Origin of the sequence: Burkholderia perseverans, from assembly GCF_022870505.1 — a bacterium.
Taxonomy (GTDB): domain Bacteria; phylum Pseudomonadota; class Gammaproteobacteria; order Burkholderiales; family Burkholderiaceae; genus Burkholderia; species Burkholderia plantarii.
This window is the reverse complement of sequence record NZ_CP045094.1, coordinates 981707-1039377: the sequence shown is the minus strand read 5'-3', so window position 1 is coordinate 1039377 and position 57671 is coordinate 981707. Positions and strand designations below refer to the sequence as shown.

Genomic DNA, 57671 nt, shown 5'->3' with positions numbered 1-57671 from the left:
GCGGAAATCGCGTTGCCAACTGGGCGACCAACTCGGATTTGGTCATACTTCAGCAGACCTCGCGAGGCTTACTGGTTCTGGCCGTCGAGCTTTGCCTTCAGCAGCGCGCCGAGGTTCGTCGTGCCGCTGGCAGCCGAGCTGTTGTCCGACTGCAGGCCACGGATCGCCTCTTGCTGCTCGGCCGAATCCTTTGCCTTGATCGACAGGTTGATGCCGCGCGACTTGCGATCGATGTTGATCACCATCGCGTTGACCTTGTCGCCTTCCTTCAGCACGTTGCGAGCGTCTTCGACGCGATCCTGCGAGATTTCCGACGCGCGCAGGTAGCCTTCGACATCGCCCGTCAGCGTGACGACGGCGCCCTTCGCATCGACCGTCTTCACGACGCCGTCGACGATCGAGCCCTTGTCGTTCATCGCGACGTAGTTGCTGAACGGATCGCCTTCGAGCTGCTTGATGCCCAGCGAGATGCGTTCCTTCTCGACGTCGATGCCGAGCACGATGGCCTCGACTTCGTCGCCCTTCTTGTACTTGCGAACGGCTTCCTCGCCCGACTCGCTCCACGACAGGTCCGACAGGTGGACCAGGCCGTCGATGCCGCCCGGCAGACCGATGAACACGCCGAAGTCGGTGATCGACTTGATCGCGCCCGTGATCTTGTCGCCCTTCTTGAAGTTGCGGCTGAAGTCATCCCACGGATTCGGCTTGCACTGCTTCATGCCGAGGCTGATACGGCGGCGGTCTTCGTCGATCTCGAGGACCATGACTTCGACTTCGTCGCCGAGCTGCACGACCTTCGACGGGGCAACGTTCTTGTTGGTCCAGTCCATTTCCGACACGTGGACCAGGCCTTCGATGCCCGATTCCACTTCGACGAACGCGCCGTAGTCGGTGATGTTGGTGACCTTCCCGAACAGGCGCGTGCCCGACGGGTAACGGCGCGAGATGCCTTCCCACGGATCGTCGCCGAGCTGCTTGATGCCGAGCGAGACGCGGTTCTTTTCCTGGTCGAACTTGAGGATCTTCGCGGTGACTTCCTGGCCAACCGAGAGGACTTCGCTCGGGTGACGCACGCGACGCCATGCGATGTCGGTGATGTGCAGCAGGCCGTCGATGCCGCCGAGGTCCACGAACGCGCCGTAGTCGGTGATGTTCTTGACCACGCCGTTGACGATCGCGCCTTCCTTCAGCGTCTCGAGCAGCTTCGCGCGCTCTTCGCCCTGGGTCGCTTCGATGACGGCACGGCGCGACAGCACGACGTTGTTGCGCTTGCGGTCGAGCTTGATGACGCGGAACTCGAGCGTCTTGCCTTCGTACGGGGTCGTGTCCTTGACCGGACGCGTATCGACGAGCGAACCCGGCAGGAACGCGCGGATGCCGTTGACCATCACGGTCATGCCGCCCTTCACCTTGCCCGTGATCGTGCCGGTGACGAGTTCGTTGTTGTCGAGTGCCTTTTCCAGCGACAGCCACGAAGCCAGACGCTTCGCCTTGTCGCGCGACAGGATCGTGTCGCCATAGCCGTTTTCCAGCGCGTCGATCGCGACGGAAACGAAATCGCCCGACTGAACCTCAACCTCGCCCTGATCGTTCAGGAATTCCTCGATGGGAATGTAGGCCTCGGACTTCAGGCCCGCGTTGACGACCACGAAGTTGTGGTCGACACGCACGACTTCGGCGGAGATCACTTCGCCGGCGCGCATGTCTTGGCGGGTCAGCGACTCTTCGAACAGAGCCGCAAAGGATTCGGTATTCGGGGTGGAGGTTTGCAGGTCGGACATAAAAATCGGATTGTGCATGGAGCCGCGCCATGCTCGAGCCATCGGGCCGAGCTTGCCGGTGCGAACGCCACACGGGGTTAAGGGTTGAAACACGCTTCGAGACCGGCCCATGCCGATCGCCCGAAGCACCTACCGCGACTGCTGATTACTGCCTGCTGCGTGGCTGCCAGGTGTTGCTTTACTGCCACTTCGGTGCGCGACGGCTGGCGCCGTCAGGCGGATGGCGCGGACTCCCGGTACCACGCCTGCACCTGCTCGACCGCTTGTTCGATCGACAGGCCGGACGTGTCCAGCAGCTTCGCATCCGCCGCGGGCTTGAGCGGCGCGGCCGCGCGGTTGCTGTCTCGCGCGTCCCGCTCACGCAAATCCCGGAGCAAGTCATCAATATTAGCAGAAAAACCTTTTTGCATCAATTGCTTATGCCGCCGGGCCGCGCGGGCCTCGACACTGGCCGTCAGGAACACCTTCAGGTCCGCGTCGGGAAAGATCACGGTGCCCATGTCGCGACCGTCCGCGACCAGGCCCGGGGTCTTGCGGAAGGCCCGCTGGCGCGCCACCAGCGCGGTGCGCACGCCCGCGTGGACGGCGATCGCCGAGGCGCGGTTGCCCACCGCCTCGGCGCGGATCTGGTCCGAGACGTCCACGCCGTCGAGCTGCGCGCAGCCCTCGCGGAACGTGATGTGGAGATCGTCGACCAGCTTCGCCAGCCCCGCCTCGTCGTCGGGCTCGATCCCGTAGCGCACGCTCGCGAGCGCCGCGAGCCGATACAGCGCGCCGCTGTCGAGCAGGTGAAAGCCGAGGTGTGCCGCCACGAGCGCGGCGACCGTGCCCTTGCCGGACGCGGTCGGACCGTCGATCGTGATGACGGGGGTCGGGTGGAATGGTCGAGTCGATTTCATCGGAACAAACGGGTCAGCGCTGCGCGAGCGCGGTAAAACGGTCGAAATAATCGGGGAAGGTCTTGGCGACGCACTTCGGATCGTTGATCCGCACCGGCACGCCGCCGAGGCTCACGAGCGAGAAGCACATCGCCATGCGGTGATCGTCGTAGGTGTCGATCGCGGCGTTCGGCACGAGCTTCGCGGGCGGCGTGACGACGAGATAGTCGGCGCCCTCCTCGACGGTCGCGCCGACCTTGCGCAGCTCGGCGGCCATCGCGGCGATCCGGTCGGTTTCCTTGACGCGCCAGCTCGCGATGTTGCGCAGCGTGCTGGTGCCCTCGGCGAACAGCGCGGCCACCGCGATCGTCATCGCCGCGTCGGGGATCAGGTTGAAGTCCATGTCGATCGGCTCGAGCTTGCCGTGGTCGTGGCCGATGCCGCGTACCTCGATCCAGTCGTCGCCCATCGAGACGTTCGCGCCCATCTGCATCAGCGCGTTGGCGAAGCCGACGTCGCCCTGGATGCTGGCGCGGCCCACGCCCTCGATGCGCAGCGGGCCGCCGCCGAGCGCGCCGGCCGCGAGGAAATACGACGCCGAGGACGCGTCGCCCTCCACCATGATCGTGCCCGGCGACTGGTAGCGCGCCGCCGGCACGCTGAAGCGCTGCCAGCCGTCGCGCTCGACCGTCACGCCGAAGCGCGCCATCAGCTTGATCGTGATCTCGATGTAGGGCTTCGAGATCAGTTCGCCGTCGATCTCGACCACGCTCGCGCCGCCCTTCCTGCCGACCAGCGGCAGCGTCATCAGCAGCGCGGTCAGGAACTGGCTCGACACATCGCCGCGCACGCGGATCGGCGCATCGACGGCAATCGTGCCGGCCCGGATCCGCAGCGGCGGATAGCCGTCGTTCTGCTCGTAGTCGATCACGGCGCCGATCTGGCGCAGGCCGTCGACGAGGTCGCCGATCGGCCGCTCATGCATGCGCGGCACGCCGTGGACGCGGTAGTCGCCGCCGTTGACGGCCAGCGCGGCCGTGAGCGGGCGCACCGCGGTGCCGGCGTTGCCGAGGAACAGGTCGGCCGTCTTCGCCGGGAACGCGCCGCGTGTGCCGTTCACGACGCAGGTGTCGGCATGGCGTTCGAGCCGCACGCCGAGCGCTTCGAGCGCGGCCAGCATCACGCGCGTGTCGTCGGAGTCGAGCAGATTGGTGATCGTCGTCACGCCCTCGGACAGCGCGGCAAGCAGCAGCACGCGATTCGAGATGCTCTTGGACCCGGGTAGACGCACCGTGCCCGACGCATGGGAGTAGGGACCGACATCGAGGAATTCCATAAAGATCCTGTTATGACTGAACGGAACCGGGCGCGGCTTTCCCGCCGCGCTCCTGCCAGGCCGTGCGCGCGGCGCGCGAACGGGTGAAGACTGCCTCGAGCGCGGCGGCGTCGCCCGCCTCGATTGCCGCGCGCAAGCGCGCGAGCACCTGGGTGTAGGCGTCGAGCTCGTCGAGCAGCGCCTCGCGGTTCGCCACACAGACGTCGCGCCACATTTCCGGGCTCGACGCGGCGATCCGCGTGAAATCGCGGAAACCGCCCGCCGCGAACGAAAATTTCAGCTCCGCATCGGCTTCGCCGAGGATCTGCTCGACGAGCGCGAACGACAGCACGTGCGGCAGATGGCTGACCGCGGCGAACACGCGGTCGTGCTGGGCGGGCTTCATCTCGCGCACCACCGCGCCGGTGGCGCGCCACATCGCCGCGATGCGCTCGACCGAGGCCGGCGCATTCTCGGGCAGCGCGCAGAGCACTACATTGCGGCCGACGTAGAGATCGGGCAGCGCGGCCTCGACGCCGCTCGCCTCGCGGCCCGCGATCGGATGGGCCGGTACGAACTGCGCGATGCGCTCGCCGAGCGCCGCGCGCGCGGCCGCGACCACGTCGGACTTGGTGCTGCCCGCGTCGGTCACGATCGTCGCCGCGTCGAGCAGCGGCGCGATCCGTTCGAGCAGCGGCCCGGTCTGCGCGACCGGCACGGCGAGCAGCACCAGGTCGGCCCCCGCCAGCGCCTCGCGCAGTTGCGCGTCGTCATCGAGCGCGGCGATCGCATCGACCACGCCGAGTTCACGCGCGCGCTCGACCGAGGCCGGCGAACGCCCGACGCCGATCACGCGGCCGGCCTGCGCGGTGTCGCGTTCGCGCAGCGCGCGCGCGAGCGAGCCGCCGATCAGGCCGACGCCGAAAATCACCAGTTTGTTGAACGAGAAATCAGACACGGCAGCCGCCTGTTAGCCGGGTCGGGCGCGCGGCAACGGCCCGCGCCCGACACGATGGAACCACTCGCCGCCGGCACCGGGCCGGCGGATCGTCGACAAGCCTCAACGGGCGCGTGGATACGAACCGAGAATCTTCAGGAACGCGGCCTTCGCGCCGAGCTCCGCGAGCGCCGCCGCGACCTGCGCTTCGTCGCGATGCCCTTCGATGTCGATATAGAAGTAATACTCCCAGGTGCCCACGCGCGCCGGGCGCGATTCGAAACGCGTCATCGACACACCGTGCCGCGCGAGCGGTTCGAGCAGCTTGAACACCGCGCCCGGCTCGTTCTTCACCGAGACGATCAGCGAGGTCTGGTCGTGGCCGCTCGCGCCGGTCGGCGCCTTGCCGATCACGACGAAGCGCGTGCGGTTGTGCGGATCGTCCTGGATCATCGCGTGGGCCACCTGCAGCCCGTAGTGGGTGGCCGCGCGGTCGCCCGCGATCGCCGCGACGCTCGCGTCGTCGGCCGCGAGCCGCGCCGCCTCGGCGTTGCTCGCCACCGCCTGCCGTTCGAGCTGCGGCGCGTTGGCCGACAGCCAGCGCTGGCACTGCGCGAGCGCCTGCGGATGCGCGCAGACGCGCGTCACGCCCTCGAGCGAACCCGAGTGCGTCAGCAGGTTGTGGTGAATCGGCAGCGACAGCTCGCCGCCGATCAGCAGTTGCGTATGCAGCAGCAGGTCGAGCGTGCGCGACACCGCGCCTTCCGACGAGTTCTCGACCGGCACGATGCCGAACTCGGACGCGCCGGCCTCGACGCCGCGAAACACCTCGTCGATCGACGGGCACGGCAGCCCCTCGATCGACTGGCCGAAATACTCGAACATCGCCTGTTCGCTGTAGGTGCCGACCGGTCCCAGGAACGAGACGTGGATCGTCTTCTCGAGCGCACGGCTCGCGGCCATGATCTCGCGCCAGATGGCGTTGATGTGCCCGCTGACGAGCGGGCCGTCGCTCATCGCCTGCAGCCGCGCGATCACCTGCTGCTCGCGCTCGGGCCGGAACACCGGCGCGTTGAATTCCTTCTTGACTTCGCCGACCTCGAGCGCGATCGCCGCACGCTGGTTCAGCAGCGCGATCAGCTGCGCATCGATCGCGTCGATGCGCTCGCGCAGCGGTTTGAGTCGGGAATTGAGTTCGTCGTCCATGCTGGTTTGCCGTGCTTTGATGAGCGCGCCGCCGTCAGGCCTGCGCGCGCTCGAATTCCTTCATGTACTCGACGAGCGCCTTCACGCCCGCGAGCGGCACCGCGTTGTAGATCGACGCCCGCATGCCGCCGACGGACTTGTGGCCCTTCAGCTGCAGCAGCCCGCGCGCTTTCGCACCGGCAAGGAAGTCTTCGTTGCGCGTTTCGTCGGCCAGGAAGAACGGCACGTTCATGCGCGAACGCGATGCCTTCTCGACCTTGTTGATATAGAAGCTGCTCGAATCGATCGCGTCGTAGAGCAGCGTCGCCTTCTCGGCGTTGCGCGCCTCGATCGCGGTCAGGCCGCCCTGCGCCTTCAGCCACTTGAACACAAGGCCGGCGATGTAGATCGCGTAGGTGGGCGGCGTGTTGTACATCGAATTGTTCGCGGCGACCGTCTTCCACTCGAACGCGGACGGGCAGATCGGCAGCGCCCGGTCGAGCAGGTCCTCGCGCACCACCACCAGCGTCACGCCCGCCATCCCGATGTTCTTCTGCGCGCCGCCGAACAGCGCGCCGTATTTGGTGACGTCGATCGGACGCGACAGGATGTGCGAGGAGACATCGGCCACGAGCGGCAGGTCGCCGGTATCGGGAACATCGAACGCCTCGACGCCGTCGATCGTCTCGTTGGTGCAGAGATGCACGTAGGCCGGATCGGCCGACAGTTGCCATTCGGAGAACGCCGGCACGCGCGTGTAGCCGTCCTCGGTGCGCCCGCTCGCGGCCAGATGCGGCGTGCAGTATTTCTGCGCTTCCTTGAACGACTTCTGCGACCACGAGCCCGTTACGACGAAATCGGTGGTCCGGCGCGTGCCGAGCAGGTTCATCGGCACGATCGCGTTCTCGGCGATCCCGCCGCCCTGCAGGAACAGCACGCGGTAGTTGTCCGGCACCGCCATCAGTTCGCGCAGGTCGGCCAGGGCGGTTTCGTGGATCGAGGTGAACTCGCGGCCGCGGTGGCTCATCTCCATCACGCTCATGCCGCTGCCGTTCCAGTCGAGCATCTCGTCGGCCGCCTGGCGCAGCACGTCCTCGGGCAACGCCGCGGGCCCCGCGGAGAAATTAAACACGCGCATCGTAGAACCTCGGGAGGGACGCGACCGCGCCGGAACGAACCGGGTGCCGCGCCAAAAAAGAAATGGCCGCCTGCGCTTGCGCGCAAACGGCCATTATCGCACTGACGTCCCCGCCCCGCCAAACCGGCGGACTGCACCGGCGCGGGGCAGACGCGTGCTTACTTGCCGGGCTTGATGGCCGCGACTTCCTTGTCGGCCTGGGCGCGGGTCGCCTGGATCGCTTGCGGCATGTACTTCTGCATCAGGCCGTTCACGACGTCGCGACCGACCTGATCCTGCACCTGGATGAACTTGCGGCCCGTCGGGCTCTTGTAGAACGTCGTCAGATCCTTGATCTCCGACGTGCTGTAGTACTTCGCGTAGGCGTCGTACTGAGCCTGCATCGCGTCGTTCTTGAAGCCTTGCGTGTCGAACACCTTGCCCGAACCGTCAACCAGCTTCTGCACCGCGTTCTTCTGCAGCGTCGGCACGGCCGCCTGCTTCTGTGCGTCGGTCAGCGTCTTGTTTTCCGACAGCGCGTCCGACAGGATCGCCGGGACCAGCTGCTTCGACTGCATTTCCGCGCTGTTCGCGATCGCGCCGACCAGCTTCGGTGCGTCGATGGCGTTCAGCAGGTCGGTGATCGCCGCCTTCTTGTCCGCATCGATCGGCGCCGCAGCGGCCGAAGCAGCCGGTGCCTGATTCGACAGCGACTGCGCCAGCGCGAAAGTCGGCACGATGGCTGCCAGCAGCACCAGTTGCTTGAATTGTTTTTGCATCATCACTCCCTCATGGAAATATGAACGATTGTTGCACCGTCGGGCGCGACCGCTTCAGCGGTTCCCGCCCGACGGCCGGCAGCCGCCGCCCGGTCAGGCGTCGCCGCCCTCCGGTACGTCGTCGGCGTCGACATCGCTGTCCGCGTCCGCCTCCGCGATCTGCTGCAGGCCCGAAAGCCTGGTGCCCTCATCGAGACTGATGAGTGTAACACCTTGCGTTGCGCGGCTCATTTGGCGGATCTCCGACACGCGCGTGCGGATCAGCACGCCTGCCGTCGTGATCAACATGATCTGATCCTCCGGATCGACCAGCGTCGCGGCCACCACGCGGCCGTTGCGCTCCGAGGTCTGGATCGCGATCATGCCCTTCGTGCCGCGCCCGTGGCGCGTGTACTCCGTGATCGGCGTGCGCTTGCCGTAGCCGTTCTCGGTCGCGGTCAGCACCGACTGCTCCTCGCCGCCCGCCACCAGCATCGCGATCACCTGTTGACCATCCTCGAGCTGCATGCCGCGCACGCCGCGCGCCTCGCGGCCCATCGGACGCACGTCGTTCTCGTCGAAGCGCACCGCCTTGCCCGAATCGGAGAACAGCATCACGTCGTGCTCGCCGTCGGTGATCGAGGCGCCGATCAGGAAATCGCCGTCGTCGAGGCCGACCGCGATGATGCCCTTCTTCATCGGGCGGCTGAACGCCTCGAGCGGCGTCTTCTTCACGGTGCCGAGCGAGGTCGCCATGAAGATGTACTTGTCGGCCGAGAACTCGCGCACCGGCAGCACGACGTTGATCTTCTCGCCTTCCTGCAGCGGGAACATGTTGACGATCGGCCGGCCGCGCGAGTTGCGCGAGCCCTGCGGCACCTCGTAGACCTTGACCCAGTAGACGCGGCCGCGATTCGAGAAGCACAGGATGTAGTCGTGCGTGTTGGCGATGAAGAGCGTCTCGATCCAGTCGTCTTCCTTCATCTGCGTGGCCTGCTTGCCGCGCCCGCCACGCTTCTGCGCGCGGTATTCGGACAGCGGCTGCGACTTGACGTAACCGGCGTGCGACATGGTCACGACCATGTCCTGCGGCGTGATCAGGTCCTCGGTGTTCAGCTCGGTCGCGTTCAGCTCGATCTTCGAGCGGCGCGCGTCGCCGAACTCGGCCTTCACCGCGGTCAGCTCCTCGGTGATGATGGTCGTGATCCGCTCCGGGCGCGCGAGGATGTCGAGCAGGTCGGCGATCTGCGCCATCACCTCGCGATACTCGCCGATGATCTTGTCCTGCTCGAGGCCGGTCAGGCGCTGCAGACGCATCTGCAGGATTTCCTGGGCCTGCGTCTCGGACAGGTTGTACTCGCCGTTCGCCTGCATCCCGAACGCCGGGTTCAGGCCTTCCGGGCGGTACGCCTCGCGGCCGCCCGCCGACGCGTTCTCGGTCTCGGCGCGCGTGAGCATCTCGCGCACCAGCGACGAATCCCACGACTTCGCCATCAGCGCCTGACGCGCGATCGGCGGCGTCGGCGCGGCCTTGATCAGTTCGATGAACTCGTCGATGTTGGCGAGCGCGACGGCCAGGCCTTCGAGCACGTGGCCGCGCTCGCGCGCCTTGCGCAGTTCGTAGATCGTGCGCCGCGTCAGCACCTCGCGCCGGTGCGCGAGGAAGCAGACCAGCATCTCCTTCAGGTTCAGCAGCTTCGGCTGGCCGTCGACGAGCGCGACCATGTTCATGCCGAACGTGTCCTGCAGCTGCGTGGACTTGTAGAGGTTGTTCAGCACGACCTCGGGCACCTCGCCGCGCTTCAGCTCGATCACGACGCGCATGCCGCTCTTGTCGGACTCGTCGCGGATGTCGGAGATGCCTTCGAGCTTCTTCTCGTTGACGAGCTCGGCGATCCGCTCGAGCAGCGAGCGCTTGTTCACCTGGTACGGCAGCTCGTCGACGATGATCGCCATGCGCTGGCCGCGATCGATTTCCTCGAAGTGGGTGGTCGCGCGCATCACGACGCGGCCGCGGCCGGTGCGATAGCCGTCGCGCACGCCGGCCACGCCGTAGATGATGCCGGCCGTCGGGAAATCGGGGGCCGGGATGATCTCGATCAGCTCGTCGACCGTCGCTTCCGGATTTGCGAGCAGATGGTGACAGGCGTCGACGACTTCCGACAGGTTGTGCGGCGGGATGTTGGTCGCCATCCCGACCGCGATGCCCGACGAGCCGTTGATCAGCAGGTTCGGGATCCGCGCCGGGAGGATCGTCGGCTCGTTCTCGCTGCCGTCGTAGTTCGGCCCGAAATCGACGGTTTCCTTGTCGATGTCGGCCAGCAGCTCGTGGCCGATCTTCGCCATGCGGATTTCGGTGTAGCGCATCGCGGCGGCATTGTCGCCGTCGACCGAACCGAAGTTGCCCTGACCGTCGACCAGCATGTAGCGCAGCGAGAAGTCCTGCGCCATCCGCACGATCGTGTCGTAGACCGCGCTGTCGCCGTGCGGGTGGTACTTACCGATCACGTCGCCGACGATACGCGCCGACTTCTTGTAGGCCCGGTTCCAGTCGTTGTTCAGTTCGTGCATCGCGAACAGCACGCGCCGATGCACGGGCTTCAGGCCGTCGCGGACATCCGGGAGGGCACGTCCGACGATCACGCTCATCGCGTAATCGAGATACGAACGGCGCATTTCCTCCTCTAGGGAGATGGGCAGGGTCTCTTTGGCGAATTGATCCATGTATCCGTGTCGTTTCGGAGCGAAGACGGGACCGCCTTTCGCGTGAACGCCGTGGTCACGACGCAACGTGCGATTCTATCATGCGGCAAAACCGCGCCGAAGCCGTTGGCCCCCTCTATATGTATATAGCGAAAATTGGCCGCAGGGCCGGCACCAGCGTCCAGGGTCGGCTCCGGCGGGTGGCCCGGGCGGACGGCACGTGGCGCGCCGGTCCGGAATCGATCTGGAATCCCCCCGGGATCGACACGGCACTGGCCACCCTTCGGCGCCCTCTTCATCCGTCCTCGTCCATCGACACACGGTTGCCATCCTTGCCGTCGATCATCGATGGTTTGCCCACGCGCACCCCCGCCGTCTAGCGCGCGATTGTGTCGGAACCGTGTACGACGAGCAGGATTTTCTTGACATTCTCTAAAACATCCTGCAGGCGATTGTTGCACTGGAACCACAATCGCTGCGGCGTTCTTGGGGTGGGGAGGATTTTTTTTCGTGGCAAGGGAACGATATGGCAAAATGCCGAAGCACTGAAATTCAGCCGCTGCTCTGCCGGAGCGGTGCCGCGTTTTTTGTGCCGCACCAATGTTATACTCCGAGCAATGTATGACTTGTCATCGTCATCAGGCTCGCAGTAAACCTGCGGTAATCTCAATTTCGAGAGGAGAAATATGAATAAATTTTCAAAGCTCGCGTTCATTGCAGCTACCGCAGTTGTGGCTGCATCCGCCTCGGCTCAGTCGGTGCCGGCGTCGCGACAAGCCGTGAATGACAACTGGGTGAATGGCACGGGCGAATACGTGTGGATGAACGGCACGAACGAGCTTTGCTGGCGCGATGCGTTCTGGACGCCGGCAACGGCCAACGCCAAGTGCGACGGCGCGCTGGTCGCGCAAGCACCGGCTCCGACGCCGGTCGCTCCGGTCGCCCCGCCGGCGATCACGAGCCAGAAGATCACGTATCAGGCCGACGCGCTGTTCGACTTCGACAAGGCGACGCTCAAGCCGCTGGGCAAGCAGAAGCTGGACGAGCTGGCGGCCAAGATCCAGGGCATGAACGTCGAAGTCGTGGTCGCGACCGGCTACACCGACCGCATCGGCTCGGACAAGTACAACGACCGTCTGTCGCTGCGCCGTGCGCAAGCCGTCAAGTCGTACCTGGTCAGCAAGGGCGTCGAGTCGAGCAAGGTCTACACGGAAGGCAAGGGCAAGCGCAATCCGGTCACGACGGGCTGCAACCAGAAGAACCGCAAGCAACTCATCTCCTGCCTCGCACCGGATCGCCGCGTGGAAGTGGAAGTGGTTGGCACGCAGCAAGTGCAGAAGTAAATGGGTCGGCAGTAACCTCTCGGGTTACCGCAGCCTTGAAGCCCCGCCTCGGCGGGGCTTTTTCATTTCGGCGCCCTGCCACCGACCGCCCGGTGGCAGCCGATCCCGCCCGCTTATATACTCGGGGCTCGCTCCACCTTCGCGTTTTCCGCTTGCCGACATGACCAACGCCGACCCGCACGAACTACAGAAATTCAGCGATCTCGCCCACAAGTGGTGGGATCCGAACGCCGAGTTCAAGCCGCTGCACGACCTGAATCCGGTCCGTCTCGGCTGGATCGACGCGCATGCGCACCTGCCCGGCAAGCGCGTGCTCGACATCGGCTGCGGCGGCGGCATCCTGTCCGAGTCGATGGCGGCCCTCGGCGCCCAGGTCAAGGGCATCGACCTGTCGACCGAGGCGCTCGGCGTGGCCGACCTGCACAGCCTGGAAAGCGGCGTGACGGTCGACTACGAGGCGATCGCGGCCGAGGCGATCGCCGCGCGCGAGCCGGGCAGCTACGACGTCGTCACCTGCATGGAGATGCTCGAGCACGTGCCGTCGCCGGCCAACATCGTGGCCGCCTGCTCGACGCTCGTGAAGCCGGGCGGCTGGGTGTTCTTCTCGACGCTGAACCGCAACGTGAAGGCGTATCTGCTCGCCGTGATCGGCGCCGAGTACGTCGCGCAACTGCTGCCGAAGGGCACTCACGACTACGCGCGCTTCATTCGCCCGTCCGAGCTCGCCGGCTTCATCCGCGCGACCGACCTGCACGTCGCGGAGATCCGCGGCATCACCTACCACCCGCTGACGAAGCACTTCGCGCTGTCGAACGACACCGACGTGAACTATCTCGTCGCCTGCCGCCGCCACGCCTGATCCGGATCGCCGCCCGCATGTCCACCTCCCCTGCTCTGCTCGCCGCCGTCGCGGCGCCGTCCCTCGCCGCCTGCGACGCGGTGCTGTTCGACCTCGACGGTACGCTCGCCGACACGGCCCCCGACCTGGCCGGCGCCGTTCACAAGATGCAGCGTGAGCGCGGCCTGCCGGAAACGCCGCTCGACGCGCTGCGGCCGCTCGCCTCGGCCGGCGCGCGCGGGCTGCTCGGCGGCGGCTTCGGCATCGCGCCGGGCGCGCCCGAATACGAAGCGATGCGCGTGGAATTCCTCGCCAACTACGCCGCCGCGATCTGCGTGAAGACGACGCTGTTTCCGGGGATCGCCGAGCTGCTCGACGCGCTCGACGCGCGCGGCGTGCGCTGGGGGATCGTCACGAACAAGGCGACGCGGCTGACCGAACCGCTCGTCGCGCTGCTCGGCCTCACGCCGCGTGCGGCCAGCGTCGTCTGCGGCGACACCACCGCGCATTCGAAGCCGCACCCGGCGCCGCTGCTGCACGCGGCCGACCAGATGGGCATCGCGCCGCAGCGCATCGTCTATGTCGGCGACGATCTGCGCGACATCCAGGCAGGCACCGCCGCCGGCATGGCGACGATCGCCGCCGCCTACGGCTACTGCGGCGACGGCGCACCGCCCGAAACGTGGCAGGCCCAGCACTTCGCCGCGACCACGGATGCATTGCACGAGCTTTTGCGCAATGTTGCGCTATAATGTCAGGTCCGTGGGGGCGACCTGGTTTCGACAGGGGTTGCGAAGCGGCTAGGGCATGTCGAGGACCCGTCACCTCGTTAATCAATGGGAAAAACGTAACTGCAAACGACGATACGTTCGCACTGGCAGCCTAACGGCCGCCGTCCTCTGCCTAGTTCACTGACGGGCTAGTGTCGCAAGACCGGTAGCAATACCGCCAGAGGTCATATACGTCAGTTAAGCCCTGCCGGCGCCGCGACGGCAGGGTCGAAAACCTAGCGGATCGCCGTCCCGCAGCGTGTTCGTCCGCGACGTGGCGGTTAAATCAAAAGACAGGACTAAACATGTAGAACTGGTCGTGGACCGCTTCTGGACGCGGGTTCGATTCCCGCCGTCTCCACCACCCGACACCCGAGGCTGTACCGGCATCAACAGGAAACCCGCGACGGCGCAAGGCCTCGCGGGTTTTTTGTTGTCGGCGTCGCGAACGCCGCGTCGTCGAACGCGGAGGGCAGGACTACCGCCCGGCCTGCGCGGCTGCCATCACTTCGCGCAATTCGTCTCGTCGCGATTCACGATCTTCAGCATCGCGCGATCCGAGATCATCGCCGAGAAGCGATGCTGCCTGGTGTCGCGATTCAGCGTGACGAGCAGTTCGCCCCTGCGATAGATGTCGAGCTGCTCGTCGGCCGCGAGCGGGCGCCCGAGCAGGCCCGCATAGTCGGCGTCCGCCACGCGCACGAAGCCTTCGGCGCGCAGGCGCTTGGCCGCCCGCTCACGCGCGTCATCGGCATCGGCCAGGAAATACAGCAGCGCGCCGTTGTCCAGCAGGCTCTTCACCTGCGAATCCTGCTTCCCGAACAGCACCACGCCGATCGCCTCGTTGTCGAAGATGCGGCAGCTCGGGCCGGAACGCGACATCTGCAGATAGCTGCCGTAGTGAGGCGTGCAAACGCTCTTGTTCGCGGGATTGGCGTCCTCGAAATCGTGCGGCATCGCGCGGACCTCCGTCATGACCTCGCCGACGTTGTGCGTCGGCGTGAAGCGATCGAGACCGGGGCACGCCTGCGAGGCGGCGAGCGAGAAATCGTAGCCGGCCGCCGAGGCGCCCTGCATGGCGCAGCCGAGCAATACCGCGAGGATCCACTTGTCGAGTTTCATCTGGCCTGTGCCGGGCTGACGCGAGAGGGGGCGTATTGTCACGGATTGGCGGCCGTCTGTCGATCGGCCGATCTCGTCCCGCCGGCACCGGCGACCTGCGGCAACACGCATGGCGGTCGCATCAAAGAATGGCCGGTGACCGCACGGACTTCACAAGATGCCGCCGGCGCGCGCTCCGGCGTCATTCGCCAACCTTCCCCCTGCCCGCCTTGATCGCCCCGCGCCGGTTCTTCGCGTCGAGCCGGCGCTCCTTCGAGGCGCGCGTCGGGCGCGTCGCCACGCGCGCGCGCCGCACCACGGCGACGCTCGCGATCAGCGCGTCGAGCCGCGCCAGCGCGGCCACGCGGTTCTGCTCCTGGGTCCGGTATTCCTGCGACTTGAGCACGACGACGCCCTCGCGCGTGATCCGCTGGTCCGACAGCGCGAGCAGGCGCTCCTTGAGCAGGTCAGGCAAGGACGACGCGCGAATGTCGAAGCGCAGGTGAATCGCGCTCGACACCTTGTTGACGTTCTGGCCGCCCGCGCCCTGCGCGCGCATCGCCGACAGCTCGACCTCGGCCGGATCCAGCGTGTAGCGGATCATCACGCGGCCCCGCCGCGCGCCGCGGTCGTGGTGCCTTTCTCGTACATGGGAATTTCCTCGTGGTCGTGCCGCCCCGGGGCGACCGTCCGGAAGATCCGGCGACCAAGATATGACGCGTGCGACAGGCGCGGGCCGGGTTCGGCGCACGCAACTTTACACCATCGCCGGAGCCCGATTCCGGCCTCGACGCGCGTCGCGCGCCGCGCACGAGGACGAGGCGCCCCCTCCGGCGCCCGACGATGCCCGATGGCCGAAAAAGCAAAACCCCGCCGGGTTCGCCGCGCGGGGTGGCTGGTGGCCGACGGCCGGTGCGAACGCCACCGGCCGCGTGCGGCCCGCGGTGGCGGTCGACAACGCTTACGCGTCCGACAGCACGATATTCGCCGTCTTGCTCGGATCGCCGGCCAGGCCCATCGAGGCCGCGTCGTCGGTCGAGTACTGATAGGCGTGGATCGCGTCGCCGTCGCCGGCCGTGCGGCCATCCGACATCGTGACCGTCATGTTGGTCGCCTGGCCGCCGAAATCCTTGTTGCCGTCGACCTTGCTGATGTCGGGGTTGCCCGCGCCCGACGCCTGGCCGTTGTCGGCGCCGCCGTCCTCGTACAGCACCTCGTCCGGATGCGTGTTGCCGCTCGCGTCCGACGGCGAGATCCGCACCCCGATGTCACCCGAACCGGCCGTGAACGAACCGGTCTGACCCGGCTCCAGCGTAATCGTCCCCTTGTTCTGCCCCTGCACCGAGTACGTGAACGACTGCTCGCGGTTCGTGTTGTTGGTCACGTTGAACGTCTTGTCGTCGCCGGTACCGGTGTTCACGACCTTGACCGAATTGGGGCTGACGCCGTTCGTGGCGGCGGCCTGCGCCACCCCGCCCGCGTTGTTGCTGAGGCCGGCGGCGCCCGACGATGGGGCCGACGACGCGGACGGGTCGGTCGTCGTGGCCGGCGTGGTCGCGCCCGCGGGCGACGCGGCAGCCAGCGTCGAGGCGTCCGGCGTCGCGCCTGCGGGGGATCCCGCGGCGGGCGATCCCGCGGCGGGCGACCCCGCGGCGGGCGTGCCGGCACCGGCGCCCGCCGGTTGCGCGGCGAGCTGCGGGAACCCGCCGCCCATGCCGCCACCACCGCCACCACCGCCACCACCGCCACCGGCGCCGGACGGGCCGCCGCCGACCTTGTTGTTGTCGTCGGAACTCATCTGGGCCAGCAGCTGATGAATCGCGTTCTCGATCTGCTGCAGCAACTGGATCAACTGGCTCTGGGCCGAATTGGCGGCGCCGAGCGTATCGATACCATCGCTGCCGTTCACGTTGCCGATCGCAAGGGACATGTCAAACCCCGATGAAAGTGAGAGCACGAAAAGCGTAAGGGGGCCGCGCATCAGTGTCCGGCGCGGGCGGAAACGATGTACGCCAATGCGAAGCGCGCGGCCCAAATCGTTGCGCCGCACGCAGAAAAAAGACACCGCGATGACTGCCGCACGCTATCGCGAAATAGTCGAACAATTACCCTGATTGATGTCAATCACCGCGTCAATCGCCTGCCGGTCCCGCCCTTTAACTTGTCTATACAAGCTTTATAGTGAAGCGCGTCCTTCACTTTCATGGAGCGGAAAATGGGAAATGCACAGGTCATGTCGACCAAAAAGATGGGGCTCGTCGCGCTGACGCTCGTCACCGCCTCGAACATGATGGGCTCCGGGGTGTTCCTCCTCCCCACCAACCTCGCCAACGTCGGCTACATCTCGGTGTGGGGGTGGGCGCTGACGATCGTCGGGGTCATGGCGCTGGCGCTGGTGTTCGCCAAGACCAACCTGGTCCAGCAGCGCGCGGGCGGCATCGTGGCCTACGCCGGCGACGCGTTCGGGCCGTTCATCGGCTTCCAGTCCACGTTCTGCTACTGGATCAGCGCCTGGGTCGGCAACGTCGCGCTGCTGGTGGCCGGCGTCGGCTACCTGAGCTACTTCTTTCCTCAGATGAAGAACCCGATGGTCGGCAGCGTGACGGCCATCGTGATTCTGTGGGCCTTCATCGGCCTGTCGTGTTTCGGCGCCAGGGTGGCCGGGCGGGCGCAGTCGTTCACCGCCACCTGCATGCTGATCGTCGTGCTCGGCATCGGGCTCGGCGGCTGGGGCTGGTTCAACCCCCACACCTTCACGGAGGTCTACAACGGCACGCCCCACGGCAGCGGCACGGCGATCATCACGGCGGCCTCGATCGCGCTCTGGGGGTTTCTCGGCGTCGAATCCGCCGTGGTGTCGACCGGCCAGGTCGAACGCCCCGAGTACACGGTGCCACGCGCCACCGTCATCGGCCTGCTGATCGCGGCGGTCTGCTACGTGGCGAGCTGCACGGTCATCATGGGCATCGTCCCGCATGAAGTGCTGATCAAGTCGGCCGCGCCGTTCGCCGATTCGGCACGCTACATGTTCGGTCCACGCGCCGGTGAAATCGTCTCCGCGCTCAGCATCATCGCCTGCCTCGGTTCGATTTCGGGCTGGCTGATCCTGCAGAGCGAATCGGCCCGCTCGGGTGCCGAACGGGGCCTGTTCCCACGCTTCTTCGCCGACACCAACCGCAACGACGTGACGGTCAAGGGGCTCGTCGTCACCGGCGTGCTGATGTCGGGCGTGCTGCTGCTGACGGCCTCCCCCGATCTGGCCGCGCAGTTCCAGGTGATCATCCTGATGTCGGTGTTCGCCTCGCTGCTGCCCTACATGTACGCGGTGGTGGCACTGCCCATCATCATGGCCTCGAAGAAGATGAACATCGGCCCGACCTTCAAGCTCTACGCCGTGCTGGCCCTGATCGGCGTGGTCTACAGCATCTTCGCGCTGCTCGGCTCGGGCTCCCAGTCGATCTTCTGGGGCACCGCGCTGATCATGGTGACGATCCCGCTCTACTCGCTCGTGGTCCGCAACAAGGCCGCCCGCGCCTGACGCGTCACAGGCGGGCAAACCGGCCCGCATCCGGATTCACTTTTTAAGGAATGCCAATCATTTCGGCAAGGCCGTGGCGAATTCCTTCGGAGAAATCTCATGAACCATCGTGACAACACGCACTTCCCCATCCTCGTCATCGGCTTCGACAAGGAATCGATGAGCAAGCCCGGCGCCGAGGAGGTCCGCAAGATCGGCCAACTGCTGAAAGACAGCTACGGCTACTCGATCCTGCACGAAACGACGCTGAAGCCGGGCCTGCTGACGAAGGAAGCGGAGAGCACGCTCGGCTGCATCGTGATCGATGCCGACCTCTGCGGCGGCGAGCAGGACGGCCTGCACTACATCTCGATGATCGAGGAAATCCGGCGCCACAACACCGGTGTGCCGATCATCCTCGCGGCGGAGCGCGCCGTGATGACCGACCTGCCGATCGGCATCCTCGGCGAGGTGCGCGAATACGTCCACCTGGGCCAGGACACCTCGACCTTCATCGCCGGCCGCGTCGATTTCGCCGTGAAGCAATACGTGGATTCGCTGCTGCCGCCGTACTTCAAGGCGCTCAAGTCCTATGCCGAGGATCGCCCCTACTACTGGGACTGCCCCGGCCACCAGGGCGGCGTAGCCTATCTCAAGCATCCGGTCGGCCGCGAGTTCCTGCGCTTCTTCGGCGAGAACATCATGCGCGCCGACATCGGCATCGCGACGCCCGACCTCGGCAACTGGCTCGAACATCGCGGCGTGCCCGGCGAATCGGAACGCGAGGCGGCCCGCACCTTCGGCGCCGACGCCACCTACTACGTGGTCGGCGGCTCCTCGCAGTCGAACCAGATCGTCGGCCACGCGATGCTGCGGCCCGGCGAGATGGTGCTGGTGGACCGCAACTGCCACAAGTCGGTGAACCACGAGCTCACCATCACGGGCGCGCGGCCGATCTATTTCAAGCCAGCCCGCAACGGCTACGGGCTGATCGGGCTGATCCCGCCCGAACAGTTCGAGGCCGCGGCGATCCGCGACGAGATCGCGACGAGCCCGATGCATGAGGGCGCGCGCGGCAAGGCGCCGGTCTACGCAGTGGTGACCAACTCCACCTACGACGGCCTGATCTACGACGTCGACCGCATCACGCGCCAGCTGGCCGGATCGGTGCCGCGCATCAAGTTCGACGAGGCCTGGTATGCCTATGCGAAATTCCATCCGCTCTATGCGGGCCGCTATGCGATGGGCGTGCCGGAAGACCTGCCCGAGCGGCCGACGCTGATCGCGGTGCAGTCCACGCACAAGATGCTGGCGGCGTTCTCGTCGGCCTCGATGATCCACATCCGCAACAGCGAACGCGCGCCGATCGATCACGACGTGTTCAACCAGTCGTTCATGATGCACGGCACGACTTCGCCGTTCTACCCGATCATCGCGTCGATCGACGTCGCCACCTCGATGATGAAGGGCGAGTCGGGCAAGGCGCTGCTGCGCGACGCGATCAACGACGCCGTCGACTTCCGCAAGACGATGCTGACGATGGCGGCCAAGCTCGGGAAGTCGGGCAGCCACGGCTGGTGGTTCGGCGTCTGGCAGCCCGACGAGGTTCAGGTGGACGGCAAGCGCGTGCCGTTCCTCGACGTGCCCAACGCCACGCTCGAGCGCGACCCGACCTGCTGGTGGCTGCGCGCCAACGAGGCGTGGCACGGCTTCGGCGATATCGAGGACGGCTACGCGATGCTCGATCCGATCAAGGTGACGATCACCTGCCCCGGCATCGACGCGCTCGGCCGCGAGACGGACTTCGGCATTCCCGCGCCGGTCGTCTCGCGCTTCCTCGGCACGCGCCGCACGATCCCGGCCCGCAACGGCGACTACAACCTGCTGATCCTCTACGCGCTCGGCTCGACGCAGGGCAAGTGGGGCACGCTGATCGAATCGCTGCTCGAGTTCAAGCGCCTGCACGACACCGACGCGAGCCTCGCCACGGCGCTGCCCGAGCTTGCCGCGCTGTCGCCGCGCTACCGCGACATGACGCTGCGCGAACTCTGCGCGGCGATCCACCGGACCAAGCGCGAACTGAAGATGACGCCGCTGCTGGACGCGGCCTGCACCGCCAAGGCCTCGCCCGTGATGTCGCCGGGCGAGGCGTACCAGCGGCTCATCAGCGACGGCACCGAGAAGGTGCGCGTGCGCGACATGGTGGGACGGACCGTCGGCGTGATGGTCACGCCCTACCCGCCGGGCATTCCGGTCATCATGCCCGGCGAACGCGTCGCGCCGGACGCGCACGCCATCGTCGACTACCTGCTCGCGATGGAACGGTTCAGCCGCCTGTTCCCCGGCTTCGAGTCGGAGCTGCAGGGCGTCAAGGTCGACGACGAAGGCAACTACTGGGTGCGCTGCCTGAAGCAGTAACACGGTAGCGGGCGCGGCAGACGGGCCGTGGCGGACAGGCTGGCGCCGCTGCGCCCCGTGCCTTCACGCGCTCACCACTCGATCCGCAACGGCCGGCCGCGTTCGAGCGCGGTCAGCCTGCCGCCGGCCCCCAGCTTCGTGAAACTGTCCTCGAGCTGCGCATGCGTTTCCTTCAAATGGACCCAGCCCTCGTTGTGGACCGCGACCAGCGTGGCGTCGGGAAACGCGCTCGCCGCCTCGAGCGCGTCCTCGCTGCCCATCGTCATGTGAAAGCGCCCGCGCGGCTCCGCGGCGCCGGTATAGAGCACCACCACGCGCGGCGCGAACCGCGCGGCCACCTCGGCCGTGCCGTGATACCAGACGGTGTCGCCCGTCACGTAGAGCAGGTCGCCCGGCTGCTCGATGCCGAGCGCGAAGCCGACCACGTCGCCCGAATACGGCTCGATGCCGACCGGGCCGTGGCGCGCCGGCGTGGCGGTCACCAGCAGGCGCCGGCCGCCGCGCGTGTCGAGCGTGCGGGTCTCGAACGGCGCGAGGCCGCGCGCATTGCCGCCGAGGCGCCCCGCCCCGGCCTGCGTCGTCAGCACCACCGGCACGCCGGGCAGCATCGCGCGGCCCGCGTGGTCGAGATTGTCGAAATGATGGTCGTGGCTCAGCAGCACCGCATCGAGCGCGCCGATCGCCTCGACCGACAGGGCCGGCCCCGAGGTCTTCTCGAACCGCACGGGCGTTTCCTGATAGAGCCCGGGCGGGTCGAAGGTCGGATCGGTCAGCAGCCGCACGCCGTCGAATTCGATCAGCACGGTCGGGCCGCCGATCAGCGTCAGGGAGAGGTTCGAGGTGGTCATCGCAAATTCCGGTTGGCTATCGAGGACCCCATGCTAGGCTGCATCTCAATGTTCGAAAATTCCCCAATTTCATACAATGGCTGATCAAATTCGCACACCGCTAGACTGGGAGGACGTCCGCGTGTTCGTTGCGCTGGCGCGACATGGCAGCCTGTCGGCGGCGGCCCGCGCGCTGTCGGTCTCGCACGCCACGATCTCGCGGCGGATCCAGTCGCTCGAACACACGCTCGGCGAGCGGCTGGTCGAGCGCCGTCCCGACGGCTATGTGCTGACGCCGGCCGGAACCCGCGCACTGGCGGGCGCGAGCGAGATGGAAACGGCGGCCGAACGGCTGAGCCGCGGCGGTCGTGACGACAGCCCGCGCGGGCTGGTCCGGCTCAACGCGCCGCCGAGCCTCGTGCAGCACTTCCTGATCGCGCGGCTCGCGACGCTCGCCGCGCGGCATCCGTCGCTCGACATCGACGTGGCGTCGGACTTCCGCACGATCAGCCTCGATCGCCGCGAGGCCGACATCGCGCTGCGCTTCGGGCGCCCCGACGACGGCGACGTGATCGCGAAATCGGTGGCGACGCCGGGCTACGGGTTCTACGCGACGCCGCAATGGGCCGGGCGGCTCGCGGCGGGCGACGCGCCCGTGTTCGTCGGCTTCGACGAGGCGAACGCGCATCTGCCCGAAGCGGTCTGGCTCGCGCGGCATTTCCCGCAGGCGCGGGTCGCCATCCGTGGCGGCAGCCAGCTCGCGCAGGCGGCCGCCGCGCGTGCCGGCGCCGGCATCGCCCTGCTGCTGAACTTCATCGGCCGCGGCGACGCGGCGCTCGTGCCCTGCACGCTCGACCACGCGCCACCGCCCCGGGAACTGTGGCTGCTGACGCGGCGGGAGGGCCGCAAGGATCTACCGACGCGAACCGTCGTCGATTTTCTGATCCGCACCTTCGCCGACGAGCACGACCATCTGGCGTGAATCGGCGGCGGGATCGACGTGGAGGGATGAGGCGGCAGGCGTGCCGCGGGACAGGAACCGCGAGCCGGTGGAGCAACCTTCGGCGCGGCAGGCAAAGCGGGGGTAACGAGGGAAAACCACAGGAAACAAGCGCAGCAAGCGGGCGCTCGCCGGAGCAACCCGCCGCTCCGGCATCGACGGACGGGCGGCGAACCCGCGCCCGCCCGCTACCGACCGGCGTTTATTGGTCGTCCGGGCACTGCAGGTTGCAGCCGTTCGGATCGCCCATGTCGCCCTTCTTGCGCGCGTCGGAGCGCTTGCCGTTCTGGTACTTCTTCGACGGTGCCGACGCGGCGAACTGCATCTGCGGATGCTCGTTGAACTTGAACTGGTCGGTCAGGATGCCGCCCGGCACGCCCGGCGAATTCTGCGCGAACGAAACCGAAGCGACGGCGGACAGCACACCCGCCGTCACGGCGACGGCGGCGAGATTGGCAAGGAGTTTCATGAAGTCGGGGCGCCGGGTTGCGGCGCGGTGGCTGGTAATGTTGGCTAAACGAAAAGCGTAGCGCAAATGGTCGCTGCGTGCAGCGATCTCGGCACCCGCGCCACGTTACCGGCAATTTCCGGGGCCAGATGCTCGGGCGTGCCGGTCCGGCATCGCCCGCGTCCTCGTTTCGTCATGGATTGCACCACGGAGCGCGCGACCAAGCGAGGCCGGGCGGCGCCACGTCAGGCCGAACTCCCCCCCGACAGCCCGTCGGCGACCGACAGCAGCGTGCCGCAGGCGCCCGGATCGTAGCCGTCGAGCCGCGCGACGGTATCGCGATACGGCATCTCGCGCAGCAGCGCGAGCGCGCCGGCCAGCGGCGCCTCGCCGAGCCGGTCGCGGTCGCAGGCGAAGTAATAGTCCTCGTCGACCACCGGAATGAACGCCAGCCCGAAATGATGCGCGGCCGGCTCGACGCCGAAGCCGAGATCCGCCATCCCGCTCGCGACGAACGCCGCGATCGCGGAATGCGTCAGTTCGGCCGAGGCGTAACCGTTGATCGCCTCGGGATCGACGCCGATCTCGCGCAGGGCCAGGTCGAGCAGCATCCGCGTGCCGGAACCGGGCTGGCGATTGACGAAACGCACGTCGTCGCGCGCCAGATCGGCAAGCCCCACCACGCCCTTCGGATTGCCGCGCGGAATGAACAGGCCCTGCTTGCGCCGCGTCAGGTGGATCAGCACGTGGCGCGTGTCGTCGAGCCAGGGCCGGTAGATCTGCGCGCAGTTCGCGCGGAACGCGCCGTGCGGCAGATGGAAGCCGGCCAGATCGCACTCGCCGCGCGCGAGCGCCATCACCGCTTCGACGCTCTCGCGATACTTGATGTCCACCTGCGCGTGCCCGTCGACCAGCGACGACACCAGTGCCGCCACCGCGTAGCCGTGCGAGGCATGGATCCGCAGTGCGCCGGGATGCTGGGTCAGGCGCCGGTTCAGCTCGCTGGCGACCTCGGCCGCCAGCGCCCGCAGGTTGCCGCCCAGCCGCTCGCCGACCAGCCGCTGCGCGCCGACCACGGCCGCGCCGAGCTCGGACAGCGAGGTGCCCTTGCCGCGCGCGGTCTCGATCAGCACGCCGCCGACGCAGGCTTCCAGCGAGCGCAGCAGCCCCCAGGCGTGACGATAGGACAAACCCTTGGCCTCGGCGGCCTGGGCGATACTGCCCGTCGTCGCGACCAGTTCCAGCAGCGGCACCACGTCCGACAGGCTGGCCGTGCGCCCTTCGCTGTCGCGCACGATCAGATGTGCGTCGCATTCGACTCGAATCATTTATGCAACCTCGTTTCTTATTGCGACCTGGATTCTAACGGCTTATCGTCTCCAGCACTCGATCAAACAACAGTGTCAGTGCCCGGATATATGAAATTCCGAGCATATGGACCTGGAGGAGCTCAGGATGTCCCCATCCCCCGTTTCAGCGGACGCGCTCGTCTCGCGACATGCGCGCGCCGGTCAATCGCTCGTGGCAATTCTGCACGCGATTCAGGATGAAGCCGGCTACGTGCCCGAGGGCTGCGTGCCGCTGCTCGCGAAAGCGCTGAACCTGTCGCGCGCCGAAGTGCATGGCGTGCTCACCTATTACCACCATTTCCGCACCACGCCGCCCGCGCGCGTGACGATCCAGCTGTGCCGCGCCGAGGCCTGTCGCAGCCTCGGCGGCGAGGCGCTGGTCGAGCACGCGCAGGCGCGCACCGGCTGCCGGATCGACGCCGGGCACGACGGCGACGTCGCGCTCGAATCGGTCTACTGCCTCGGCTTCTGCGCGCAGTCGCCTTCCGCGATGATCAACGGCGAGCCGCACGCGCGCCTGAACCCGGCGCGCTTCGACGCGCTGCTCGCCGCGGCCGTCGCCGACACCGCCGCCGACCTGAAGGAGCCCGCATGAGCCAGCCCGTCGTCCGCATCCATGTGCCGCGCGATTCGGCCGCGCTGGCGGTCGGTGCCGAGGCGCTGGCCCGCGCGATCGCGGCCGAGGCCGCCGCGCGCGGCATTGCCATCGATCTCGTGCGCAACGGCTCGCGCGGCCTGCTGTGGCTGGAACCGCTCGTCGAAATCGCCACGCCCGCCGGCCGCGTCGGTTACGCGAACCTGTCGGCCGCCGACGTCGGCGCGCTGTTCGACGCCGGCTGGCTCGAAGGCGGCGAGCATCCGTCGCGCGTCGGCCTCGTCGACGAACTGCCCTGGCTCAAGCGCCAGCAGCGCCTGACCTTCGCGCGAATCGGCATCACCGATCCGCTGTCGGTCGACGATTATCTCGCGCACGGCGGTCTCGACGGCCTGAAACGCGCACTGACGCTCGACGGCGCCGCAGCCTGCGAGGAGCTGATCGAATCGGGCCTGCGCGGGCGCGGCGGTGCCGCGTTCCCGGCCGGCATCAAGTGGCGCACGGTGCGCCAGGCGCGCGCCGCGCAGAAATACGTGGTCTGCAACGCCGACGAAGGCGATTCGGGTACGTTCTCGGACCGCCTGATCATGGAGAGCGATCCGTACTGCCTGATCGAGGGGATGATCATCGCCGGCGTGGTGACGGGCGCGACGCGCGGCCATATCTACGTGCGCAGTGAATATCCGCACGCGATCGCGGCGCTGAACGAGGCGATCGCGCGGGCGCGCGCGGCCGGCTGGCTCGGCGAGAGCGTGCTCGGCTCGGGCCGCGCGTTCGAGCTCGAGGTCGCGAAGGGCGCCGGCGCCTACGTGTGCGGCGAGGAAACCGCGCTGCTCGAATCGCTCGAAGGCAAGCGCGGCGTGGTGCGCGCCAAGCCGCCGCTGCCGGCGCTCGAAGGCCTGCACGGCCAGCCGACCGTGATCAACAACGTGATCACGCTGGCCACCGCGCCGATCATCTTCGCGCGCGGCGCCGCGTTCTATCGCGACTACGGCATGGGCCGCTCGCGCGGCACGCTGCCGTTCCAGCTGGCCGGCAACATCCGCCAGGGCGGCCTTGTCGAGCTCGCGTTCGGCGTGACGCTGCGCGAGCTGCTGTTCGAGTTCGGCGGCGGCACCGCGAGCGGGCGCCCGGCGCGCGCCGCGCAGGTGGGCGGCCCGCTCGGCACCTACCTGCCCGAGAGCCAGTGGGACATTCCGCTCGACTACGAGGCCTACGCGGCCGTCGGCGCGGTGGTCGGGCACGGCGGCATCGTGCTGCACGACGACACCTCGAACCTGGCCGAGCTCGCCGAATACGCGATGCAGTTCTGCGTCCTCGAATCGTGCGGCAAATGCACGCCGTGCCGGATCGGCTCGACGCGCGGCGTTGAGACCATCGCGAAGATCCGCGGCGGCGACAGGTCCGAGAAGCAGGTCCACCTGCTGCGCGACCTCTGCGACACGATGATGGCCGGCTCGCTCTGCGCGATGGGCGGGATGACGCCGTACCCGGTGCTGTCCGCGCTCGATCATTTTCCGGAAGATTTCGGCCTCGCCGGCGCCCCCGTGGCGTCGAAAGCCGCGGCCTGACAGGAGACCACGATGTCCACCCAAGCATTCGACAGCAGCGCCCCCGCCGGCGGCTGCGGCTCCGGCAACTGCGCCTGCAAGAGCGCCGCGCAGGCGCGCCGCGATCCGTTCGACGATACCGACTACGGCACGCCGTTCCGCCATTCGGATACCGACGTCACGCTCGAGATCGACGGCCAGGCCGTGACGGTGCCGGCCGGCACCTCGGTGATGCGCGCCTCGATCGAGGCCGGCGTCCACGTGCCGAAGCTGTGCGCGACCGACTCGCTCGAACCGTTCGGCTCGTGCCGGCTCTGCCTCGTCGAGATCGAGGGGCGGCGCGGCACGCCGGCCTCCTGCACCACGCCCGTCGAGGCCGGCATGAAGGTGCGCACCCAGAGCGACCGGCTGCAGAAGCTGCGCCGCAACGTGATGGAGCTCTACATCTCCGATCACCCGCTCGACTGCCTGACCTGCCCCGCCAACGGCGACTGCGAGCTGCAGGACATGGCCGGCGTGGTCGGGCTGCGCGAGGTGCGCTACGGCTTCGGCGGCGACAACCACCTGCAGGCGACGAAGGACGAGTCGAACCCGTACTTCAGCTACGACCCGTCGAAGTGCATCGTCTGCAACCGCTGCGTGCGCGCCTGCGAGGAAACCCAGGGCACGTTCGCGCTGACGATCGCCGGGCGCGGCTTCGAATCGCGCGTCGCGGCCGGCGAGAGCGGCACGTTCATGGAATCGGAATGCGTGTCGTGCGGCGCCTGCGTGGCCGCCTGCCCGACCGCGACGCTGCAGGAGAAGAGCGTCACGTTCCTCGGCCAGGCCGAGCACTCGGTCGTGACGACCTGCGCCTACTGCGGCGTGGGCTGCTCGTTCAAGGCCGAGATGAAGGGCTCGCAGGTGGTGCGCATGACGCCGCACAAGAACGGCCTCGCCAACGAGGGCCACGCCTGCGTGAAGGGCCGCTTCGCCTGGGGCTACGCGACCCACAAGGACCGCATCACCAAGCCGATGATCCGCGAGAAGATCACCGACCCGTGGCGCGAGGTGAGCTGGGACGAGGCGATCGGCTACGCCGCGTCGCGCTTCCGCCAGCTGCAGCAGCAATACGGCCGCGACTCGATCGGCGGCATCACCTCGTCGCGCTGCACCAACGAGGAAACCTACCTCGTGCAGAAGCTGGTGCGCGCCGCGTTCGGCAACAACAACGTCGACACCTGCGCGCGCGTGTGCCACTCGCCGACCGGCTACGGCCTCAAGACGACGCTCGGCGAATCGGCCGGCACGCAGACCTTCGCCTCGATCTCGAAGGCCGACGTGATCGTCGTGATCGGCGCGAACCCGACCGACGGCCACCCGGTGTTCGGCTCGCGCCTGAAGCGGCGCGTGCGCGAAGGCGCGAAGCTGGTGGTGATCGACCCGCGCCGCATCGACATCGTCGACGGCGCGCACGTGAAGGCTTCGCATCACCTGCAGCTGCGGCCGGGCACCAACGTCGCGATGATCAACTCGCTCGCGCACGTGATCGTCACCGAGGGCCTGCTCGACGAGGCCTACATCGCCGAGCGCTGCGAGTCGCGCGCATTCGATCAATGGCGCGAGTTCGCCGCACGCGAGGAAAACTCGCCGGAAACCAACGAGGCGATCACCGGCGTGCCGGCCGAGCAGGTGCGCCTGGCCGCGCGGCTCTATGCGACGGGCGGCAACGCGGCGATCTACTACGGGCTCGGCGTGACCGAGCACGCGCAGGGCTCGACCATGGTGATGGGCATCGCGAACCTCGCGATGGCCACCGGCAACGTCGGCCGCGAGGGCGTGGGCGTCAACCCGCTGCGCGGCCAGAACAACGTGCAGGGTTCGTGCGACATGGGCTCGTTCCCGCACGAGCTGCCCGGCTACCGCCACATCGGCGATTCGACGGTGCGCGCCCAGTTCGAGGCGGCCTGGTCGGCGACGCTGCAGCCCGAGCCGGGCCTGCGGATCCCGAACATGTTCGACGCGGCGCTCGACGGCAGCTTCAAGGGCCTCTACTGCCAGGGCGAGGACATCGTGCAGTCGGACCCGAACACGCAGCACGTGGCGGCCGCGCTGTCGTCGATGGAATGCATCGTGGTGCAGGACATCTTCCTCAACGAAACCGCGAAATACGCGCACGTGCTGCTGCCGGGCTCGACCTTCCTCGAGAAGGACGGCACGTTCACCAACGCGGAACGCCGCATCTCGCGCGTGCGCCGCGTAATGCCGCCGCTGGCCGGCTATGCGGACTGGGAAGTGACGCTGCTGCTGGCCCGCGCGCTCGGCTACGAGATGCACTACACGCATCCGTCCGAGATCATGGACGAGATCGCCTCGCTCACGCCGACCTTCTCGGGCGTCTCGTATGCGAAGCTCGACCAGCTCGGCAGCATCCAGTGGCCGTGCAACGACGACGCGCCGGAAGGCACGCCGACCATGCACATCGACCACTTCGTGCGCGGCAAGGGCCGCTTCGTGATCACGCAGTTCGTGGCGTCGCCGGAGAAGGTCAACGCGCGCTATCCGCTGATCCTGACCACCGGGCGGATCCTCTCGCAATACAACGTCGGCGCGCAGACGCGGCGCACCGAGAACGTCCACTGGCACGACGAGGACCGCCTCGAGATCCATCCGCACGACGCCGAGGAGCGCGGCATCGACACCGGCGACTGGGTCGGCATCGAGTCGCGCGCGGGACAGACCGTGCTGCGCGCGCTGGTCTCCGACCGGATGCAGCCGGGCGTGGTCTACACCACGTTCCACTTCCCCGAATCGGGCGCGAACGTGATCACGACCGACAGCTCGGACTGGGCCACCAACTGCCCCGAGTACAAGGTGACGGCGGTACAGGTGCTGCCCGTCACGCAGCCGTCGGAATGGCAGCGCCAGTATTCGCGGTTCAACGCCGAGCAGATCGACCTGCTGCGGCAGCGCGATGCGGCTGCCGTGCCGGTCGGCTCGGGCAAGTGAGGACGAGGACGCGATGAAAGTCGATCACCTGATCACGATGGCGAACCAGATCGGCACGTTCTTCGGATCGATGCCGGACCACGACGAAGCGGTGAACGGCATCGCCGATCACATCCGGCGCTTCTGGGAACCGCGCATGCGCCGCACGCTGCTCGCGGCGCTCGACGGCACGGGCGGCGACGAAGCCGGCCGCGCCTTGCTGCCGGTCGTGCGCGAGGCGCTGCTCACGCATCGCACGGCGCTCGAACCGATGGTGTCGCCGGCGGCTTGAGCTGAATCGCGGGTTGCCCCGCGGCGGGCTCACCCCGGCAACGGCTAGCCCGTTGCCGTCAGGGCGGAATGGCCTATGCCGCGCGCAGCGCGGTGCGCGCCGTTCCGCCCGTTCCATTGCGGCGCTCGCCCCCGCGCCTTGACGTCGGGCGCCATGCCACCGTGGCATGTCGCCCGCCCTCGCTCTCCTGTCGATACCGCCCACACGCCTTCGAAAACACCATCAGGCGTGCCGGTTCGCCGCCGCGAACCACATCTCGCAATGCCGCAGCAGCGCGTTCGCATCGGACGCGGGCCGCCCGCGCGCGGCGATATAGCCATCCGGGCGCAACAGATAGAAGCTCGGCAGCGTATGGCCGTAGACCTCGCCGAGCGGCGCCGCGCCCGGCTCGTCGGCCTCGGTCACGCGCCAGTGGCGAATCGCGCCCGGCATCAGGCGATCGAGCGCGGCCGTCAGTTCGCGGCCGTCCCGGTCGCCTTCGGCCGCCTGCTCGGGCGCCTCGATCATCAGCAACGTGAAGTGCGCCGGGTCATGCAGGTCGAACAGGCGCGCGACGCCGGGCGCCTGCCCGAGCGGCCCGTCATGGACGCGCAGCAGCGCGTCGGGCGCGCGCTCGCCGGCGCGCGGACCGCCGTCGAGCACGCGTTCGAGCGTCAACGGGCTCTTCCGGTATTGCACCGCGAGTTCGCTGACCGAGCGGCGCAGCGCGTCGCGCACCGGCCCGAGCGACGCGAGCACCGGCACCAGATGCTCGCGCAGCAGCTTCAGCGGCCCCCGATCGGCCTCGACGACCTGCGTGATGAAACTGGTCTGGCGCAGCACGTCGCGCTCGATCGGATGGCGCTCGGCGTGATAGCTGTCGAGCAGCCGCTCGGGCGCGCCGGCCTTCAGCACGCGCGCGAGCTTCCAGCCGAGATTGAACGCCTCCTGGATGCCCGTGTTCATTCCCTGCGCGCCGGCCGGACTGTGGACGTGAGCCGCGTCTCCCGCGAACAGCACGCGGCCGAGGCGCAGCTGCTCGACCATGCGGCTGTTCAGGTGGAAATACGAGGACCAGACGAGCTCGTCGATCGTCAGTTCGGCGTCGATGCGGGTGCGAACGATCTCGCGGCAAGTCTCGAGCGACGGCGCCGCGGCCGCCGCCGTACCGGCATCGCCGGCATGCGGGGCGGAGGCGGGGCCCGCGCCCTTGCCTTCCGCGTCGGGTTCGCCGCCGTTACCGTTGGCGCTGTCGCCGCTGCCCGGCGGCCGGTCCGCCACGAGCCGATAGCGGCCGCCGCCTAGCGGCAGCATTCCCGCAAGCCCGTCGTGCGTGGCGAACAGGTGGATCTCGTCGTCGGGCCAGTCCGGCGCGGCGAAGAAATCGGCGAGCAGGAAGGTCTGCTCGAACGCGTGCCCGGCAAAACCGGCGCCGAGCTGATGGCGCACCGTGCTGTGCGCGCCGTCGGCGGCGATCAGGTAAGGCGGCTCGACCGCTTCCTCGTGCCCGTCGCCGTGCCGCAGCGAAACGCGTGTCGCGTCACCCTCCTGGCGGCAGCGCACGAGCGTGACGGCGCGTTCGATCACGACGCCGAGCCCGGCCAGCTGCTCGGTGAGGATCCGCTCGGTCTCAGTCTGGTCGAGCATCAGCAGATACGGATAGCGCGTCTGCAGCGGGTCGAAATCGAGCGCGGCGATGCGCCGGCCGCCCGAATGCAGGTGCGCGAGACGCGCGCGATGACCGAGCGCGAGAAACGGCTCGACGATCCGGTGCTGCTCGAACAGTTCGAGCGTGCGCGCCTGGATGCCGATCGCGCGTGAAAAGCGGCCGGGCCGCGGCGCGGCGTCGATGATGCGCACGGGGACCTGCGCACGCGCGAGCGACAGCGCGGCGGCGAGGCCGGTCGGCCCGGCGCCGACCACCAGCACCGGCGCGAGATCGAGAGGAACGGCAAGCATGGGGCGACCTCCGCGAAACACAACGGTCCCCAGTCTACGCCGGCCGCCGCGCCCGGACCATATGCCGAACGGCCGACCCGGAAATGCCCGGACCGGTGCCGCGGTTATGGGAAAATGCCGCTTTCCCGTCAGTCTTGCGTCATGGAAACCGTTTTCGATCGCGCGTTCGCGGCGCACCGCGCGGGCCGTCTGGCCGATGCCGAGCGCGACTACCGCGCCGCGCTCGCGGCCAATCCCGCCGATGCCGACGCGCTGCATCTGTTCGGCGTGCTGCGCCATCAGCAGGGGCAGAACCACGAGGCGGCCGAGCTGGTCGGCCGCGCCGTCGAACTGCGCCCGAACGACGCCGCGCTGCAGCTCAACCTCGGCAACGCGCTGAAGGCGCTCGGCCGGCTCGACGACGCGATCGTGCGGTTCCGCAACGCGCTCTCGCTCGCGCCCGATTTCCCGCTCGCGCACTACAACCTCGGCAACGCCTACGCGGCGCAGGCGCGCCACGAGGACGCCGCGGCCGCGTTCGAGCGCGCGCTGCGGCTCACGCCCGGCGATGCGTCGATCCACAACAATCTCGGCAACGCGCTGAACGCGCTCGGCCGCCACGACGACGCGCTGGCCGCGTTCCGGCGCGCGCTCGAACTGCGCCCGGGCCATGCGGGCGCGCACAACAATCTGGGCATGGCGCTCTCGGCGCTCGGCCGCGTCGACGAGGCGGTCGGCCATTTCCGCGCCGCGCTCGCCTCCGAGCCGCGCTTCGTGGCGGCCCACTTCAACCTCGGCAACACGCTCGACGCGGTGGGCCGCCATGCCGAAGCCGTTCACGCGTTCGAGCACGCGCTGGCGCTGCATCCGGCGTTCCCGGTCGCGCTGCTCGGGCTCGGCAACGCGCTCGCCGCGCTCGGCCGCCATGCCGAGGCGCGCGCGCGCTACGAACGCGCGATCGGCCTCGACCCGTCGCTCGTGCTCGGCTGGCTGAACCTCGGCACCGCGCATCACGCGCTCGGCGCGCACGAGCTGGCGCTGCGCGCGTTCGACCAGGCGCTGCGGCTGGTGCCCGGCCACACGCTGGCGCGCATGCACCGCGCGGTCACGCTGCTCACGCTCGGCGATTTCGCGCGCGGCCTGCCCGACTACGAGGCGCGGCACGCGCTGCCCGGCGCGCCCGATCCGGGCGGCCTGCCGATATGGCGCGGCGAGCCCATCGATTCACGCACGCTGTTCGTGCGCGCCGAGCAGGGCTTCGGCGACACGCTGCAGTTCGCGCGCTTCGTGCCGCTCGCGCGCGCGCGCTGCGCGCGGCTCGTGCTCGAGGTACAGCCGGAATTGCTCTCGCTGCTGGAGCCGCTCGCGCGAAGCTGGCGCGTGTCGGTGGTCGCGGCCGGCGCATCGGCGCGCGCGCGGCAGGACGCCGATCTCGGCTGCGCGCTGCTGAGCCTGCCCTACGCGCTCGGCATCGGTTTCGCCGACATTCCGTCGCGCACGCCTTATCTCGCGGTGCCGGAAGCCGCGCGGCGGCGCTTTCGTGGTTCGCTCGGCGGCCAGTCGAAGCGCAAGCTCGGCATCGTCTGGTCGGGCCGGCAGCAGGTGCAGGAGAATCGCGCGGTGCCGCTCGCCGCGCTCGCGCCGCTGTTCGCGATCGCCGGCATCGACTGGATCGTGCTGCAGCCGAACCTGTCAGACGCCGATCGCACCGCGCTCGACGCGCATCCGCAACGCGCGCGCATCCACACCGTGGACGGTCTCGACGAGTTCGCGTCCACCGCGGCGCTGATCGACCGGCTCGACGGCGTGGTGTCGATCGACACCGCCGTCGCGCACCTGGCCGGCGCGCTCGGCAAGCCGCTCTGGCTGATGCTCGCGTTCGCCGCCGACTGGCGCTGGTTCACGGGCGACGAGAGTCCCTGGTATCCGCGCGCCGAACTGTTCCGCCAGCCGGCGCCCGGCGCCTGGGACGCGGTGGTGGCGGCCGTGGCCCGGCGCGTCGAGGCTGGCTAGTTTCGCCGGGTTTCCTGCCCATTGCCGCGACGCGCCGCCGGCGCCGATGAAACCGGGCGAAGCGGATTGCCCGGCATCGGTCCGGGCCAAGCGGGCTGATTGCGCCAGGCGGCCTCCGGCAAACACACGGCATGCCGCGTCGCCGCCCCGTCTTCAAAAAGCAAAGGGAGCACCAAGGCGCTCCCTTTCCATCACTTCCCGTCGCGAAACTCACAGCGCCGTCAAACCGCCGTGCGACTCCGGCATGCAGTGCGGCAAGCGCGCGACATGCCACGCCACGCCCGTTCCAAAACAAAAGGGAGCGCCACCGCGCTCCCTTCGCATCCCATCCCGCCACGAATAATCGCGGCGCTCGTCGTCAAACCGCCTTGTACTGGCGGCGCGACTCCGGCGTGCGGTACAGCACCAGCGTCGCGATCAGCCCGCAGATCGCGGCCACGCCGAGCCACAGCCCCGGCGCCGCCTTGTTGTGGGTCTCGTGGATCAGCAGCGTCGAGATCGCCGGCGTGAAGCCGCCGATCGTCGTCGCGAGGCTGTAGGCGAGCGAGAAGCCAGCGGTGCGCACGTCGGCCGGCATCACCTCGGTCAGCGCGACCACCATCGCGCCGTTGTACGAACCGTACAGGAACGACAGCCACAGCTCGACGATCAGCAGCCGCATGAACGACGGCTCGGCCACCAGCCACTGCACGGCCGGATAGGCGGTCAGCAGCGTCAGCACCGTGAACGTGATCAGCACCGGCCGGCGGCCGATGCGGTCCGACACGCTGCCCGACAGCGGCAGCCAGAGCAGGTTCGACAGGCCGACGCAAACCGTCACGACGAGCGCATCGACGGACGACAGGTGCAGTTCCTCCTTGCCGAAGGTCGGCGTGTAGGCCGTGATCATGTAGAACGACACGGTGGTCATGATCACCATGCCCATCCCGGCCAGCACCACGCCCCAGTTCTGCGCCATCGACTGCATGATCTCGCCCATGCTCGGGCGGTGGCGCCTGGCGAGGAACTCGTCGGTTTCCTTCAGCGAGCGGCGGATCAGGAACAGGAACGGCACGATCAGGCAGCCGATCAGGAACGGCACGCGCCAGCCCCAGGCCGTCATCTGCTCGACCGGCAGCAGGCTGTGCAGCAGCACGCCGACCAGCGCCGCGAACACCACCGCCACCTGCTGGCTGCCCGATTGCCACGACGTATAGAAGCCCTTGTTGCCCTTGGTTGCGATCTCCGACAGGTAGACCGACACGCCGCCGAGCTCGACCCCGGCCGAGAAGCCCTGCAACAGCCGCCCGAGCAGCACGAGGATCGGCGCGAGCACGCCGATGGTCGCGTAGCCGGGCACGGTCGCGACCGCCAGCGTACCGAGCGCCATCAGGCCCAGCGTGAGGATCAGCCCCTTGCGGCGGCCGTGGTGGTCGATGTACGCACCGAGCACGATCGCGCCGATCGGGCGCACCAGGAAGCCGGCGCCGAATACCGACAGCGACAGCATCAGCGAGGCGAACGCGTCGCCGTTCGGGAAGTAGGTCTTGGCGATCGCCGAGGCGTAGTAGCCGTAGACCATGAAGTCGTACATTTCCAGGAAATTGCCGCTGACCACGCGGAACACGGTGCGGGCCTTGGATTCCTGTTTGACTGGCGTGTGAGTCGCAGTTGACATGATTGATCTCGATAGAGCATGGCGCGGCGCAGCGCGTGCGCCGTCGCGAGGTGGCCGAAGCTGGCACGGCGGCCGAATGCGGTGGCGGACCGGCATCGCACCGCGCGACGGGCGTCGCCGCGCGGCCGGCCGGTGTCCGCCGACTGTACCGCAGTGTCGCGCAAAACGTCGCCGTGGGGTATGCGGGGAAGTGATGAGCGGCGCGCCAATACTTTCGAATCAATTACACGAATCGCAAATGGCGGCACGCATGAAACCGGATCGTCAGCTTCGGCGACCGGCTCACTGCGTGTCCGGCGCGAGCCCGCTCTCGTTCTGTTGCTGCAGCCGCCGCACGCGCCGCTGCAGCTCGTGCAGCCGCGCCGCCGAGGCGCGCTGCTCGACCGCGAGCGCCTGCGCCTGATCCTGCGCCGCCTGCTGCCGCGCCTCGATCTGCGCCTGCTGCTCGCGCGCGATGCCGAGATCGGCCTGCAGGCGCTTCGCATGATCCTCGGACAGGCCGATCACGCGCTCGAGAAACTGCTTCTGCGCGGCCAGCTCGGTACGCCGCAGCTCGATGTCGGACAGCTGGACGGTCTGGTCCGCGAAGTTCTGGTAGATCATCTCCGCGCGCGGACGCTCCTGCGACTTGACCACGCGCCAGAAATGCTTGTCCTGGAACAGCGCGACGTAATAGGTCATCTCCTGCGGATAGAACAGCAGGCTCGCGCCGTAGCTGCCGTTATAGGTCGTGCGCATCTCCGTCAGCTGGTGATCGCGCAGCATCCGCATCAGTTCGGCCACGTCGCCCTGTGCGTCCCCGGCGGCAAGCGGCGACGACGCGGCGGCGCCTTCGCCGTCACCGGCCGTCAGCGTCGTGACGTCGGGGCGCGTGCCGGCCACGGGCGGCGAGGAATCGGGCAGCGGCGTGGTATCGGCGGCAGCGGACGCATCGGCGGCGGGCCGCGGCGAAGCCGGCGACGCGGTAGCCGCGGCATGCGTCGCACCAGTTGCGGTATCGGCGTCAGCGGCCTCGGCCGCCAGTGCATGCGCGCCGCAGATCGCGAGCGCGGCCAGCGCGGCGCCCGGCAGCGTCTGTCCGATGAAGTGGGCAACCCTGCTGCGCGTACTCAAGCTGAGGCTCCTGAACGAGGAAAGAGGCCGCGCGATTATCGCCTGAATCGCGCGCCGGCCGCCCGCGAACACGGGTCGGCCGGCAACTTGCCGCGGCGGGACGCGGCAGACAACGACGCAGGCGCCGTTACAGCCGCGTCTCGCGCGCGGCGCGCAGGAACGTGTCGAGCAGCGGCGTGCAGTCGAGCAGCTCGGCGCCGCCCGCGCGATGGAACTCCGGGTGCCACTGCACGCCCACCACGAACGGCGCGCGGCGATAGCGGATGCCCTCGATGATGCCGTCCTCGGCCGACACGGCCTCGATGTTCAGGTCGCGGCCGAGATCGCGGATCGCCTGATGGTGGATCGAGTTGACGATCGCCTCGCGGCGGCCCGGAAACATGTTCGCGAGCGTCGAGTTGTCGGGAAAGCGGATCGCGTGGCGGTGCTGGTCGTAATGCTCGCTGACGTGGATGCCGGCCGTCGGCACGTCGGTGGCGATGTCCTGGTAGAGCGAGCCGCCGAACGCGACGTTGATCAACTGGCAGCCGCGGCAGACACCGAGCACCGGCTTGCCGGACTCGACGAACTCGTGCAGCAGCTCGAGCTCGTACATGTCGCGCACGCGGTCGCCCGGCCATTCGGGGCGCGCGTCGGACACCGCGTAGGTCTGCGGCGACACGTCGGCGCCGCCCTGCAGCAGCAGCCCGTCCAGATGCTTCGCGTAGTCGCGCAGCCGGATGTTGCTCGGGTGCAGCATGCCCTGGTGGCCGACGGTCGGGATCATGAACACGAGCACGTCGCGCGACATCACCCAGTGCGCGATCGATTCCTCGAGATATTGCAGCGTCTTGCCGCGCAGGCCGCTGGCGCCGGGCTCTGGGTGGAAGATCCGGGCCGAGACGCCGATCCGCAGCGTGCGCTGCGTGATCCGCTGGCCGGCCCGGTCGAACAGCCGGCGCGCGCGCGCGGCGACGATGCGGCCGAACACCGACCACGGCGTGTCGCTGCGCTTCAGGTAGGCGGGCGGGGCCGGCTGCGCCGAGGCGGGCGGCGGGCGGGCGGTTTCGAAATCGGGCGCGGCGCCGAAGCCGGGCGGCGGCGAACCGGCGCGGGCCTGGCCGGCCGCGGGCTCGCCGCCGGTGGCGGCACCGGCCGGCGCGGCGGCGACACCAGCCGAAGTCACCCCGGCCGCGCCGACCGGCTGACCGGCGGCGCCCGGAGCCGCCGCGACGGGCGTCTCGGCCAAGGTGGCCGCGAGCGGATCGGCGGGGACGAACGCGGGTTCGACGGCGACGTCCTGCGCGGCGGGAACCTGCGCCGCGAACACGGCCGGCGACAGTTTCGGCGGCTCGGGCGCCGGTGTGGAGGCGGCAATCGAATCGGCCATGTCGGTGGCCGTGGGGGATTCCGGATGAACGCCGGAAGACGGAGCGGGAGGCGTGTTTTCGCTCATGACGATGGTCTGGCGCGTCTGTCACGCGAATGTTCGACGAAGATTCATTATCCGTCAGTAAAGGATCAGCGGCAAACCGGCTCACATTCCGCAACATTGTTGCAACGGCTGCCGGAACCGCGTCGAACCCGCGGCCGCCGGCGCGAAGCGGGCCGGCGCGCAGGCTGGACGCCCGCGATCGATCCCCCTACCATCGTCAGTCAGCCCGCGGGCCGGCACACCGCGCAAGCCGCGCGACGCCGGCCGACTCCGGCCACCCTTCGCCCCTCTTTCGTCCCGACGCCGCCATGACCACTTTCGCCCCCTTCCCGCCGCTCGCCACGCTGGCCGCCGATCTCGCGGCCGGCCGCACGACCAGCCGCGCGCTCGTCGACGCCGCGCTCGACCGCATCGCCGCGCCCGACGGCCAGGGCGCGATCGCGTTCACCGGCGTCGACGCCGACACGGCGCGCGCGGCGGCCGACGCGCACGACCGCCTGCGCGCGGCCGGCACGGTGCTGTCGCCGCTGGCCGGCATCCCGGTGTCGGTCAAGGACCTGTTCGACGTCGCCGGCCAAGTCACGCGAGCCGGCTCGCGCGCGCTCGACGACGCGCCGCCGGCGGCGGCCGACGCGCCGGCCGTCGCGCGGCTGCGCCGGGCCGGCGCGGTGCTGGTCGGGCGCACCAACATGAGCGAATTCGCGTTCTCGGGGCTCGGGCTGAACCCGCACTACGGCACGCCGCGCTCGCCGTACCGGCGCGAGGCGGCCGGCGACGCGCGCGTGGCCGGCGGCTCGTCGTCGGGCGCCGCCGCCTCGGTGGCCGACGGCATGGCGGCCGTCGCGCTCGGCACCGACACCGGCGGCTCGCTCCGGATTCCGGCCGCGCTGTGCGGGCTGACCGGCTTCAAGCCGACCGCGAGCCGGGTGCCGAAGGACGGCGGCGTGCCGCTGTCGTCGACGCTCGACTCGTTCGGGCCGATCGGCGTGTCGGTCGCCTGCTGCGCGCTGGTCGACCGGATCCTCGCCGGGCTCGCGCCGCGCGTGCCGGCCGCGCGGCCGCTCGAAGGCGTGCGGCTCGGCGTGCTCAATCATTATGTGACGGACGGCATGGACGCCAAGGTGACGGCCGCGTTCGGCGCCGCGCTCGAGCATCTGGCGGCGGCCGGCGCGATCCTGTCCGACCTGCGCTTCGCCCCGCTCGAGCGGCTCGCCGACATCAACCGCTTCGGTTTCCCGTCGATCGAGGCCTACGCCTGGCACCGGCCGCTGCTCGAACACCGCCGCGACAGCTACGACCCGCGCGTGCTGGTGCGCATCATGAAGGGCCAGCCCGCTTCGGCCGCCGATTATCTCGACCTGCTCGCGGCCCGCGCGGCCATGCTCGACGAGGCCGACCGCACGCTCTGGTCGGGCGTGGACGCGGTGCTCGCGCCGACCGTGCCGGTCGTGCCGCCGCGCATCGCCGAGCTCGAGCACGACGACGCCACGTTCGCGCGCACCAACGCGCTGATCCTGCGCAATCCGAGCGCGTTCAACTTCCTCGACGCCTGCGCGCTGTCGGTACCATGCCATCCGCGTGACGGCGCACCGGTCGGCCTGATGGTCGCGGCCGCGCCCCATCGCGACGACGCGCTGCTCGCGATCGGCCAGTCGATCGAGGCGGTGCTCGCGGCGATCCGCTGATCCGCGGCCCCGGCCGCCGACCTCGCCGTCACGGCGAAAGCCGGCGAGCCACCGGGACGGCGCCACGCGAGCCGCGCGTCGAAAGCGCGCCCGACTCGCCGACGCACGCGAAATCGCCACCGGGTTCGCGCTAAAATCCGACGACTCCATTTTCGGGACCGACCACCGATGAACGACTTCTCGCTGTCGCTGCGCCACGAGCGCCGCCTCCTGACGCTGCTCGGCGTCGTCTGCGTCGGCCTGCTGGCCGGGGCGCTATATCTGCAGTTCGTGAAGGGCGAGGATCCGTGCCCGCTCTGCATCATCCAGCGTTATTTCTTCGCGCTGATCGCGATCTTCTCGTTCCTCGGCACCGGCCTGCGCAGCCGCCGCAGCCTCGCCGTGATCGAACTGCTGATCGTGATCTCGGCGCTCGGCGGTGCCGGCACCGCGGCGCGCCACCTGCAGATCCAGCTGCACCCGGGCTTCAGCTGCGGGTTCGACACGCTGCAGCCGATCGTCGACAGCCTGCCGCCCGCGCAGTGGCTGCCGAGCGTGTTCAAGGTCGGCGGCCTCTGCGAAACCGTCTATCCGCCGATCCTCGGCATCCTGCTGCCGGGCTGGGCGCTGATCGGTTTCGTGCTGATCTTCGTGCTGGTCGGCACGAGCCTGCTGCGCAAGCGCCGCCGCTCGCTCTGAGCCCGGCCGCGGCGCGCTTCGTGCTCGGCCTCGCGCCGTGCCGCGGGCGTTGCGTGCCTTTCTTCGCGGATCCGCTTCGGGCCGCCGTGGCCTCGCGCCCGGCGCCCGCCATCGCGCCGCTTGCCCGACCAGCAAGCCGTTTGCGTAAACACCTAAGCCCGACCCGAGCCCCGACGCGGCGTGCGGTCCCCTGTCCGCCGCCTGCCGGGCTCCGCCCGCCGCGCCGCGCCGGCGCCCGTCCGGCGGCCCTCGCGCCCACCGTCGTCGACGCGCTCGCGCGCGTCGTACTACGATCGACATGATCGCCACCGAATAGCCCGCATCAGCCAGGATAAATATTTCCTGAAATTGACGGTGCTATCTTGAAAAACGGATGGCGATCTACGTGCGCGACGGGCCGGTTGGCCCAGCGTAACGCGCGCCTGATCCGCAATGTCCTGTTGGTTGAACCATGACAACGCAAACCATCCGTATCCGCCCTCGTGGCGCCACGTCCGTCGTGCGCATCGCGCATCGACTTCCCGCGCCGCGCCCGCCCCGGCCGCGCAGCGCCGTTCGCGAGCGAGCGCGGGCCAACGGCCGTGCGGCCCGCTCACGCCATGCGATCCATGCGGCTCACGCCATGCGCGCCGCCGTGCCGGACACCGCGCCTCGTCCGGCCGGCTCGTCGCCCGGCCGGGACCGTCCCGGCATTCATGCGCGGCGGGCACCTCCGGCGCACGCCCTCCACCTGCCGCCCGCCGCCCGCGCGGCCGCGGCGCACTGAGCGCGGAGGCGAACCATGGAACCCTGGCTCACCGATGCCCAGCAACTGATTGCGCACGGCGAAGCGGCCGTGCTCGTGACCGTCGCGCGCGCCGAAGGCTCGGTGCCGCGCGAGGCCGGCACCAAGATGCTCGTCACGCGCGACGCCGCCCGCCATACGATCGGCGGCGGCCATCTGGAATGGAAGGCGATCGAGATCGCGCGGCAGCTGCTGAAGGACGGCTCGCACCTGCCGCACGCGCGCCGGCTCGAACGGATGGCGCTCGGGCCGAGCCTCGGCCAGTGCTGCGGCGGCGCCGTGACGCTCGGCTTCGAGCGGCTCGACATCGCCGATCTCGGCTGGATCACCTCGCTCGCCAAGCGCGTGGCCGCCGGCAACGCCACCGTGCGCAGCGTCTCGTTCGGCCCCGCGGCCGATCCGGTGATGCTGAGCGAGCCCGAGGCCGACGTGACGCGCGCCGACTGCCTGCTGTGGTCCACCGGCGACGTCTCGCTGATGACCGAGACGATCGCGCCGCACACCTTCGCCGTGATGCTGTTCGGCGCGAGCCACGCCGCGGCCGCTCTCGTGCGCGTGCTCGCGACGCTGCCGTGCCGGGTGCGCTGGATCGACGCGCGCGACGCGCCGTTCCCGCCCGCCGAGGCGCTCGCCGGCATCCCCAACCTGACGGTGGACGCGCTCGACGCCCCCGAGCGCGCCATCGCCGACGCCGCGCCGCACAGCTATTTCGTGGTGATGACGCACGACCACGCGTTCGACTTCGTGCTGGCCCAGCACATCCTGCGCCGCGGCGACTACGCCTACTTCGGCATGATCGGCTCGCGCAGCAAGCGCATCCAGTTCGATCAGCGCCTCGCCGCGAGCGGCATCGATCCCGCGCAGACCGCGCGGATGCGCTGCCCGATCGGCGTGGAAGGCATCGTCGACAAGGCCCCCGAGACGATCGCGATCGCGGTGGCCGCGCAACTGCTGCAGGTGGTCGACTCGCACGCCGCCCCGGCCCGGGCGGACGGCGACGCGGCCTCCCCCCATATCTGACCGACCTACGAACAAGCCATGACCCCTGACTTCCGCAACAAGATCGCGCTCGCCCCGAAGGCCGAGCTGCACATCCACATCGAAGGCTCGCTGGAGCCGGAACTGATCTTCAAGCTGGCCGAACGCAACGGCGTGAAGCTCGCCTACGACTCGATCGAGGCGCTGCGCGCGGCCTACGCGTTCACCGACCTGCAGTCGTTCCTCGACATCTACTACGCCGGCGCGAGCGTGCTGCTGCACGAGCAGGACTTCTACGACATGACGACCGCCTACGTCGAGCGCGCGCTGGCCGACAACGTGGTCCACACCGAGATCTTCTTCGATCCGCAGACCCACACCGAGCGCGGCGTGTCGATCGAGACCGTGGTGGCCGGCATCGACCGCGCGCTGGCCGACGCCGAACGGCGCGGCCTGTCGAGCCGCCTGATCCTCTGCTTCCTGCGCCATCTCTCCGAGGACGACGCGCTCGCCACCTACGAAGCCGCGCTGCCGCTGTTCGACCGGTATTCGCACCGGCTGATCGGCGTCGGGCTCGATTCGTCCGAGCGCGGCCACCCGCCCTCGAAGTTCGAGCGCGTGTTCGCGAAGGCCCGCGAGCGCGGCCTGAAGCTGGTCGCGCATGCCGGCGAGGAAGGCCCGCCCGCCTACGTGGTCGAGGCGCTCGACCTGCTCAAGGTGGACCGCGTCGACCACGGCGTGCGCAGCATCGAGGACGCCGCGCTGATCGCGCGGCTCGCCGATTCGCGCATCGCGCTGACGGTCTGCCCGCTGTCGAACCTGAAGCTGCGCGTGTTCGACGACATGACCAAGCACACGCTGAAGCTGCTGCTCGACAGCGGCGTGGCCGTGACGATCAACTCCGACGATCCGGCTTACTTCGGCGGCTACGTCAACGACAACTACTTCGCCACCGTCGCGGCCCTCGGCCTCGACGAACGCGAGGTCTACAGCGTGATCCGCAACGGCTTCGAGGCCTCGTTCGTCGACGCGCCCGCACGCGCCGCGCTGATCGCGCAACTCGATTCGCACTGGCATCCGGCATGACGCCCACGTCCTGCCGAGGAGGCCGGTGCATTCGTTCCGCGCGGCATCGCGCGGACGCACCGTCGTCCCCATAACAGAGACTGAGGAGAGCTTTTCCGATGGACACGTACAACGGCAGCAAGGCCCCGGCCACGAGTTCGTGGCTCGACCGATTCTTCGGCATCCGCGAGTCCGGCTCGCGGCTGCGCACCGAAATCGTCGCGGGCATCACGACGTTCCTGACGGCGATGTACATCATCGTCGTCAATCCCGGCATCCTGTCCCAGGCAGGCGTGCCGTTCGCGTCGGCGCTGACCGCCACCGTGATCGTCAGCTTCCTCGGCAGCTGCGCGATGGGCCTGTACGCGCGCAACCCGGTGCTGGTCGCGCCGGGCATGGGCATGAACGCGCTGTTCACGTTCGTGATGGTCCACGGCGGGAAGATGCCGTGGCAGACCGCGCTCGGCTGCGTGTTCTGGGCCGGCGTGATCTTCGCCGTGCTGGCCGCGTTCAACGCGCGCAAGCTGGTGGTGGACGCGATCCCGCCGAACCTGCGGCACGCCGTGTCGTGCGGCATCGGCCTGTTCATCTGCCTGATCGGGCTCGTCAACGCGAAGTTCGTGGTGGGCGACCCGGTGACGGTCGTGCATGCGGCGTCGCTGAACCCGGTGATCGTGACGTTCCTCGTCGGGCTCGCGATCACCACCGTGCTGGTGGTGCGCCGCGTGACCGGCGCGCTGATGATCGGCATCGTCGCCACCACGCTGCTCGCGGTGCCGATCGGCCGGATCTGGGGCGACGGCAGCGCCTACTGGCCCGCCGCGATCGCCACCCGGACGCTGGTCAACTGGAACGGCCTGGTGGCCGCGCCCGACTTCTCCGGGATCGGCCAGCTCGACCTGCTCGGCGCGCTGAAGGTGGTCTACTGGCCGTTCATCTTCGTGATGCTGTTCACGGCCTTCTTCGACGCGCTGTCCACCTTCATGGCGATCTCGGAGGCGGGCAACCTCGTCGATCGCGACGGCAATCCGCGCAACATCCGCCAGTCGATGATGGTGGATGCGTTCTCGGCGGTGGTGTCGGCGCCGCTCGGCACCAGCCCCGCGAACGCCTACATCGAATCGGCCGCCGGCATCTCGGCGGGCGGGCGCACCGGCCTGGTGGCGGTAGTGGCCGGGCTCTGCTTCCTGCCGTTCCTCGTGCTCTCGCCGCTGCTCTCGCTGGTGCCCGCGATCGCCACCGCGCCCGCGCTGATCCTGGTGGGCGTGTTCATGATGGAGTCGATCACGAAGATCGAATGGCACCGCTTCGACGAGGCGATCCCCGCGTTCATCGCGATGGTGCTGATCCCGCTCACCTATTCGATCACCGACGGCATCGCCTACGGCTTTCTTACCTTCGTGGTGCTGAAGCTGTTCACCGGGCGCCGCCGCGAGATCAAGCCGGCGATGTGGATCGTCGCCGCGCTCTCGGGCGTGCTGCTCGCGCAGCTGTAAGGCCGCCGATGCGCCCCGTTCCCCTGCCGCAGGAGTTTCGCCCATGACCCAAACCGCCTTTCGCGCCCGGCTGCTGACGTTTCGCGACGACCCCGCGCACGCGGACGACGCCGCCGTCTTCGAGCAGGACGGCCTGCTGATCGTCGACGCGGCGGGCCGGGTGGTCGCGGCCGGCGCCTACGCCGCGCTGGCCGGCCGCCTCGCGCCCGACGCGCGCGTCACCACGCTCGGCGACAAGCTGATCGTGCCCGGCTTCATCGACACGCACATCCACTATCCGCAGACCGACATGATCGCCTCGCCGGCGCCGGGCCTGCTGCCGTGGCTCGACACCTACACGTTCCCGACCGAGCGGCGCTTCGAGGACATCGAGCACGCGCGCGAGGTGGCGTCGTTCTTCATCGACACGCTGCTGGCGAGCGGCACCACCACCGCGCTCGTCTACTGCACGGTCCACCGGCAGTCGGCCGAGGCGCTGTTCGAGGCGAGCGAGGCGAGGAACCTGCGGATGATCGCGGGCAAGGTGCTGATGGATCGCAACTGCCCCGAGTTCCTGCGCGACACGGCGCAGTCGGGCCACGACGACAGCGCCGCGCTGATCGCGCGCTGGCACGGCCGCGGCCGGCAGATGTACGCGCTCACGCCGCGCTTCGCGCCGACCTCGACGCCGGCCCAGCTCGAGGCCTGCGCCGCGCTCGCGCGCCGCCATCCCGACGTGTTCGTGCAGAGCCACGTGGCTGAGAACGTCGACGAGGTGAAGTGGGCCGCCGAACTGTTCCCGGGCCACCGCAGCTACCTCGACATCTACGACCGCCACGGCCTGCTGCGCCCGCGCGCCGTGTACGGCCACTGCATCCACCTCGACGACGAGGACCGGCGCCGGATCGCCGAGACCGGCACGGTGATCGCGCACTGCCCGACTTCGAACTTCTTCCTCGGCAGCGGCCTGTTCGATTTCGACCGCGCCACCGCGCAGCGCGCGCAGCTGTCGCTCGCAACCGACGTGGGCGGCGGCACCTCGTTCTCGATGCTGCAGACCATGAACGAGGCGCACAAGGTCGCGCGGCTGTCGGGCTACCACCTCAGCGCGACGCGGATGTTCTGGCTCGCCACGGCGGGCGCCGCGCGCGCGCTCGCGCTCGACGCGCAGATCGGCACGCTCGCGCCGCGCGCCGAGGCCGACTTCGTCGTGCTCGATCCGCGCGCCACGCCGCTGCTCGCGCGCCGCACCGCGCGCGCCGCCTCGCTCGAGGAACTGCTGTTCGCGTTCGCGATGCTCGGCGACGACCGCGCCGTCCACAGCACCTGGGCGGCCGGCCGCTGCGTGCATCGGCGCGACGAGGCGACGGCCGCCGCGGCCTGAACGGCGGCTGGACGGCACCCGCCCCACCGCGCGGCGCGCGGCCCTCGATCACCGCCCGGACGTGAAAAAGGCCCGGTGCGAGACATCGCACCGGGCCTTGCATCCGACCGGACCTTTCGTTCATTTGCCGCCACCCGCGCGGGCGGCGGCGCTTCCAGCCTGCGCCGGCGACAACCTCCGTCGCTACCGGGCCGGACCGGCCATGCCCGAATCTAATGCGCGCCAGCCGCAGCCGGCGCGGCGGAAGCCGGCGCCGCCGGTACCGCGCGCTCATTCGACGCAGGCGCCGCGGCCCCGCCGCTGCGCGCCACCGGCAGCCGCACGACGCGCGTCGCACCGTTGCCGAGCGGGAAGTCGGCCAGCGCCGAGCGCGCCAGGTACGGCATCGCCGTGACGAGCGAATCACCGCTGCCGGTGTTGCGCGCGCTGACGTTATAGACCTCGCGCCCGGTCGCCCGCTCGGTGATGCGCAGGTTCAGCGTGCGCTGGTAGACCTGGTAGGTCTGGTTCACGTAGCCGGCCGGAAACGGGCCGCCCCACGGCCCGAACGGCCCCCACGGGCCACCGCGCCAGTACGGCCCCGGGCCGAACCACGGATCGTAGTAGACCGGCTGCGGCACCGATACCAGGTCGCCCTTGACGCCGTAGGTCAGCTTGACCAGATAGCGCGCGTCGGCCTGCGGCACGCGGCGGAACGACAGCGTGGACAGTTCGTTCGCCACGATCTGCTCGTAGGTCGCCTGCTCGAGGCTGTTCTGCTCGTCGGGCGCGCGCGTGAACGCGTAGGTGCGCGTCGCGTCGCTGCCGCTCCAGTCGGAAAATGCCGTGACCTGCGTGTTCACGTAGCTCGCGCACCCCGACAGCAGCGCGACGCAGGCAGCCGCGAGCCACTTGGCGGCGCGGAACGTTCGATTCGCTTTCATGATTCTCTTCCTCGATTCCCTTTCTGTATGCCCCGGCTGTTGCCCGGCTGTTGCCCGGGTATCGCCGCGGTGTCGCCCTGGCGTTGCCCGGGTAGTGCCGGAACTCCGCCGGCACCCCGGCGGAGTTTCGCGATCATACGCCGCGCGCCGCGCCCCGCAACCACAAGGCAGACCGCCGGCAGGCCCGAAAGTTCGGCCCGCGCGACTTGCCAAGCCTTTGTACAATGGACCCACGCCGCCCGCCACGAACGGGCTCACGAACTCCTCACCGACCGACCGACATGTCCGATACCGCCGCCCATTCCACCGTGATCCGCCGCGCCGACTACACGCCGCCCGCGTTCCTCATCGACAGCGTCGCCCTCGAATTCGATCTGGTGCCCGAGCGCACGGTCGTGCGCAACACGATGCGCCTGCGCCGCAATCCCGACGCCGCGCCCGCGCCGCATCTCGAACTGCTCGGCGAGTCGCTCGAATTCATCGCGGCGCAAATCAACGGCCAGCCGGCCGCGGCGGTGCGCGCGCACGAGCACGGCCTGAGCGTCGAAAACGTGCCCGACGCGTTCGAACTCGTGATCGACAGCGCCTGCGCGCCGGCCGCCAACACCACGCTGTCCGGCCTCTACGTGTCGGGCGGCAATTTCTTTACGCAGTGCGAAGCGGAAGGCTTTCGCCACATCACCTATTTCCTCGACCGGCCCGACGTGATGTCGACCTACACGGTCACGCTGCGCGCCGACCGCGAGGCCTACTCGGTGCTGCTGTCGAACGGCAACCTCGTCGATTCCGGCCTGCTGGCCGACGGCCGCCACTTCGCGAAGTGGGAAGACCCGTTCCGCAAGCCGAGTTACCTGTTCGCGCTGGTCGCGGGCAAGCTGGTCTCGATCGAGGAGACCATCACCACCGGCTCCGGCGCGAGCAAGCTGCTGCAGGTCTGGGTCGAACCCGCCGACCTCGACAAGACGCGCCACGCGATGGATTCGCTGATCCACTCGATCCGCTGGGACGAAAAGCGCTTCGGCCTCGAGCTCGATCTCGACCGCTTCATGATCGTCGCCGTCAGCGACTTCAACATGGGCGCGATGGAGAACAAGGGGCTCAACATCTTCAACACGAAGTACGTGCTGGCGAACCCGGAAACGGCCACCGACGTCGATTTCTCGAACATCGAGGCAGTGGTCGGCCACGAGTATTTCCACAACTGGACCGGCAACCGCGTGACCTGCCGCGACTGGTTCCAGCTGAGCCTGAAGGAAGGGCTGACGGTGTTCCGCGACCAGGAGTTCTCGGCCGACATGGCGGCCGGCGAAGGCGACGACGCGGGCGCGCGCGCCGTCAAGCGCATCGAGGACGTGCGCGTGCTGCGCCAGCTGCAGTTCGCCGAGGACGCCGGCCCGATGGCGCACCCGGTGCGCCCCGAGAGCTACGTCGAGATCAACAACTTCTACACGATGACGGTCTACGAGAAAGGCTCCGAAGTCGTGCGGATGTACCAGACCCTGCTCGGCCGCGACGGCTTCCGGCGCGGCATGGACCTTTACTTCAAGCGCCACGACGGCCAGGCCGTGACCTGCGACGACTTCCGCCACGCGATGGCCGACGCGAACGGCCGCGACCTCGCGCAGTTCGAGCGCTGGTACAGCCAGGCCGGCACGCCGCGGGTGGCCGTGAAGACCGCCTACGACGCGGCGGCGAAACGCTACACGGTCACGCTGAGCCAGGCTTACGGCGAGGGTTCGCCGGCCGCGCGCGAGACCCAGCAGGGCCCACTGCTGATCCCGTTCGCGATCGGCCTGATCGGCCCCGACGGCCAGGATCTGCCGCTGCGCCTGGACGGCGAGGCCGAGGCCGGCGCCACCACGCGCGTGCTCGAACTGACCGAGACGCAGGCCAGCTATACCTTCGTCGATGTCGCGGCCGAGCCGCTGCCCTCGCTGTTGCGCAACTTCTCGGCGCCGGTGATCGTCGACTACGACTATCGCGAGGACCAGCTCGCGTTCCTGCTCGCGCACGACAGCGATCCGTTCAACCGCTGGGAGGCGGGCCAGCGGCTCGCCACGCGCGCGCTGCTGACGCTCGCCGACACGGCCGCCGCGGACGGCGAGCTGACGCTCGACGACGCGTTCGTCAACGCGTTCCACCGCGTGCTGGTGGACGACTCGCTGTCGCCGGCGTTCCGCGAGCTGGCGCTGACGATGCCGTCCGAGGCCTATCTGGCCGACCAGATGCGCGAGGCGAACCCGGCCGCGGTCCACCGCGCGCGCCAGTTCGTGCGCGGCCGGCTGGCCGCCGCGCTGCGCGCCGACTGGCTCGCGATCCACGAACGGCACCGCACCCCGGGCGCCTACGCGCCGACGCCCGAGGACGCCGGCCGGCGCGCGCTGAAGAATCTCGCGCTCGCCTATCTCGCCGAACTCGACGAGCCGGCCGAAGCCGTGCGGCTCGCCACCGCCCAGTACGACGTGGCCGACAACATGACCGACCGCGCCGCCGCGCTCGGCGCGCTGCTGTCGGCCTCGGCCGCCTCGGACGCGGCCGAGGCGCCGGCGCGCAAGGCGCTCGCCGACTTCTACCAGCGCTTCGAGAAGGAGGCGCTGGTGATCGACAAGTGGTTCTCGATGCAGGCCACGCGGCGCGGCACGGCCGGCCATCCGACGCTCGACACGGTGCGTGAACTGCTCGCGCACCCGGCCTTCAACCTGAAGAATCCGAACCGCGCGCGCTCGCTGATCTTCGGGTTCTGCGCCGCGAATCCGGCGCAGTTCCACGCCGCCGACGGCTCCGGCTACGCGTTCTGGGCCGACCAGGTGCTGGCGCTCGACGCGATCAACCCGCAAGTCGCCGCGCGGCTGTCGCGTTCGCTCGAAAACTGGCGGCGCTTCACGCCGGCGCTGCGCGAGCCGATGCGCGCCGCGCTCGAACGCGTCGCGGCCGGTGCCAAGTCGCGCGACGTTCGCGAGATCGTCGGGAAGGCGCTGGCCTGAGCACGCCGGCCGATCCCGGCAAATCCAGGCAGACCAAACGGCCGGCCCGCTCACGCGGCACCGGCCGTTTTTTCATGATGGCGGGATACGGGCCGCCGCGGCGCCCGCATCTCGTCGATTTCGTGGGCGCCAGGCGCGCGGCCGACTCCGCATCGCGGCCCGAAATCGGGCTGGTGTGACCGCGCCGTGACGCGCGCGCCCGTGATCCGGAACAAAAAGGCGGCGGTGCGTCAGGGCAGCGCGGGTAAAATTGCAAAAAACAGATATTTTCCTGCCTCTCGGAGCTCAGCATGTCCCTTTCCCGACGTACCACGCTGTCGAAGTATCTGATCGAGCAACAACGCGAGAACCACAACCTTCCCGCTGACCTGCGCCTGCTGATCGAAGTCGTCGCGCGCGCCTGCAAGGCAATCAGCTTCCACGTCTCGAAGGGCGCGCTCGGCGATGCGCTCGGCACGGCCGGCAGCGAGAACGTGCAGGGCGAAGTGCAGAAGAAGCTCGACATCCTGTCGAACGAAATCCTGCTCGACGCGAACGAATGGGGCGGCAATCTCGCCGCGATGGCCTCGGAGGAAATGGAAACGTTCTTCCCGATCCCCGAGAACTACCCGCGCGGCGAATACCTGCTGGTGTTCGATCCGCTCGACGGCTCGTCGAACATCGACGTGAACGTCTCGATCGGCACGATCTTCTCGGTGCTGCGCTGCCCGGACGGCCAGCAGGCCACCGAGCAGTCGTTCCTGCAGCCTGGCGTGAAGCAGGTGGCCGCCGGCTACGCCGTGTACGGCCCGCAGACGGTGCTGGTGCTGACCACCGGCCACGGCGTGAACTGCTTCACGCTCGACCGCGAACTCGGCTCGTGGGTGCTGACCCAGAGCAACATGCAGATCCCGGCCGACACGCGCGAATACGCGATCAACGCCTCGAACGCGCGCCACTGGTACGAGCCGGTCAAGCGCTACGTCGACGAGCTGAACGCCGGCGCCGACGGCCCGCGCGGCGAGAACTTCAACATGCGCTGGATCGCCTCGATGGTGGCCGACGTCCACCGCATCCTAAACCGCGGCGGCGTGTTCATGTATCCGGCCGACGCGCGCACGCCCGATCGCCCCGGCAAGCTGCGCCTGATGTACGAGGCCAACCCGATGTCGTTCATCGTCGAGCAGGCGGGCGGCGCCGCGTCGACCGGCACCGAGCGCATCCTCGACGTGCAGCCGACCGGCCTGCACCAGCGCGTGCCGGTGATCCTCGGTTCGAAGAACGAGGTCGAACGCGTGGCCCGTTACCACCAGGAAGCGGCCGCGAAGTAAGGCCCGCGCGGACATTGCGGCAGCGCCGCAAGAAAGTCCCCGCGACGGCGAGAAAGGACTTCCTCCCCCGCGTTTTTCATCGTAGAATTCGGGCCGTTGAAAGACGCGGGGACAGATGATCGGCAACGGTCGTCGAGGAGGCGGAGCCGGTTCGGTCGGCGCGAAAGTTTGAAGTTTTTTCGCCAGACCTATTGCCAGCCTCGCAGAAATCACCCTATAATTTCACTTCTTTGATGCCGGTGTAGCTCAGTTGGTAGAGCAGCGCATTCGTAATGCGAAGGTCGTAGGTTCGACTCCTATCTCCGGCACCATCCGAATCAAGCAAAAAGCCCGATCCTCGTGATCGGGCTTTTTGCTTTGCAGCATCGGCGGCCCTCCTGTCGCTCCTCTCACTGCCCCTCCTCCATTTTTTCCGCGCGCCGCCGGAAAGCCCCGCGAAAGCTCCGCGACGCCGTGCCCGCCGGCCCGAGAAACCATTGGTAAAGCGTTCCGGCGCTGCCTAACATTACTTAACGCTCCTGACCCGGCTATTGCAGTACATTGCGTGGGCACCGGGCCGGGGCGGACAGTTCGTCCTGTCGATTCGCATCTCGATGCCCGCGGCCGGTTCATTACGCAGCAACCCAACCTGGAGAGAACCACCATGGCTCATGGCTTGATTATGTGGCTCATCATCGGCGCCATCGCCGGCTGGCTGGCCGGCCTGCTCGTGAAGGGCGGCGGCTTCGGCCTGATCGTCGACATCATCGTCGGCATCGTCGGCGCCATCATCGGCGGCTGGCTCGCGGGTGTGCTCGGCATCACGATCGGCAGCGGTTTCTTCGCGTCGATCATCGTCGCCGTAATCGGCGCGGTCATCCTGCTGTTCATCATCCGGCTGTTCCGGCGCGCCTAGCCGCGCGCTGATCGCGGCCCGGCGCCCGCCCGCAGCGGCGCGCCGGCCGCCCGCGCCCCGGCCGCCGGGGCGTCGCCGCCTCCCTCTCCCGCCCTTCCGCTCCCCGCACCCGTCGGACGGATGTCCCGTCGCGCGAGAAAGATGCACGCGCATCCATTTTCCGCGCGCCGCCGATCCGGCCAGTCACGACAAAAACCGCCCGGGTGTGCGGTTTAAGCAACATCGACAAATTGAAACGATTCCTTGCTGGAAAAATTGAAGATAGGCGGCTGATAATCGATACACCGCAAGGAGAATGATCATGGACGAAAAGCCGACTCGCATGCCACCTCCCGAGAAAGTGATGAGCCCGGACCCGGAGCCGGTGGCCGTCGAGTTCCTCGCGGAGCTGCCCGACCACGTGCGTGCGTTCTTCGACGAACAGCACAGGCTGGGCGCGCCGAAGTAACAGCCCGCTGAACGTCGCGAACCACCGCATCACCGCGCTCGATTCCTTGCGTCCGTTCCCCTCCTCGCTGCAGCAGGCCACCAGGCTCCCGGGCCGGGTCGGCTGCGCGCGCTAAGCTTCGTCTCCGGCCCCGCGCGCGCCGAGCATTCGTTTATCCTCCTCGTTTTCCCTTATGCCCGGCCACACACCGGCGCCTGCCGATCCACCATGACTCTGCCGATCCGCCCGACCCTCGCGTTTGCGTCGCTCGCCGCCGCCCTGCTCGTCCTGCCGCTGCCGGCCTCGGCCGACGGCGACGACACGCCGCTCACCAACCTCGTCGCGCTCGCCTCGCAGCGCATCGCGCTGGCCGAGCCGGTGGCCCGCTGGAAGTGGGCGAATCACAAGCCGATCGAGGACAAGCCGCGCGAAGCGCAACTGCTCGCCGACGTCGAACGCCGCGCGGTGGCGAGCGGGGTCGATCGCGATTACGCGCACGCGTTTTTCTCGGACCAGATCGAGGCGAGCAAGATCATGCAGAACGCGCTGTTCGCGAAGTGGCGCGCCACGCAGGCCCCCGACGGCACGCCGCCCGACCTCGCCACCACCACGCGCCCGCAGTTCGACCGGCTCACCCAGTCGATGATCGGCGCGCTCACGCGCGTCGCGCCGCTGCGCAACGCGCCCGACTGCCAGTCGCGCATGGCGCGCAGCATCGCCGATTGGAAGTCGATGACGCGCTACGACTCGAGCCAGTCGCCCGCGCTCGACGCCGCGCTCGCGCATGTCTGCGCCGGCGGCGGCGCCAGCGCGGTCGGCTGACGCGACACCTGGTATCGAGTCGGGGAATCGATCTTGCCGGGCACCGCTCGCGCGGCTCAGGTCGAACGCGCCGGTGCGGCGGCCGGCGCGTGAACGGGAGGCGGATGCCGCCTACTGCGGCGCCGCCAGCACCGGGGCCGGCAACGCAAGCGCGATGGTCGGCACGCCGCGTGCGAGATGAGTCTGCAGGATCCGGAACACGGCGGCATTGAACCGGCCGTCGCCCCCGGCGGCAGCAGCCAGCGCACGCGCCGCCTCGATGCCGGCGACGGTGCCCAGATAACACCAGCGATCGACCACGTGATATGAGGCCGGTGCACCGCCGTCGACGATCGCCACCGGGCCGTCGAACGGCCAGGGCTCGCCGGCGGTGCCGCGCCGCGCATCGCCGGCTTTGCGGTTGAAGGCCGGCGCCAGTTCGGCGATCCAGTGCGCCTCGGCCAGCATCGCGCCGAGTTCGCCACCGGTCTCGCGCCATTCCAGGCGCCGCACCTGCTCCGCGAGCCGCCGCTCCCTGGCCGAGCGCCGCTCGCCCGTGAGCAGCGCGCGCAGGCGGTTACGCACCCGCACGCTGCGCCCGACGTAGAGCGGCGCATCACCTTCCCCGAACAGCGCATAGGCGCCGAAGCCGGCTGGCGCGCGCTCGAGATCGTCCTCGGTCAGTTCGCCCGCCAGCCGGTAGCGGCGCGTCGTCTGCGCGATCTGCTCGACGAGCCGCTCGGCCGGAATCGCGTCGTGCAGGTGTCGCCAGAACTGCCAGACGAGATCGGCATCGGCCAGCGCGCGGTGACGCGCGTTCGGCACCAGCGCGTGGCGCGCGATCAGTGCATCGAGCCCATGACGCGATTCGCGCGGAAACAGCGCGCGCGACAGGCGCACCGTACAGAGCATGTCGGGATTGAACGCATAGCCGGCGCGCTCGAATTCAGCGCGCAAAAAGCCGCGGTCGAAACTCGCGTTGTGCGCGATGAAAAGCCGCCCGTCGAGTCGCGCGTAAAGCTCGGCCGCGATCGAGGCGAAGCTCGGCGCGCCGCGCACCATCGCATCGGTGATGCCGGTCAGTTGCTGGATGAAAGCCGGGATCGGCTGGTGGGGATCGATCAGCGAGTTCCAGGTGGAGACGCCGTCCGGACCGACCTCGACGACACCGATCTCGGTGATCCGGTGTTCGGCCGCGGAGCCGCCGGTCGTCTCGAGGTCGACGAAGGCGAGCGGGCCGCCGGAGGCCTGGAAAAACGAAGACAAAGACGAAGACGAATCGGACATGTCAGCAGTAAGCGATACCGGTTGGCGTGCGCGAAAGACCGCGCACAATGCCGATTCTACCCGCCAAAAACAAAGCCCCCGCCAAAGCGGGGGCCGGACATCCGGTTCAACCCGGATTACAGCGCCTGGATGTTCGCCGCCTGCTTGCCTTTCGGCCCGGTCTTCACGTCGAACGACACGCGCTGATTTTCCTTCAGCGTCTTGAAGCCGTCCATGCGGATTTCCGAGAAGTGCGCGAACAGGTCTTCGCCACCGTTGTCCGACGTAATAAAGCCAAAGCCCTTAGCATCGTTAAACCATTTCACGATACCGGTATCCATATTCCTGATTCCCCAAACGATTATAAATAAAACGAGCAACTCGTGAGTGCCGTCACCGAAAGCCTCGGCCCCGCTAAACCTTATGGACGATGAGCAGTAAGCACCGCAGACTTCGTGGTGCTTTTATAAATGGGAGGCTCCGGGCTCGTCAAGAAAATTCTTCACATCTTCTTATCGGACTTGACCTCGATCGCGATGGAAACGGTACGTCGCCAACAAAATGGACCATTTAGTCACGTGTAACCTGTCATTATTACTAGGGAATATCCGTTTCAATTAACGGAAACGCAAAAAATACCGACCGGGTAAAAAATAGCGATTACTCGGTATTTGTCCGGGTTGTCGTGGACAGCCGGTTTTGCGATGCTGAATCAGGTTCAGAAGTACAAGGGGGCGGATATGCTGCTCGACAGACTGAAACGTTTCGCGCACCGGCTCGGCATGCTGCGCCGCCATAAAAAGATCAAGGCGGCGCCCGCGATCTACGCGCTCGATGCCGAATTCGATACGACCTGGCACGGCGACCACTGGCAAAACCTGCTCGCCTCGCCACTCGACGCGCGTCATTACGTGATGGAAGACTGGGCACAGCCGGCCGGCATGCCGGTGGCACGCGAAGTCACGGACGCAAAACCGACGAAACGGCGCCGCCGCGGCTGAACCTGCCAGCGCACGTCGGGAAAAGGCGCAAAAAAAGCAAAAAAAAGCGCGACTGGGAAGTCGCGCCGACAAAGGTTTGGAGATCTTTTCCGTCAACGAAAAAGTCTGCTTCGAAAAGCAGAACCACCAGTATAGCGATTGCGCCGTGCAGCATTAGCGGCGGTCTTCACAAACGTCTATTGTCGAAGACTCAACAATCCTCCGCACTCCCCACCTCCCCGATTCGTCCCATCGCTACGTGCCCTTGTGTCGCCGCCACGCAACGGCGGAGAACCATTCGCGATCCTGATCAATTCTCACCGGACGGCGCCTTTCCTTGCCTGACAAAGGTTTCCGGGCGATTTCCGATCATTTCGCAAACTTAAATTCATTATTGCTTAAAACGTGAGCCACGGAGGCAGCCAGCTCCCTCTTACACTGCGCTCGGGTTTGGAGATTTGCGGCGCCCTGTGGCGCCACCCTCATCACGCCACACTACGCCCCACCTGGTGCTGGCCGACTATCCCGAATTGCGGGGGCTCCGTTCCTCCGCCTGCTGGAGACGAATCAATGAAAAAGACTCTAATCGTGGCTGCGCTCTCGGGCGTCTTCGCAACGGCCGCGCACGCTCAAAGCAGCGTGACGCTGTACGGCCTGATCGACGCCGGCATCACCTATACGAACAACCAGGGCGGTCACAGCTCGTGGTCGGAAACGAGCGGCTCGGTCAACGGCAGCCGCTGGGGCCTGCGTGGCAATGAAGATCTGGGCGGCGGCCTGAAGGCGATCTTCGTGCTCGAAAACGGTTTCGGCATCAACAACGGCACGCTCAAGCAGAACAGCCGCGAATTCGGCCGTCAGGCTTACGTCGGCCTCGGCCACAACCAGTTCGGCTCGGTCACGCTCGGCCGCCAATACGACAGCGTCGTCGACTTCCTGGCTCCGCTGTCGCTGACGGGCACGCAGTACGGCGGCACGCAGTTCGCCCACCCGTTCGACAACGACAACCTGAACAACTCGTTCCGCGTCAACAACTCGGTCAAGTACACGAGCGTCAACTACGGCGGCCTGAAGTTCGGCGGCTTGTACGGCTTCTCGAACAGCGACCAGTTCTCGAACAACCGCGCGTTCAGCGGCGGCGTGTCGTATTCGTACCTCGGCTTCAACATCGCGGCCGGCTACCTGCAGCTCGACAACAACATCTCCGGTCTCACGTCGGCGACGCTGTCGAACACGGGTGGCGCGGTGGCGGGCGACAACACGTTCGTCGGCAAGCGCCAGCGCGTGTTCGGCGGCGGCCTGACCTACACGTTCGGTCCGGCCACGGCGGGCTTCGTGTTCACGCAGACGCGCGTGAACCGTGCGCTCGGCATCGCGGGCAGCCCGTCGGGCACGTCGGCCGGCATCGCGCTGGACGGCACCTTCGCGCGCTTCAACAACTACGAAGTCAACGCCCGCTACGCGCTGACGCCGGCCCTGTCGATCGCCGGTTCCTGGACCTACACGGCCGGCTTCCTCGACGGCCGCCACCCGGGCTGGAACCAGTTCAACCTGCAGACCTCGTATGCGCTGTCGAAGCGCACCGACGTCTACCTGCAGGGCGAATACCAGCACGTCAGCAACGACGGCCTGGCGATCGGTGCCTACGTGAACGGTCTGGGCGGCGCTTCGTCGACGAACAAGCAGATCGCCGTCACGGCCGGCCTGCGTCACCGCTTCTGATCGATCGCGTCCTGACGCGCCGCAGCAATCCGGCGGCGATCATGACAAAAGCGCCCCTCGGGGCTAATGCCGTTCAGTTAAGGTTCTTTCTGAGGAACCGAACGGCATAACGAGCAGGACGGGACTTGACGGCCCGATCGCATTTGCGGTCGGGCCGTTTTACATTGATGAGCAGTTTGAGGTGTTCGCGAAGTCGCTTGAGGACGGTGGGCAGCTTGGCGAAGGCGGGCGTGCGCGCGGCCCACATCATCTCGTGCTGGATGAGATGGAACGAGCGAACAAAGCTCAATTCGGTCGGTTCGCACTTGGCCTCAAAGGCCGCGCTAGCCATTTCGCGACGAATCAGGTTGTAGGCGATCAGCGCACCCCAGATCTCCTGATAGATGCCATCGACGGTTCGGCTGCGTAGCGTCAGCTCGCTACCGAGCATGGACTGCTTCAGTTCGCGGTAGCTGGTCTCGATCTGCCAGCGCCGCTCGTAGCACGCAGCCAGATCGGCCAACTTGAAGCG

The 57671-nt window shown here is 68.3% G+C and carries 48 protein-coding genes, 1 tRNA gene and 1 other RNA gene (1 of these 50 cut by a window edge); 26 read left to right on the top strand and 24 right to left on the bottom strand.

Annotated features, from left to right (window positions below; genetic code table 11):
* The 10 genes from BpN12_RS19220 to BpN12_RS19175 all read right to left on the bottom strand — a co-directional run.
* On the bottom strand, positions 1-46 hold the start of the coding sequence (locus tag BpN12_RS19220; protein ID WP_246797070.1) for an integration host factor subunit beta. 281 nt of this gene lie to the left of the window's left edge; only the first 46 of its 327 coding nucleotides appear in the window; its start codon is at positions 44-46; its stop codon lies beyond the left edge, outside the window.
* Between the two features lie 22 nt (positions 47-68).
* On the bottom strand, positions 69-1781 hold the full coding sequence (rpsA, locus tag BpN12_RS19215) for a 30S ribosomal protein S1 (protein WP_042626437.1): 1713 nt from the start codon (positions 1779-1781) through the stop codon (positions 69-71).
* Positions 1782-1993: 212 nt separating this feature from the next.
* Positions 1994-2680: a (d)CMP kinase gene (cmk, locus tag BpN12_RS19210; protein WP_246797069.1), complete on the bottom strand. Its 687-nt coding sequence runs from the start codon at positions 2678-2680 to the stop codon at positions 1994-1996.
* A 13-nt stretch (positions 2681-2693) separates the two neighbouring features.
* On the bottom strand, positions 2694-3995 hold the full coding sequence (aroA, locus tag BpN12_RS19205) for a 3-phosphoshikimate 1-carboxyvinyltransferase (RefSeq protein WP_246797068.1): 1302 nt from the start codon (positions 3993-3995) through the stop codon (positions 2694-2696).
* Between the two features lie 10 nt (positions 3996-4005).
* Positions 4006-4932, bottom strand: a complete 927-nt coding sequence (locus tag BpN12_RS19200) for a prephenate dehydrogenase (RefSeq protein WP_246797067.1) — start codon at positions 4930-4932, stop codon at positions 4006-4008.
* A 102-nt stretch (positions 4933-5034) separates the two neighbouring features.
* Entirely contained in the window at positions 5035-6117 is a 1083-nt protein-coding gene (gene pheA / locus BpN12_RS19195) for a prephenate dehydratase (RefSeq protein ID WP_246797066.1), read from the bottom strand.
* Between the two features lie 34 nt (positions 6118-6151).
* Positions 6152-7234, bottom strand: a complete 1083-nt coding sequence (gene serC, locus BpN12_RS19190) for a 3-phosphoserine/phosphohydroxythreonine transaminase (protein WP_246797065.1) — start codon at positions 7232-7234, stop codon at positions 6152-6154.
* 158 nt (positions 7235-7392) lie between these two features.
* Entirely contained in the window at positions 7393-7992 is a 600-nt protein-coding gene (locus BpN12_RS19185; RefSeq protein ID WP_198252599.1) for a DUF2059 domain-containing protein, read from the bottom strand.
* A gap of 93 nt (positions 7993-8085) precedes the next feature.
* Complete coding sequence (gene gyrA, locus BpN12_RS19180; RefSeq protein ID WP_198249898.1) at positions 8086-10695, bottom strand: DNA gyrase subunit A; 2610 nt, start codon at positions 10693-10695, stop codon at positions 8086-8088.
* A 355-nt stretch (positions 10696-11050) separates the two neighbouring features.
* Positions 11051-11389, bottom strand: coding sequence for a hypothetical protein (locus BpN12_RS19175; protein WP_246798074.1), 339 nt, complete (start codon positions 11387-11389; stop codon positions 11051-11053).
* Here BpN12_RS19175 and ompA point away from each other — a divergent pair.
* From ompA to ssrA, 4 genes are all read left to right on the top strand, one after another.
* The gene (ompA, locus tag BpN12_RS19170) at positions 11361-12017 is read left to right on the top strand and encodes an outer membrane protein OmpA (RefSeq protein WP_025100608.1); all 657 of its coding nucleotides are present in this window, start codon (positions 11361-11363) and stop codon (positions 12015-12017) included. The genes BpN12_RS19175 and ompA overlap by 29 nt on opposite strands.
* A gap of 160 nt (positions 12018-12177) precedes the next feature.
* The gene (gene ubiG / locus BpN12_RS19165) at positions 12178-12876 is read left to right on the top strand and encodes a bifunctional 2-polyprenyl-6-hydroxyphenol methylase/3-demethylubiquinol 3-O-methyltransferase UbiG (protein ID WP_246797064.1); all 699 of its coding nucleotides are present in this window, start codon (positions 12178-12180) and stop codon (positions 12874-12876) included.
* Positions 12877-12893: 17 nt separating this feature from the next.
* Complete coding sequence (gph, locus tag BpN12_RS19160) at positions 12894-13607, top strand: phosphoglycolate phosphatase (RefSeq protein ID WP_246797063.1); 714 nt, start codon at positions 12894-12896, stop codon at positions 13605-13607.
* Between the two features lie 12 nt (positions 13608-13619).
* Positions 13620-13989, top strand: a transfer-messenger RNA (tmRNA) gene (ssrA, locus tag BpN12_RS19155).
* A gap of 140 nt (positions 13990-14129) precedes the next feature.
* On the opposite strand, the gene BpN12_RS19150 is transcribed toward ssrA, so the two are convergent.
* From BpN12_RS19150 to BpN12_RS19140, 3 genes are all read right to left on the bottom strand, one after another.
* Positions 14130-14747, bottom strand: coding sequence for a hypothetical protein (locus BpN12_RS19150; protein ID WP_246797062.1), 618 nt, complete (start codon positions 14745-14747; stop codon positions 14130-14132).
* Positions 14748-14928: 181 nt separating this feature from the next.
* A complete protein-coding gene (arfB, locus tag BpN12_RS19145) occupies positions 14929-15333 on the bottom strand; it encodes an alternative ribosome rescue aminoacyl-tRNA hydrolase ArfB (protein WP_246797061.1) in 405 nt (134 codons plus the stop codon).
* 354 nt (positions 15334-15687) lie between these two features.
* Positions 15688-16656: a hypothetical protein gene (locus BpN12_RS19140; RefSeq protein ID WP_246797060.1), complete on the bottom strand. Its 969-nt coding sequence runs from the start codon at positions 16654-16656 to the stop codon at positions 15688-15690.
* Positions 16657-16959: 303 nt separating this feature from the next.
* Here BpN12_RS19140 and BpN12_RS19135 point away from each other — a divergent pair, with 303 nt between their 5' ends.
* Together BpN12_RS19135 and BpN12_RS19130 are read left to right on the top strand one after the other, a co-directional pair.
* A complete protein-coding gene (locus BpN12_RS19135; RefSeq protein WP_246797059.1) occupies positions 16960-18264 on the top strand; it encodes an amino acid permease in 1305 nt (434 codons plus the stop codon).
* Between the two features lie 99 nt (positions 18265-18363).
* Positions 18364-20661, top strand: a complete 2298-nt coding sequence (locus BpN12_RS19130) for an Orn/Lys/Arg family decarboxylase (RefSeq protein WP_246797058.1) — start codon at positions 18364-18366, stop codon at positions 20659-20661.
* A gap of 71 nt (positions 20662-20732) precedes the next feature.
* Here the strand turns inward: BpN12_RS19130 and BpN12_RS19125 are convergent, their stop codons facing one another.
* Positions 20733-21509: an MBL fold metallo-hydrolase gene (locus BpN12_RS19125; RefSeq protein ID WP_246797057.1), complete on the bottom strand. Its 777-nt coding sequence runs from the start codon at positions 21507-21509 to the stop codon at positions 20733-20735.
* Between the two features lie 76 nt (positions 21510-21585).
* Here BpN12_RS19125 and BpN12_RS19120 point away from each other — a divergent pair, with 76 nt between their 5' ends.
* Complete coding sequence (locus tag BpN12_RS19120; RefSeq protein ID WP_246797056.1) at positions 21586-22470, top strand: LysR family transcriptional regulator; 885 nt, start codon at positions 21586-21588, stop codon at positions 22468-22470.
* A gap of 220 nt (positions 22471-22690) precedes the next feature.
* Here the strand turns inward: BpN12_RS19120 and BpN12_RS19115 are convergent, their stop codons facing one another.
* Both BpN12_RS19115 and BpN12_RS19110 read right to left on the bottom strand, forming a co-directional pair.
* A complete protein-coding gene (locus BpN12_RS19115; protein WP_246797055.1) occupies positions 22691-22957 on the bottom strand; it encodes a hypothetical protein in 267 nt (88 codons plus the stop codon).
* 224 nt (positions 22958-23181) lie between these two features.
* Positions 23182-24264: a substrate-binding domain-containing protein gene (locus tag BpN12_RS19110; RefSeq protein WP_246797054.1), complete on the bottom strand. Its 1083-nt coding sequence runs from the start codon at positions 24262-24264 to the stop codon at positions 23182-23184.
* A 127-nt stretch (positions 24265-24391) separates the two neighbouring features.
* Between BpN12_RS19110 and BpN12_RS19105 the strand changes: the two genes are divergently transcribed.
* From BpN12_RS19105 to BpN12_RS19090, 4 genes are read left to right on the top strand one after another with little or no spacing between them, the layout of a single operon-like run.
* Positions 24392-24880 (top strand): NAD(P)H-dependent oxidoreductase subunit E, encoded by a 489-nt coding sequence (locus BpN12_RS19105; RefSeq protein WP_246797053.1) that lies wholly within the window; start codon positions 24392-24394, stop codon positions 24878-24880.
* A complete protein-coding gene (locus tag BpN12_RS19100; protein ID WP_246797052.1) occupies positions 24877-26451 on the top strand; it encodes a formate dehydrogenase beta subunit in 1575 nt (524 codons plus the stop codon). The genes BpN12_RS19105 and BpN12_RS19100 overlap by 4 nt, the downstream gene beginning before the upstream one ends.
* Positions 26452-26463: 12 nt before the next feature.
* A complete protein-coding gene (fdhF, locus tag BpN12_RS19095; RefSeq protein ID WP_246797051.1) occupies positions 26464-29418 on the top strand; it encodes a formate dehydrogenase subunit alpha in 2955 nt (984 codons plus the stop codon).
* 13 nt (positions 29419-29431) lie between these two features.
* A complete protein-coding gene (locus tag BpN12_RS19090; RefSeq protein WP_198249913.1) occupies positions 29432-29689 on the top strand; it encodes a formate dehydrogenase subunit delta in 258 nt (85 codons plus the stop codon).
* A 222-nt stretch (positions 29690-29911) separates the two neighbouring features.
* Here the strand turns inward: BpN12_RS19090 and BpN12_RS19085 are convergent, their stop codons facing one another.
* Positions 29912-31627, bottom strand: coding sequence for an FAD-dependent monooxygenase (locus tag BpN12_RS19085; RefSeq protein ID WP_246797050.1), 1716 nt, complete (start codon positions 31625-31627; stop codon positions 29912-29914).
* Positions 31628-31768: 141 nt separating this feature from the next.
* Here BpN12_RS19085 and BpN12_RS19080 point away from each other — a divergent pair, with 141 nt between their 5' ends.
* The gene (locus tag BpN12_RS19080; protein ID WP_246797049.1) at positions 31769-33619 is read left to right on the top strand and encodes a tetratricopeptide repeat protein; all 1851 of its coding nucleotides are present in this window, start codon (positions 31769-31771) and stop codon (positions 33617-33619) included.
* 358 nt (positions 33620-33977) lie between these two features.
* On the opposite strand, the gene tcuC is transcribed toward BpN12_RS19080, so the two are convergent.
* From tcuC to BpN12_RS19065, 3 genes are all read right to left on the bottom strand, one after another.
* The gene (gene tcuC, locus BpN12_RS19075; RefSeq protein WP_246797048.1) at positions 33978-35276 is read right to left on the bottom strand and encodes an MFS transporter; all 1299 of its coding nucleotides are present in this window, start codon (positions 35274-35276) and stop codon (positions 33978-33980) included.
* A 282-nt stretch (positions 35277-35558) separates the two neighbouring features.
* The gene (locus BpN12_RS19070; RefSeq protein WP_342346216.1) at positions 35559-36389 is read right to left on the bottom strand and encodes a DUF2968 domain-containing protein; all 831 of its coding nucleotides are present in this window, start codon (positions 36387-36389) and stop codon (positions 35559-35561) included.
* A 127-nt stretch (positions 36390-36516) separates the two neighbouring features.
* On the bottom strand, positions 36517-37824 hold the full coding sequence (locus BpN12_RS19065; RefSeq protein ID WP_246797047.1) for a gamma-glutamyl-gamma-aminobutyrate hydrolase family protein: 1308 nt from the start codon (positions 37822-37824) through the stop codon (positions 36517-36519).
* 287 nt (positions 37825-38111) lie between these two features.
* Between BpN12_RS19065 and BpN12_RS19060 the strand changes: the two genes are divergently transcribed.
* The 6 genes from BpN12_RS19060 (at position 38112) to guaD (ending at position 45852) form a co-directional block, all read left to right on the top strand.
* Positions 38112-39488 (top strand): amidase, encoded by a 1377-nt coding sequence (locus BpN12_RS19060; protein ID WP_246797046.1) that lies wholly within the window; start codon positions 38112-38114, stop codon positions 39486-39488.
* A gap of 168 nt (positions 39489-39656) precedes the next feature.
* Positions 39657-40166, top strand: a complete 510-nt coding sequence (locus BpN12_RS19055) for a disulfide bond formation protein B (RefSeq protein WP_246797045.1) — start codon at positions 39657-39659, stop codon at positions 40164-40166.
* Between the two features lie 781 nt (positions 40167-40947).
* Positions 40948-41970 (top strand): xanthine dehydrogenase accessory protein XdhC, encoded by a 1023-nt coding sequence (gene xdhC, locus BpN12_RS19050; protein WP_246797044.1) that lies wholly within the window; start codon positions 40948-40950, stop codon positions 41968-41970.
* Positions 41971-41988: 18 nt separating this feature from the next.
* Positions 41989-43014 (top strand): adenosine deaminase, encoded by a 1026-nt coding sequence (locus tag BpN12_RS19045; protein ID WP_246797043.1) that lies wholly within the window; start codon positions 41989-41991, stop codon positions 43012-43014.
* Between the two features lie 98 nt (positions 43015-43112).
* Positions 43113-44489 (top strand): NCS2 family permease, encoded by a 1377-nt coding sequence (locus BpN12_RS19040; RefSeq protein ID WP_246797042.1) that lies wholly within the window; start codon positions 43113-43115, stop codon positions 44487-44489.
* A gap of 43 nt (positions 44490-44532) precedes the next feature.
* Complete coding sequence (gene guaD, locus BpN12_RS19035) at positions 44533-45852, top strand: guanine deaminase (protein ID WP_246797041.1); 1320 nt, start codon at positions 44533-44535, stop codon at positions 45850-45852.
* 212 nt (positions 45853-46064) lie between these two features.
* On the opposite strand, the gene BpN12_RS19030 is transcribed toward guaD, so the two are convergent.
* Positions 46065-46775: a DUF4136 domain-containing protein gene (locus BpN12_RS19030; RefSeq protein ID WP_246797040.1), complete on the bottom strand. Its 711-nt coding sequence runs from the start codon at positions 46773-46775 to the stop codon at positions 46065-46067.
* Between the two features lie 281 nt (positions 46776-47056).
* Between BpN12_RS19030 and pepN the strand changes: the two genes are divergently transcribed.
* From pepN to BpN12_RS19000, 6 genes are all read left to right on the top strand, one after another.
* Positions 47057-49759 carry an aminopeptidase N gene (gene pepN, locus BpN12_RS19025; protein ID WP_246797039.1) on the top strand — a complete coding sequence of 901 codons (2703 nt, stop codon included), beginning with the start codon at positions 47057-47059 and terminating at the stop codon, positions 49757-49759.
* 290 nt (positions 49760-50049) lie between these two features.
* A complete protein-coding gene (locus tag BpN12_RS19020) occupies positions 50050-51069 on the top strand; it encodes a class 1 fructose-bisphosphatase (protein ID WP_246797038.1) in 1020 nt (339 codons plus the stop codon).
* Positions 51070-51304: 235 nt separating this feature from the next.
* Positions 51305-51380 (top strand) — tRNA-Thr (locus BpN12_RS19015).
* Between the two features lie 332 nt (positions 51381-51712).
* The gene (locus BpN12_RS19010; protein ID WP_042624133.1) at positions 51713-51964 is read left to right on the top strand and encodes a GlsB/YeaQ/YmgE family stress response membrane protein; all 252 of its coding nucleotides are present in this window, start codon (positions 51713-51715) and stop codon (positions 51962-51964) included.
* 343 nt (positions 51965-52307) lie between these two features.
* Entirely contained in the window at positions 52308-52412 is a 105-nt protein-coding gene (locus tag BpN12_RS19005; RefSeq protein WP_246798073.1) for a chorismate mutase, read from the top strand.
* A gap of 207 nt (positions 52413-52619) precedes the next feature.
* A complete protein-coding gene (locus tag BpN12_RS19000; protein ID WP_246797037.1) occupies positions 52620-53213 on the top strand; it encodes a chorismate mutase in 594 nt (197 codons plus the stop codon).
* Positions 53214-53324: 111 nt separating this feature from the next.
* On the opposite strand, the gene BpN12_RS18995 is transcribed toward BpN12_RS19000, so the two are convergent.
* The gene (locus tag BpN12_RS18995; RefSeq protein ID WP_246797036.1) at positions 53325-54479 is read right to left on the bottom strand and encodes an exonuclease domain-containing protein; all 1155 of its coding nucleotides are present in this window, start codon (positions 54477-54479) and stop codon (positions 53325-53327) included.
* Between the two features lie 116 nt (positions 54480-54595).
* A complete protein-coding gene (locus BpN12_RS18990; RefSeq protein ID WP_012734907.1) occupies positions 54596-54799 on the bottom strand; it encodes a cold-shock protein in 204 nt (67 codons plus the stop codon).
* A gap of 402 nt (positions 54800-55201) precedes the next feature.
* Between BpN12_RS18990 and BpN12_RS18985 the strand changes: the two genes are divergently transcribed.
* Positions 55202-55459 carry a hypothetical protein gene (locus tag BpN12_RS18985; protein WP_246797934.1) on the top strand — a complete coding sequence of 86 codons (258 nt, stop codon included), beginning with the start codon at positions 55202-55204 and terminating at the stop codon, positions 55457-55459.
* 549 nt (positions 55460-56008) lie between these two features.
* Entirely contained in the window at positions 56009-57160 is a 1152-nt protein-coding gene (locus BpN12_RS18980; protein WP_246797035.1) for a porin, read from the top strand.
* A gap of 73 nt (positions 57161-57233) precedes the next feature.
* Here BpN12_RS18980 and BpN12_RS18975 read toward each other — a convergent pair.
* Positions 57234-57671: transposase (locus BpN12_RS18975; protein ID WP_246797034.1), on the bottom strand; the 438-nt coding region annotated here is incomplete at its 5' end.

Excerpts from the sequence above, each read along its gene's own strand:
- tcuC (WP_246797048.1), bottom strand. The coding sequence starts at position 35,276 with ATGTCAACTGCGACTCACACGCCAGTCAAACAGGAATCCAAGGCCCGC.
- BpN12_RS18990 (WP_012734907.1), bottom strand. The coding sequence starts at position 54,799 with ATGGATACCGGTATCGTGAAATGGTTTAACGATGCTAAGGGCTTTGGC.
- pepN (WP_246797039.1), top strand. The coding sequence starts at position 47,057 with ATGTCCGATACCGCCGCCCATTCCACCGTGATCCGCCGCGCCGACTAC.
- BpN12_RS19085 (WP_246797050.1), bottom strand. The coding sequence starts at position 31,627 with ATGCTTGCCGTTCCTCTCGATCTCGCGCCGGTGCTGGTGGTCGGCGCC.
- BpN12_RS19005 (WP_246798073.1), top strand. The coding sequence starts at position 52,308 with ATGAGCCCGGACCCGGAGCCGGTGGCCGTCGAGTTCCTCGCGGAGCTG.
- fdhF (WP_246797051.1), top strand. The coding sequence starts at position 26,464 with ATGTCCACCCAAGCATTCGACAGCAGCGCCCCCGCCGGCGGCTGCGGC.
- xdhC (WP_246797044.1), top strand. The coding sequence starts at position 40,948 with ATGGAACCCTGGCTCACCGATGCCCAGCAACTGATTGCGCACGGCGAA.
- BpN12_RS19020 (WP_246797038.1), top strand. The coding sequence starts at position 50,050 with ATGTCCCTTTCCCGACGTACCACGCTGTCGAAGTATCTGATCGAGCAA.
- BpN12_RS19150 (WP_246797062.1), bottom strand. The coding sequence starts at position 14,747 with ATGAAACTCGACAAGTGGATCCTCGCGGTATTGCTCGGCTGCGCCATG.
- guaD (WP_246797041.1), top strand. The coding sequence starts at position 44,533 with ATGACCCAAACCGCCTTTCGCGCCCGGCTGCTGACGTTTCGCGACGAC.
- BpN12_RS19030 (WP_246797040.1), bottom strand. The coding sequence starts at position 46,775 with ATGAAAGCGAATCGAACGTTCCGCGCCGCCAAGTGGCTCGCGGCTGCC.
- aroA (WP_246797068.1), bottom strand. The coding sequence starts at position 3,995 with ATGGAATTCCTCGATGTCGGTCCCTACTCCCATGCGTCGGGCACGGTG.
- cmk (WP_246797069.1), bottom strand. The coding sequence starts at position 2,680 with ATGAAATCGACTCGACCATTCCACCCGACCCCCGTCATCACGATCGAC.
- serC (WP_246797065.1), bottom strand. The coding sequence starts at position 7,234 with ATGCGCGTGTTTAATTTCTCCGCGGGGCCCGCGGCGTTGCCCGAGGAC.
- BpN12_RS19080 (WP_246797049.1), top strand. The coding sequence starts at position 31,769 with ATGGAAACCGTTTTCGATCGCGCGTTCGCGGCGCACCGCGCGGGCCGT.
- gyrA (WP_198249898.1), bottom strand. The coding sequence starts at position 10,695 with ATGGATCAATTCGCCAAAGAGACCCTGCCCATCTCCCTAGAGGAGGAA.
- BpN12_RS19065 (WP_246797047.1), bottom strand. The coding sequence starts at position 37,824 with ATGAGCGAAAACACGCCTCCCGCTCCGTCTTCCGGCGTTCATCCGGAA.
- BpN12_RS19185 (WP_198252599.1), bottom strand. The coding sequence starts at position 7,992 with ATGCAAAAACAATTCAAGCAACTGGTGCTGCTGGCAGCCATCGTGCCG.
- BpN12_RS19120 (WP_246797056.1), top strand. The coding sequence starts at position 21,586 with ATGGCTGATCAAATTCGCACACCGCTAGACTGGGAGGACGTCCGCGTG.
- BpN12_RS19060 (WP_246797046.1), top strand. The coding sequence starts at position 38,112 with ATGACCACTTTCGCCCCCTTCCCGCCGCTCGCCACGCTGGCCGCCGAT.
- BpN12_RS18980 (WP_246797035.1), top strand. The coding sequence starts at position 56,009 with ATGAAAAAGACTCTAATCGTGGCTGCGCTCTCGGGCGTCTTCGCAACG.
- BpN12_RS19055 (WP_246797045.1), top strand. The coding sequence starts at position 39,657 with ATGAACGACTTCTCGCTGTCGCTGCGCCACGAGCGCCGCCTCCTGACG.
- BpN12_RS19110 (WP_246797054.1), bottom strand. The coding sequence starts at position 24,264 with ATGATTCGAGTCGAATGCGACGCACATCTGATCGTGCGCGACAGCGAA.
- BpN12_RS19115 (WP_246797055.1), bottom strand. The coding sequence starts at position 22,957 with ATGAAACTCCTTGCCAATCTCGCCGCCGTCGCCGTGACGGCGGGTGTG.
- gph (WP_246797063.1), top strand. The coding sequence starts at position 12,894 with ATGTCCACCTCCCCTGCTCTGCTCGCCGCCGTCGCGGCGCCGTCCCTC.
- BpN12_RS19040 (WP_246797042.1), top strand. The coding sequence starts at position 43,113 with ATGGACACGTACAACGGCAGCAAGGCCCCGGCCACGAGTTCGTGGCTC.
- BpN12_RS19140 (WP_246797060.1), bottom strand. The coding sequence starts at position 16,656 with ATGTCCCTTGCGATCGGCAACGTGAACGGCAGCGATGGTATCGATACG.
- BpN12_RS19125 (WP_246797057.1), bottom strand. The coding sequence starts at position 21,509 with ATGACCACCTCGAACCTCTCCCTGACGCTGATCGGCGGCCCGACCGTG.
- BpN12_RS19010 (WP_042624133.1), top strand. The coding sequence starts at position 51,713 with ATGGCTCATGGCTTGATTATGTGGCTCATCATCGGCGCCATCGCCGGC.
- BpN12_RS19105 (WP_246797053.1), top strand. The coding sequence starts at position 24,392 with ATGTCCCCATCCCCCGTTTCAGCGGACGCGCTCGTCTCGCGACATGCG.
- BpN12_RS19135 (WP_246797059.1), top strand. The coding sequence starts at position 16,960 with ATGTCGACCAAAAAGATGGGGCTCGTCGCGCTGACGCTCGTCACCGCC.
- BpN12_RS19000 (WP_246797037.1), top strand. The coding sequence starts at position 52,620 with ATGACTCTGCCGATCCGCCCGACCCTCGCGTTTGCGTCGCTCGCCGCC.
- BpN12_RS19090 (WP_198249913.1), top strand. The coding sequence starts at position 29,432 with ATGAAAGTCGATCACCTGATCACGATGGCGAACCAGATCGGCACGTTC.
- pheA (WP_246797066.1), bottom strand. The coding sequence starts at position 6,117 with ATGGACGACGAACTCAATTCCCGACTCAAACCGCTGCGCGAGCGCATC.
- BpN12_RS19175 (WP_246798074.1), bottom strand. The coding sequence starts at position 11,389 with ATGAACGCGAGCTTTGAAAATTTATTCATATTTCTCCTCTCGAAATTG.
- BpN12_RS19100 (WP_246797052.1), top strand. The coding sequence starts at position 24,877 with ATGAGCCAGCCCGTCGTCCGCATCCATGTGCCGCGCGATTCGGCCGCG.
- BpN12_RS18995 (WP_246797036.1), bottom strand. The coding sequence starts at position 54,479 with ATGTCCGATTCGTCTTCGTCTTTGTCTTCGTTTTTCCAGGCCTCCGGC.
- BpN12_RS19045 (WP_246797043.1), top strand. The coding sequence starts at position 41,989 with ATGACCCCTGACTTCCGCAACAAGATCGCGCTCGCCCCGAAGGCCGAG.
- ompA (WP_025100608.1), top strand. The coding sequence starts at position 11,361 with ATGAATAAATTTTCAAAGCTCGCGTTCATTGCAGCTACCGCAGTTGTG.
- BpN12_RS19130 (WP_246797058.1), top strand. The coding sequence starts at position 18,364 with ATGAACCATCGTGACAACACGCACTTCCCCATCCTCGTCATCGGCTTC.
- rpsA (WP_042626437.1), bottom strand. The coding sequence starts at position 1,781 with ATGTCCGACCTGCAAACCTCCACCCCGAATACCGAATCCTTTGCGGCT.
- ubiG (WP_246797064.1), top strand. The coding sequence starts at position 12,178 with ATGACCAACGCCGACCCGCACGAACTACAGAAATTCAGCGATCTCGCC.